General features: G+C 52.0%; 26 protein-coding genes. 11 read left to right on the forward strand and 15 right to left on the reverse strand.

Going from position 1 to position 43,136, the window contains the following annotated elements; translation table 11 throughout:
* Positions 1-418 precede the first annotated feature (418 nt).
* From CX664_RS17950 to CX664_RS27550, 8 genes are all read right to left on the reverse strand, one after another.
* Positions 419-2,035 (reverse strand): RING finger domain-containing protein, encoded by a 1,617-nt coding sequence (locus CX664_RS17950; RefSeq protein WP_101748056.1) that lies wholly within the window; start codon positions 2,033-2,035, stop codon positions 419-421.
* Positions 2,036-2,301: 266 nt separating this feature from the next.
* Positions 2,302-4,224: an RING finger domain-containing protein gene (locus CX664_RS17955; protein WP_101748057.1), complete on the reverse strand. Its 1,923-nt coding sequence runs from the start codon at positions 4,222-4,224 to the stop codon at positions 2,302-2,304.
* A 203-nt stretch (positions 4,225-4,427) separates the two neighbouring features.
* The gene (locus CX664_RS17960; protein WP_101748058.1) at positions 4,428-6,068 is read right to left on the reverse strand and encodes an RING finger domain-containing protein; all 1,641 of its coding nucleotides are present in this window, start codon (positions 6,066-6,068) and stop codon (positions 4,428-4,430) included.
* A gap of 410 nt (positions 6,069-6,478) precedes the next feature.
* The gene (locus tag CX664_RS17965) at positions 6,479-8,344 is read right to left on the reverse strand and encodes an RING finger domain-containing protein (protein ID WP_101748059.1); all 1,866 of its coding nucleotides are present in this window, start codon (positions 8,342-8,344) and stop codon (positions 6,479-6,481) included.
* A gap of 525 nt (positions 8,345-8,869) precedes the next feature.
* On the reverse strand, positions 8,870-10,324 hold the full coding sequence (locus CX664_RS17975; RefSeq protein WP_101748061.1) for an RING finger domain-containing protein: 1,455 nt from the start codon (positions 10,322-10,324) through the stop codon (positions 8,870-8,872).
* A gap of 202 nt (positions 10,325-10,526) precedes the next feature.
* Complete coding sequence (locus CX664_RS17980) at positions 10,527-11,726, reverse strand: RING finger domain-containing protein (RefSeq protein WP_101748062.1); 1,200 nt, start codon at positions 11,724-11,726, stop codon at positions 10,527-10,529.
* 169 nt (positions 11,727-11,895) lie between these two features.
* Positions 11,896-13,467, reverse strand: a complete 1,572-nt coding sequence (locus CX664_RS17985; protein WP_101748063.1) for an SEL1-like repeat protein — start codon at positions 13,465-13,467, stop codon at positions 11,896-11,898.
* Positions 13,468-13,666: 199 nt separating this feature from the next.
* Positions 13,667-14,203: an efflux RND transporter periplasmic adaptor subunit gene (locus tag CX664_RS27550; protein ID WP_241693511.1), complete on the reverse strand. Its 537-nt coding sequence runs from the start codon at positions 14,201-14,203 to the stop codon at positions 13,667-13,669.
* A 186-nt stretch (positions 14,204-14,389) separates the two neighbouring features.
* Here CX664_RS27550 and CX664_RS17995 point away from each other — a divergent pair, with 186 nt between their 5' ends.
* Complete coding sequence (locus CX664_RS17995; RefSeq protein ID WP_101748064.1) at positions 14,390-15,325, forward strand: hypothetical protein; 936 nt, start codon at positions 14,390-14,392, stop codon at positions 15,323-15,325.
* 323 nt (positions 15,326-15,648) lie between these two features.
* Here the strand turns inward: CX664_RS17995 and CX664_RS18000 are convergent, their stop codons facing one another.
* Positions 15,649-16,110: an efflux RND transporter periplasmic adaptor subunit gene (locus tag CX664_RS18000; protein ID WP_219622228.1), complete on the reverse strand. Its 462-nt coding sequence runs from the start codon at positions 16,108-16,110 to the stop codon at positions 15,649-15,651.
* Between the two features lie 220 nt (positions 16,111-16,330).
* Here CX664_RS18000 and CX664_RS18005 point away from each other — a divergent pair, with 220 nt between their 5' ends.
* From CX664_RS18005 to tldD, 3 genes are all read left to right on the forward strand, one after another.
* The gene (locus CX664_RS18005) at positions 16,331-17,650 is read left to right on the forward strand and encodes a hypothetical protein (protein WP_101748065.1); all 1,320 of its coding nucleotides are present in this window, start codon (positions 16,331-16,333) and stop codon (positions 17,648-17,650) included.
* Positions 17,651-17,775: 125 nt separating this feature from the next.
* Positions 17,776-21,201 carry a M26 family metallopeptidase gene (locus CX664_RS18010; protein WP_146000123.1) on the forward strand — a complete coding sequence of 1,142 codons (3,426 nt, stop codon included), beginning with the start codon at positions 17,776-17,778 and terminating at the stop codon, positions 21,199-21,201.
* 143 nt (positions 21,202-21,344) lie between these two features.
* Positions 21,345-22,784, forward strand: coding sequence for a metalloprotease TldD (gene tldD / locus CX664_RS18015; protein WP_101748067.1), 1,440 nt, complete (start codon positions 21,345-21,347; stop codon positions 22,782-22,784).
* Positions 22,785-22,811: 27 nt separating this feature from the next.
* Here tldD and CX664_RS18020 read toward each other — a convergent pair whose 3' ends face one another.
* From CX664_RS18020 to CX664_RS18030, 3 genes are all read right to left on the reverse strand, one after another.
* A complete protein-coding gene (locus CX664_RS18020) occupies positions 22,812-23,474 on the reverse strand; it encodes an NUDIX hydrolase (RefSeq protein WP_101748068.1) in 663 nt (220 codons plus the stop codon).
* Positions 23,475-23,498: 24 nt separating this feature from the next.
* A complete protein-coding gene (locus CX664_RS18025) occupies positions 23,499-24,554 on the reverse strand; it encodes an AI-2E family transporter (RefSeq protein ID WP_101748069.1) in 1,056 nt (351 codons plus the stop codon).
* Positions 24,555-24,651: 97 nt separating this feature from the next.
* Positions 24,652-26,145 (reverse strand): carboxypeptidase M32, encoded by a 1,494-nt coding sequence (locus CX664_RS18030; RefSeq protein WP_101748070.1) that lies wholly within the window; start codon positions 26,143-26,145, stop codon positions 24,652-24,654.
* 436 nt (positions 26,146-26,581) lie between these two features.
* On the opposite strand from CX664_RS18030, the gene CX664_RS18035 reads away from it, so the two are divergent.
* Both CX664_RS18035 and CX664_RS18040 read left to right on the forward strand, forming a co-directional pair.
* A complete protein-coding gene (locus tag CX664_RS18035; protein ID WP_101748071.1) occupies positions 26,582-29,290 on the forward strand; it encodes a hypothetical protein in 2,709 nt (902 codons plus the stop codon).
* Between the two features lie 195 nt (positions 29,291-29,485).
* A complete protein-coding gene (locus CX664_RS18040; RefSeq protein WP_101748072.1) occupies positions 29,486-32,167 on the forward strand; it encodes a hypothetical protein in 2,682 nt (893 codons plus the stop codon).
* Between the two features lie 269 nt (positions 32,168-32,436).
* On the opposite strand, the gene CX664_RS18045 is transcribed toward CX664_RS18040, so the two are convergent.
* Together CX664_RS18045 and CX664_RS18050 are read right to left on the reverse strand one after the other, a co-directional pair.
* On the reverse strand, positions 32,437-35,565 hold the full coding sequence (locus CX664_RS18045; RefSeq protein ID WP_101748073.1) for an efflux RND transporter permease subunit: 3,129 nt from the start codon (positions 35,563-35,565) through the stop codon (positions 32,437-32,439).
* 1 nt (position 35,566) lies between these two features.
* The gene (locus CX664_RS18050) at positions 35,567-36,793 is read right to left on the reverse strand and encodes an efflux RND transporter periplasmic adaptor subunit (protein WP_101748079.1); all 1,227 of its coding nucleotides are present in this window, start codon (positions 36,791-36,793) and stop codon (positions 35,567-35,569) included.
* A gap of 580 nt (positions 36,794-37,373) precedes the next feature.
* On the opposite strand from CX664_RS18050, the gene CX664_RS18055 reads away from it, so the two are divergent.
* From CX664_RS18055 to CX664_RS18075, 5 genes are all read left to right on the forward strand, one after another.
* On the forward strand, positions 37,374-38,096 hold the full coding sequence (locus CX664_RS18055) for a response regulator (RefSeq protein ID WP_101748074.1): 723 nt from the start codon (positions 37,374-37,376) through the stop codon (positions 38,094-38,096).
* 11 nt (positions 38,097-38,107) lie between these two features.
* Positions 38,108-39,499, forward strand: coding sequence for an ATP-binding protein (locus CX664_RS18060; RefSeq protein WP_163373049.1), 1,392 nt, complete (start codon positions 38,108-38,110; stop codon positions 39,497-39,499).
* Positions 39,492-40,193 carry a deoxyribonuclease V gene (nfi, locus tag CX664_RS18065; RefSeq protein WP_241693491.1) on the forward strand — a complete coding sequence of 234 codons (702 nt, stop codon included), beginning with the start codon at positions 39,492-39,494 and terminating at the stop codon, positions 40,191-40,193. The genes CX664_RS18060 and nfi overlap by 8 nt, the downstream gene beginning before the upstream one ends.
* Complete coding sequence (locus CX664_RS18070; RefSeq protein ID WP_101748076.1) at positions 40,162-40,785, forward strand: hypothetical protein; 624 nt, start codon at positions 40,162-40,164, stop codon at positions 40,783-40,785. Before nfi ends, CX664_RS18070 begins: the two co-directional genes overlap by 32 nt.
* Positions 40,786-41,092: 307 nt before the next feature.
* On the forward strand, positions 41,093-42,139 hold the full coding sequence (locus CX664_RS18075; RefSeq protein WP_101748077.1) for an ankyrin repeat domain-containing protein: 1,047 nt from the start codon (positions 41,093-41,095) through the stop codon (positions 42,137-42,139).
* A 39-nt stretch (positions 42,140-42,178) separates the two neighbouring features.
* On the opposite strand, the gene CX664_RS18080 is transcribed toward CX664_RS18075, so the two are convergent.
* The gene (locus tag CX664_RS18080) at positions 42,179-42,883 is read right to left on the reverse strand and encodes a hypothetical protein (protein WP_146000124.1); all 705 of its coding nucleotides are present in this window, start codon (positions 42,881-42,883) and stop codon (positions 42,179-42,181) included.
* Between the last annotated feature and the right edge of the window lie 253 nt (positions 42,884-43,136).

Below are 43,136 nucleotides of genomic sequence, written 5' to 3' on the forward strand. Positions count from 1 at the left end.
CTATCGCCACCCATCGTTCTGGGATATCGTCGCCAACTGCCTGGGCATCTTTATGTACTGGCTATTCATTCCTGCGTTTAAAAGAACGCCTGTTTTAAGGATTCGATGGGCATTCATGGCTCCTTTGCTGACCCTAAAATGACCCTGGACAGGCTGTTCTCCAATAAGCCGAAAAAATAACCCGGCCGATAAGTAGTTAACCAAATGAAATCGTATTTTCTGACTAAGTGGACAGTCACTCTGCGGCGTTACAACTACGGTCACATAGCTACGGCTATGCTCCCTACGTTGTGCCTTGCATAGTAACTGCCCACTTAGCCAGAAAATACTATTCCATTTGGCCAACTACTTATAATCTTCCTGATTCATCCTCTGCCTGAATGTACTCTGAACTTTTACCCAAAGGCTTTTAGCGGATCTATCGGGAAGCTACCTCCACACTGCTTTTGAGGTTCCTCAGATTTTTTATAGCCTTGGCATGCCCCAGCCTGGCTGCCTTACGGTACCAGCGCTCCGCTTCATCCAGATTTACCCCAAAGCCCATGCCACCAAGCTCAAACAGGATGCCCAGTTTATTCATGGCTGAAGCATTACCCCGCTCAGCCGCTCTGATCAACCAGGGGGCCGCCTCTTGCGGATCTATCGGAAAGCCCTCGTCACCAAATAGATAAAGGCCACCCAGCTTGTTCATGGCGGAATCATTGTCCAGCATGGCCGCCTTCAGGTACCACCGCTCCGCTTCACGCAAATCTACCCCAAAGTCCTCGTCAGCATAGTGATGAAGGTAGCCCAGATGGTACATGGCTGAAGCTATAATGACTGGATCTTTCCCCAGCTCAACCACTTTGAGTAACAAGGTTTTCGCCTGGTGCAGATCTGCCGGAAAGCTCTTGCCACCATACAGATACAGGTAACCCAGGTGATGCATGGCTGTAGCATGTCCCAGCTCAACCGCCTTGAGCCACCAGGATTTTGCCTGGTGCAGATCTTTCTCAAAGCCATTGTCACCCTGGTAATACTGCCAGCCCAGGTTGGTCATGGCTCCAACATCCCCCAGCCCAGCCGCCTTGAGCAACAGGAACTTTCCCTGATCCTGATGATCTGCCGGTAAGCCCTCGCCGCCATCCAGATACAGTAGGGCCAGGTTATTCATGGCGCAGGCATCCCCCAATCCAGCCGCCCGCAGGTACCAGTGCTCCGCTTTGCGCAGATCCACCGCGAAGTCCTTGCCACCATGCTGATACCGGTAGGCCAGGTTATTCATGGCTATAGTATCCCCTAGCTCAGCCGCCTTAAGGTACCAGCTTTCGGCTTTGTTCAGATCGACTGGAAAGCCCTCGCCACCCTTTGCGTAGACGATGCCCAGGCTGCACATGGCTGCAATATCCCCCAGCTCAGCCGCCTTTAGGTACCAGCTCTCGGCTTTGTGCAGATCTATCTCAAAGCCCTCGCCACCAAACTGATACAGGTAGCCCAGATGCCACATGGCGTCAATATCCCCCAACTCAGCCGCCTTGAGATACCAATGCTCCGCTTTGTGCAGATCTACCGGAATGCCCTCACCACCATCTTTGAAAAGCCCCCCCAGGTTTCTCAGACCGATCGGGTCAGATCCGCCCCTTCTGGCCAGCAGCAGGGCCGCATCGAGATGCTTATTGGCAACGGCCAGGGCCAGGGGAGTGTTACCCGCAGTCCGGCCCGCATCCACCTTCGCCCCCCGTTGCAGCAGGGCCTGGATGATCTTGATATCACCCTCCTGTGCCGCGTTGACCATCTGACGCCGCCAGCCCCGGGGCAGGGGCAGTTTTTTCACCACCATATTGTTAATGACTTCCCGTCCGTAAGGGCAGGTCAGATGGTCTTTTGTCCAGCGGGAAAGGCACTTAAAGTGAAACTTATGCCCGCAGGGCCTGGCAATAGCGACGCGCCTGCCCACAAACTTCCGATTTGTGGATGAGTAGAGGCCATCATGGCAGATCGGGCAGATTGGGGGCTCGGTGGGTACAACTGCTGCCCTGGAGGGAACGCTCTTCATGCCAGGTAACACCCTTACGTTTTCAGGATTGCTACTCTGACTGTGTTGATCTCAAAAATATCCCGTACCAGGATCTAAAAATATCAAAAAACAGCTTTGTGGATTTCCTGAATTCCAGAACAAATCAAAATATCGGAAAAGAAGGCGGTTATACGGTTATATCGCACACAATTTTATCGATGCAGGAAGTAGAAACATATTTTGCTGAACCTTTTTTCACTCCCGGGGGGGCAAAATATTGTCACGTGCCATGGGCATTTGGTTAACTACTTACAGTCTGCTGCCTTGGATTCGTCCTCTGGGTGGGCGCGGCCGGGTTCATCAGGAAAGGCTTCATCAAACCCGCGTTTTTTAGCGGGTTGTGGTTCAGAGAGTTTTTCCAGTTTTTCCAGTTTTTTCATGGCCCGGGCATTCCCCAGCCCGGCCGCCTTGAGCAGCCAGGCCCTCGCTTGCTCCAGATCTACCGGAAAATCCGTTCCACCACGCTCATACAGCTCGCTCAGGTTGTACATGGCAGCAGCGTTACCCAGATCAGCCGCCTTGAGCAACCAACACTTCGCCTTTTGCAGATCTGCCGGAAAGTGCTTGTGACCATACAGATATAAGTGGCCCAGGTTGTTCATCGCTGTAGCATCTCCGAGTTCAGCGGATTTGCTGTACAAAAGTTCCGTTTTGTGTGGATCTACCTTAAAGCCCTCGCCACCATGCAGATAACGGCCAGCGAGGATGTTCATGGATGACGAATTCCCCAGCCCGGCCGCCTTGAGCAACAGTTGTTTTCCCCGGCACGGATCTGTCTTAAAGCTCCTGCCACCGCGCAGATACAGGTCACCCAGGTTATTCATGGCGGGAGGATACTCCAGGTGAACCGCCTTCAGGTACCAACGCTCCGCTTCACGCAGATCTACCTCGAAGCCCACGCCACCATGCTGATACAGGTGGCCCAGGGCGTACATGGCGGAAGCATCCCCAAGCCCGGCACCCTTAAGATACCAGTGCTCCGCTGCACGCAGATCTACCTCAAAGCCCTCGCCACCATAGTGATGAAGGTAACCCAGCTGGTGCATGGCTGAAGCTAACATGGCTGGATCTTCCCCCAGCTCAACCGCCTTGAGCCACCAGGATTTCGCCTGGTGCAGATCTTTCTCAAAGCCATTGTTACCGCCGGCATACTGCCAGCCCAGATTGGTCATGGCTTCAGTATCCCCCAGCCCAGCCGCCTTGAACAACAGGGACTTTCCCTGAGCCAGATCTGCCGATAAGCCCTCGCCGCCATCCAGATACAGTAGGGCCAGGTTATTCATGGCGCAGACATCCCCCAATCCAACCGCCTTCAGGTACCAGTGCTCCGCTTTGCGCAGATCTGCCGCGAAGTCCTTGCCACCATCATGATACAGGTAGGCCAGGTTATTCATGGCTGTAATATCCCCCAGCTCAGCCGCCTTAAGGTACCAGCTCTCGGCTTTGTGCAGATCGGCTGCAAAGCCCTCGCCACCATCTGCATAGACGATGCCCAGGCTGCACATGGCTTTCATATCCCCCAGCTCAGCCGCCTTGAGGTACCAGCTCTCGGCTTTGTGCAGATCTATCGAAAAGCCCTCGCCACCAAACTGATACAGGAAGCCCAGATGCCACATGGCGGCAATATCCCCCAACTCAGCCGCCTTGAGATACCAGTGCTCCGCTTTGTGCAGATCTACCGCAATGCCCTCATCACCATGCTTGAAAAGAATCCCCAGATTTCTCAGACTGATCGGGTCGGATCCGCCCCTGCTGGCCAGCAGCAGGGCCGCATCGAGGTGCTTATTGGCAACGGCCAGGGCCAGGGGAGTGTTACCCGCAGTCTGGCCCGCATCCACCTTCGCCCCCCGTTGTAGCAGGGCCTGGATGATCTTGATATCACCCTCCTCTGCCGCGTTGATCATCTGGTTCTTCCAGCCCCGGGGCAGAGGCAGGTTTTTCACCACCATATTTTTAATGACTTCCCGCCCGTAAGGGCAGGTCAGATGGTCTTTTGTCCAGTGGGAAAGGCACTTAAAGTGAAACTTATGCCCGCAGGGCCTGGCAATAGCGACGCGCCTGCCCACAAACTTCCGATTTTTGGGTGAGTAGAGGCCATCATGGCAGATCGGGCAGATTGGGGGCTCGGTGGGTACAACTGCTGCTGCGCTGGAGGGAACGCTGTTCATGCCAGGTAACTCCCTACGTTTTTGGGATTGCTACTCTGACTGTGTTGATCTCAAAAATATCCCGTACCAGGATCTAAAAATATCAAAAAACAGCTTTGTGGATTTCCTGAATTCCAGAACAGGTCAAAATATCCGGAAAGAAGGCGGTTATACGGTTATAACGTACACAATTTTATGGATGCAGGAGGTATATAGATACAGATTCATTCAGGAAAGGCTTCATCAAACCCGCGTTTTTTAGCTGGTTGCGGTTTAGAGGCTTTTTCCAGTTTTTTGATGGCCAGGTCTCTCTTCAACTCAGCCGCCTTGAGCAACAGGCGTTTTCCCTTGTTCCTATGTTCCGGAAAGTTCTCGCCACCACGCAGATACAGGTGACCCAGGCTACTCATGGCCAGAGGCGATCCCAGCTCAATGGCTTTCAGGTACCAGCGCTCCGCTTCAGGCAGATCTATCTCAAAGCCCACGCCACCATACTGATATAGACGACCCATGTTGTACATGGCTAAAACATCCCCCAGCCCGGCCGCCTTCAGGTACCATCGCTCTGCTTCATGCAGATCTACCTCAAAGCCCGCGCCACCAAAATGATTTAGGCGACCCAGCATGTACATGGCTGAAGCTATAATGGCTGGATCTTTCCCCAGCTCAACCACCTTAAGGAACCAGATTTTCGCCTGGTGCAGATCTGCCGGAAAGCCCACATCACCATGCAGATAAAGGTAACTCAGCTGTTTCATGGCTTCAGCACACCCCAGCCCAGCCGCCTTGAGCCACCAGGATTTCGCCTGGTGCAGATCTTTCTCAAAGCCATTGTCACCGTCGGCATACAGACAGCCCAGATTGGACATGGCTACAGCATCCCCCAGCCCAGCCACCTTGAACAACAGGGACTTTCCCTGATCCTGATCTGCCGGTAAGCCCTCGCCGCCCTCCAGATACAGTAGGGCCAGGTTACTCATGGAGCAGATATTCCCCAATCCAACCGCCTTCAGGTACCAGTGCTCCGCTTTGCGCAGATCTACCGCGAAGTCCCTGCCTCCATGATGATACAGGTAGGCCAGGTTATTCATGGCTGTAGTATCCCCCAGCTCAGCCGCCTTTAGGTACCAGCTCTCGGCTTTGTGTGGATCTGCTGGAAAGCCCTCGCCACCATGTGCATACACGATGCCCAGGCTGCGCATGGCTTCAATATCCCCCAGCTCAGCAGCCTTAAGGTACCAGCTCTCGGCCTTGTGCAGATCTATCGAAAAGCCCTCGCCACCAAACTGATACAGGTAACCCAGATGCCACATGGCTTCAATATCCCCCAACTCAGCCGCCTTGAGATACCAATGCTCCGCCTTGTGCAGATCTACCGGAATGCCCTCACCACCATCATGGAACAGCCTTCCCAGGTTGCTCAGACCGATCGGGTCGGATCCTCCCCTTCCGGCCAGCAGCAGGGCTGCATCGAGGTGCTTATTGGCAACGGCCAGGGCCAGGGGAGTTTTACCCGCAGTTCGGCCCGCATCCACCTTCGCCCCACGTTGCAGCAGGGCCTGGATGATCTTGATATCACCCTCCTCTGCCGCGTTGATCATCTGGTTCTTCCAGCCCCGGGGCAGGGGCAGGTTTTTCACCACCATATTGTTAATGACTTCTTGCCCGTGAGGGCAGGTCAGATGGTCTTTTGTCCAGCGGGAAAGGCACTTAAAGTGAAACTTATGCCCGCAGGGTCTGGCAATAGCGACGCGCCTGCCCACAAACTTCCGATTTTTGGGTGAGTAGAGGCCATCATGGCAGATCGGGCAGATTGGGGGCTCGGTGGGTACAACAACTGCTGCACTGGAGGGCACGCTGTTCACGCCAGGTAACTCCCTTACGTTTTTGGGATTGTTACTCTGACTGTGTTGATCTCAAAAATATCCCGTACCAGGATCTAAAAATATCAAAAAACAGCTTTGTGGATTTCCTGAATTCCAGAACAGGTCAAAATATCCGAAAAGAAGGCGGTTATACGGCAATGGCACTGACTTAAGCGTGAAAGCCTTGCCATCGTTAGTTAAAAGACTTTCACCACAAAGGCACAGAGACACAAAGGAAGAAAATAGAAATCTTTTCTTTGTGTCTCTGTGCCTTTGTGGTTCAAATTCAAATCTATCAACCTATATCAATACCCCTATTTACGGGGCTTTTAAGCTTAAGTCAGTGCCATTGGGTTATACGGTTATAACGTACACAATTTTATGGATGCAGGAGGTATAGAGATACAGATTCATTCAGGAAAGGCTTGATCAAACCCGCGTTTTTTAGCGGGTTGTGGTTTAGAGACTTTTTCCAGTTTTTTGATGGCCAGGTCATTCCCTAACTCAGCCGCCTTGAGCAACCAGGCCTTCGCCTGGTCCAGATCTACCGGGAAGTCCGCCCCACCATGCTCATACAGATGACTCAGGTGGAACATGGCCCAGGCGTTACCCAGGTCAGCCGCCTTGAGCAACCAGAACTTCGCCTGCTGCAGATCCACCTGAAAGTGTTTGCGACCATACAGATATAACCAGCCCAGGTTGCTCATGGCTGAAACATATCCGAGCTCAGCGGCCTTGAGGAAAAAATGTTTTGCTTTGTGCGGATCTGCCTCAAAGCCCACGTCACCAAGCAAATAACGGTTGCCGAGGGTGTTCATGGCTGGCGCATTTCCTAGCTCAGCCGCCTTGAGCAACAGGCGTTTTCCCTTGTGCCGGTCTGCCGGAAAGTTCTTGCCACCACCCAGATACAGGTTACCCAGTTTACTCATGGCCAGAGGAGACCCCAGCTCAATGGCTTTCAGGTACAAGCGCTCCGCTTCACGCAGATCTAACCGAAAGTCCTGGTCAGCATAGTTATGAAGGTAGCCCAGATGGTTCATGGCTGAAGCTATAATGTCTGGATCTTCCCCCAGCTCAACCACCTTGAGCAACCAGATTTTCGCCTGGTGCAGATCTGCCGGAAAGCTCTCGCCACCATGCAGATACAGGTAACCCAGGTTATACATGGCGTGAGCATCTCCCAGCTCAACCATCTTGAGCCACCAGGATTTCGCCTGGTGCAGATCTTTCTCAAAGCCATTGTTACCCTTGAAATACTGCCAGCCCAGACAGGTCATGGCTCCAACATCCCCCATTCCAGCCGCCTTGAACAACAGGAACTTTCCCTGATCCTGATCTGCCGGTAAGCCCTCGCCGCCATCCAGATACAGTATGGCCAGGTTAGTCATGGCGCAGGCATCCCCCAATCCAGCCGCCTCACGGTACCAGTGCTCCGCTTTGCGCAGATCTACCGCGAAGTCCTTGCCACCATCATGATACAGGCAGCCCAGGTTGTTCATGGCTATAATATCCCCCAGCTCAGCCGCCTTAAGGTACCAGCTCTCGGCTTTGTGCAGATCGGCTGGAAAGCCCTCGCCACCATTTGCAAAGACGATGCCCAGTCTGCACATGGCTGCAATATCCCCCAGCTCAGCCGCCTTAAGGTACCAGCTCTCGGCTTGGTGCAGATCTACCGGAAAGCCCTTGCCACCATGCTGATACAGGTGGCCCAGCTGCCACATGGCGGCAATATCCCCCAACTCAGCCGCCTTGAGGTACCAGTGCTCCGCTTTGTGCAGATCTACCGGAATGCCCTCACCACCATCCTGGAAAAGACACCCCAGGTTGCTCAGACCGATCGGGTCGGATCCACCCCTTCTGGCCAGCAGCAGGGCGGCATCGAGGTGCTTATTGGCAGCGGCCCAGGCCAGGGGGGTTTTTCCTGAAGTCCGGCCCGCATCGACTTTTGCTCCCCGTTGCAGCAGGGTCTGGATGATCTTGAGATCACCCTCCTTTGCCGCGTTGACCATTTGACGCCGCCAGCCACGGGGCAGGGGCAGGTTTTTCACCACCATATTGTTAATGACTTCCCGCCCGTAAGGGCAGGTCAGATGGTCTTTGGTCCAGCGGGAAAGGCACTTAAAGTGAAACTTATGCCCGCAGGGCCTGGCAATAGCGACGTGCCTGCCCACAAACTTCCGATTTTTGGATGAGTAGAGGCTATCATGGCAGATCGGGCAGATTGGGGGCTCGGTGGGTACAACAACTGCAGCTGCACTGGAGGGAACGCTGTTCATGCCAGGTAACTCCCTTACGTTTTGGGATTGTTACTCTGACTGTGTTGATCTCAAAAATATCCCGTACCAGGTTCTGAAAATATCAAAAAACAGCTTTGTGGATTTCCTGAATTCCAGAACAGGTCAAAATATCCGAAAAGAAGGCGGTTATACGGTTATAACGTACACAATTTTATGGATGCAGGAAGTATAGAGATACAAATTTATTGTCGTTTAAATCGACGTGAACTTTAACAGGCCAGCACTGGTTAGGAGCTGTCCTGAAATAACTCTGGACAGCCTCCCGGGGGACGCAAAATATTGTCACGTACCATGGGCATTTGGTGGATCTATCGGGTAGCCTTCTCTACCATCGTTTTATACCCGTTAAGTAGTTGGCCAAATGGAATCGTATATTTCTGGCTAAGTGGGCAGTTACTATGCAAGGCGCAACGTAGGGAGCATAGCCGTAGCTATGTGACCGGAGTTGCAACGCCGCAGAGTGACTGCCCACTTAGTCAGAAATATATGATTTCATTTGGTTAACTACTTACTGTCTGATGCCGTGGATTCGCCCTTTGGGTGGGCGCGGCCGGGTTCATCAGGAAAGGCTTCATCAAACCCGCGTTTTTTAGCTGGTAGCGGTTTAGAGAGTTTTTCCAGTTTTTTCATGGCCAGGTCATTCCCCAACTCAGCAGCCTTGAGCAACCAGGCCTTCGCCTGGTCCAGATCTACCGGGAAGTCCGCCCCACCATGCTCATACAGATGACTCAGGTGGAACATGGCCGCAGCGTTACCCAGATCAGCCGCCTTGAGCAACCAACACTTCGCCCGTTGCAGATCCACTGGAAAGCGTTTGCGACCATACAGATATAAGCAGCCCAGGTTGCTCATGGCTGAAACATGTCCCAGCTCAGCGGCCTTGAGGTACAAATTTTCCGCTTTGTGTGGGTCTGCCTCAAAGCCTTCGCCACCATTCGCATAACGGTTGCCGAGGATGTTCATGGATTGCGTAATCCCCAGCCCAGAGGCCCTGAGCAACAGGCGCTTTCCCAGATATGGATTTGCCTCAAAGCCCCTGTCACCGCGCAGATACAGTTCACCCAGGTTATTCATGGCCCGGGGATACCCCAGTCCAATCGCCTTCAGGTACCATCGCTCGGCTTCACGCAAATCTACCTCAAAACCCACGCCACCATGCTGATAGAGGCACCCCAGGTTGTACATGGCGGTGGCACAGCCCTGCCCGGCCGCCTTGAACAACAGGAACTTTCCCTGGTCCGGATCTGCCTTAAAGCCCTCGCGACCATGCTGATAAAGGTGACCCAGGTTGTTCATGGCAAAAGTATGCCCCAGTTCAGCCGCCTTAAGGTACCAACGCTCCGCTTTACGCAGATCTACCGCAATGCCCTCGCCACCATTCTGATACAGGCAGCCCAGGCTGTACATGGCGGAAGCGTCCCCCAGCTCAGCCGCCTTAAGGTACCATTGCTCCGCTTTGCACAGATCTAACGGAATGCCCTCGCCGCCAAGCCGGTACAGATACCCCAGCTTTCTCAGGCCGATTGGGTCGGACCCTCCCCGGTTGGCCAGCAGCAGGGCAACATCGAGGTGCTTATTGATAGCGGCCAGGGTTAGTGGTGTTTTGCCTGGGCTCTGGCCCGCATCCACGTCCGCACCCCGGTTCAGCAGGGCCCGGATGATCCCGATATCGCCTTTCTTTGCCGCCTTGACCATCTGCTGCTTCCAGCCCCTGGGCAAGGTCAGGTTTTCCAGCACCACACTCTCAATGGCCCCTCGCCCGCAGGGGCACTTCAGATGAGCTTCTGTCCAGCGGGTAAGGCAGTTAAGGTGGAATTTATGCCCGCAGGGCCTGGCTATGGCGACGTGCCTGCCCGCAAACTCTGGCTTTTCAGGTCGGTAGAGGTCATCGTGGCAGATCGGGCAGTCAGAGGGGGCGGTGGGTATGGCTACAGTCGCACTGGATGGAACGCTGTTCATGTAAGGGGCTTCGTTACATTGCTAAGTCCGTTACTCAGACCGGGTAGCCCCCAAAAATATCCGTTACCAGGCTCTGAAAATCTTAACGATCATCAACGGGTCACATCTCTGCCGGGAATCATTGAAGCTTTGTGATTAACGCTCATAGCTGATCTGGAAGACCTCGCTATCATCCTTTTATGCCTTCAGCCCCGGATTCGCCTTACGGGCAGGCGTGGCCGGGTTCATCAGGAAAGGGTTCATCAAGCCCGCGTTTTTTAGCGGGTTGCGGTTTAGAGAGTTCTTCCAGTTTTTTCATGGCCCGGGCATTCCTCAATTCAGCCGCCTTCTGGTACCAGCTCTGCGCTTTGCCGGGATCTGCCGGAAAGTCCACTCTACCATACTCATACAGCTGGCCCAGGTGGTACATGGCGACAGCATCACCCAGCCCGGCCGCCTTGAGCAACAGGCGTTTTCCCTCGTACGGATTTGCCGGAAAGTCTTTGCCACCGCGCAGATACAGGACACCCAAATTGTTCATGGCCGCAGAACGCCCCCGCCTGATCGCCTGCAGATACCAGTGCTCCGCTTTGCGCAGATCTATCTTAAAGCCCACGCCACCATGGTGATACAGGTTGCCAAGGTTGTACATGGCTGAAACACTCCCCAGCCCGGCTGCCTTGAACAACAGGAACGTTCCCCGGTCCGGATCTGCCTCAAAGCCCTCGCCACCATACTGATACAGGTAACCCAGATTGCTCATGCCCGTGACATTGCCCAGCCCAACCAGCTTCAGGTACCAGTGCTCCGCTTTACGCAGATCTACCTTAAAACCCTCGCCACCAAGATGATACAGGTGAGCCAGGTTACACATGGCAAAAGCATCCCCCAGCTCGGCCGCCTTAAGGAACCAGCGCTCAGCTTCGTGCAGATCGACCGGAACACCCTCGCAACCCAACCGGTACAGAAACCCCAGTTGTCTCAGACCGATCAGGTCGGACCCACCCAGGTCGGCCAGTAGCAGGGCAACATCGAGGTGCTTATTGGTAGCGGCCAGGGCCAGTGGTGTTTTACCCGGGCTCTGGCCCGCATCCACGTCCGCACCCAGGTTCAGCAGAACCCGGATGATCCCGATATCGCCTTGTTTTGCCGCATTGGTCATCTGCTGCTGCCAGTCCCTGGGCAAGGTCCGGTTTTCCAACACCATATCCTCAATGGCCCTTCGCCCGTAAGGGCACTCAAGATGATCCTTTCTCCAGCGATCAAGGCAGTTAAAGTGGAATTTATGCCCGCAGGGCCTGGCTGTGGCGACGTACCTGCCCGCAAACTCGGGATTTTCAGGTCGGTAGAGATCATCGTGGCAGATCGGGCAGTTTGGGGGGGCAGTGGGTATGACTGCTGCAATGGACGAAACACGGTTCATCTAAGGTACCCCTTGCGTGTTTGGGTTGATTACTCAGACCGGGTAGCCCCCAAAAATATCCATTACCAGGCTCTGAAAATCTCAATGATCATCAACGGGGCACATCTCTGCCGGGAATAATTGCAGCTTTGTGATTAACGCTTGTAGCTGATCTGTCGGGAAGCCCTCGTTAACACCGTTTTGTGCCTCCAGCCCCGGATTCGCCTTCCGGCCAGGCGTGGCCGGGTTCATCAGGAAAGGCTTCATCAAACCCGCGTTTTTTAGCGGGTTGCGGTTCAGGGAGTTTTTTCAGGTTTCTCATGGCCGAGGCATCTCCCAGCCCAGCCGCCTTGCGAAACAAGGCTCTTGCCTGGGGCAGATCTACCTCAAAGCCCTCGCCACCATCCCTGTAAAGGCAGCCCAGGTTGTTCATGGCTGAAGCGTTCCCCAGCGCGACCGCCTTGAGCAACAAGCGTTTCCCTTGCTCCGGATTCGCTGGCAAGCCCTCGCCACCGTACAAATACAGGAGGCCCAGGTTGTTCATGGCCACAGAATACTCCAGCCGAACCGCTTCCAGGTACCAGTGCTCCGCTTTGCCCAGATCTACCGCAAAGTCCTTGCTGCCATGCTCATACAGGTAGCCCAGGTTGTTCATAGCCATAACATCCCCCAGCTCAGCGGCATTTAGGTACCAACGTTCAGCTTCATGCAGATCTACCTCAAAGCCCACGCCACCATGCTGATACAGTAAGCCCAGGTTATACATGGCTGACTCATCATCCAGCCCGGCCGCCTTGAACAACAGGAACTTCCCTTGCTCCGGATTTGCTGGCAAGCCCTTGCCACCTTCCAAATACAGGAACCCCAGGTTGTTCATGGCACCAGTATGCCCATGCTCAATCGCCTTTAAGTACCAGAGCTCAGCTTCGTGTAGATTGACCGGAAAGTCCTTGCCACCATGCTCATTCAGGTAGCCCAGGTTGTACATGGATATGGCATCATCCAGTCTGGCCGCTTTAATGTACCATCGTTCTGCCTCACGGAGATCTACCGGAAAGTCCGCTCCACCTTGCTCATAGAGTTCGCCCAGGTTGTACATGGCAACAGTGTTATCCAGATCAGCCGCCTTTTGCAGCCAGTATTTTGCCTTGTGCAGATCTGCCGGAAAGCCCTCGCCACCATTGTTATACAGGAGGCCCAGGTTGTTCATGGCTAAGTCATTCCCCAGCATGGCCGCCTTCATATACCAGCGCTCCGTTTCATGCAGATCTACCTCAATGCCCTCGCCACCATCCTGGAACAGATCCCCCAGCTTGCACAGACCGATCGGGTCGGGGCCTCCCCTGCTGGCCAGCAGCAGGGCAACCTCAAGATGCTTGTTGGTAGCGGCCCAGATCAGGGGGGTAGGCTCACCTGGCTGGCCTGCACCCACGTCCGCCCCCCGGTTCAGCAGGGCGCGGATGGTCCTGATATCGCCCTCCTGTGCTGCCGTGATCATCTGTTGCCGCCAGTCCGGGGGCAGGGTGAGGATTTCCACCTCTACATTCTCAATGACTCTGCGCCCCACGGGGCACGTCAGGTGATCATCGGTCCAGGGGGTAAGGCAGTTAAGGTGGAATTTATGCCCGCAAGGCCTGGCTATGGTGACTTGCCTGCCCGCAAATTCCGGGTCTTCAGGTCGGTAGAGATCATCGTGGCATATCGGGCAGATTGCATTCTCAGCGGGTATGGCTTCTGCCGGACTGGAGGGAACGCTGTCCATGTAAGAGGCTTTTTCACTTACGTTTTCTGGGTTGGTTACTCAGACCGGGTAAACGCCAAAAAGATCCAATAACCAAGCGCTAAAAATTCAAAAAAAAGATCTACAGTATACAATATCTGTCGTGTTTCCAGCGACGGTGATGAGCATGAAGATTTGTACCTTGAGAAAAGACGACGATCACCAACTAAAGCGCCAATCCTCAGCGCAATAGGGCGTCAGAAACACAGGAGGCCGAATACTCTTCAGATCTGAGGCTGTTCAGGCGAGGCAGGATATGATGGTCAAAAACACAGTGGCCGCCGCCTTCTCCCTGGTTCTTAAGGAGCTGTCCTGAAATAATTTCGACATTTTGAACTCGATCTCCGTTCATCCTGAGCTTGTCGAAGGATGACTGGCACAATACATGAGGCCGGAGTTCGGCGGACTCAAGGGTTGTCCTGGCATCCCGGGCATCCAGTCTGGCCAGCAGGTCCCCCTGTTTGACGTGATCACCTTCTTTTACGCGGATCTCTGTCAGCAACCCTCCCACACGAAAGGCAAGATTGGCTCGTTCAGCGGAACGGACCACACCATTAAAGCTGAGTTCATCACTGACACTGCTGCTTACTATTTCAGTCAGGGCAGGTTGGATAACGACAGGTTTGGTTTGAGTAACGTCTTCTTTACCACACCCTCCAGGCAGGAGTGATGCCAGGGCAATACCAGCGGCCAGTCTGGTGACTTTTATTGATGCCAACCGAATAAAGCAGAATATTTTTCACGGCAAAAGAAATTGCTTATGGCCTTATGTAGTCCAAAGCAATCTTACCAAAACTGAAATAACGACAAAAAGCCATCTAGGCTCCCAGTGTATGCCTTTGTTTTTTACTCATACGACAATGGCACTCAATGTATAACCGAGACAACATCTATGGAGTAAATTGTGCAGCCATTTTCTTCAACTCATGCACCACTGATCGATGTAACCAGTAATCCCTACCGTGACGAACCAGCAAAAAGCAACCCCACCGGTACATTAGGAAAGTTTGCCGTTGCCGTCCAGTCAGGAGTTACCTCCTTCTTCAGATCTCTCTCTCCAAATTATGTTCCTGAACATCAACGACACATCAGCCAGCCAACGGCCCCGGTTGCCAGCACTGTGCCTGCTGACCATAAAAACGACAAAACAAGCCTGGCGGATAATGTCGTCCAGGGGGTTGGGCTGGCCAGCAAGGCACTTTCCTGCTGGGTACCCAATGCCAGTGCAGTGGGCGATGCGATAGGAACCATCTGTTCTTCCATTTTCCTGGCAAATAGACTGGATGATATGGCTGTTTCGGGAAAGTCGGGAAAGCCGGGTAAAGAGCCAACCATCGGTTCAGAAAATGTGTCAAAAGACCCTTCGCAAAAGGTCACTGATAAAAAACAGGAAGATGAAAAGCCGGGCAAGTCGGTAACCGCTTCGGGCACAACAAACCGTGTATCAGGTCCGGCCATGGCAACCGTCACCCTGATGGCGATGGATCGGCTGGCGGGGGCTGCGGCCCAGGAGTCTTCACCAAGAAGTTCGATCAGTTCGACAAGCTCGACAGGGGAAAGTCAAATAAAAGAGAACAGTTCATCTATCCCCACAACGCCGTTACCGTCCATCAATGCCACGAACACTACCACAACACCATCGGCTGGAACCTTCTGTCACTGGGACAGTCCCTGGTCTGTCCTGGGTTTCAGCCTGAGTACCGCTGTCATGATTGTCACGATCGCTGGAGGCGTTGGTCTATACGCTCTCAGTCAATACTATCATCGTCGGGACGAGGCACAGCAACAAGCGGACCCTGAAATACCGTTGGAACCCTTAAATCAGCAGGCCAATAACTGATCGAGCCCATTTATGCAGGTTATGCTGCCCGCATGGTGTGAAATAATCTTTGTAGCGAATCTGTACGACTATTCAGTTTGTACTCACGTCATTGGGCAGCCTCCCGGAAAAGGCTGATGGTATGCGGTGTAGAAAGGGAGAGTAATCCGTGGTTCAGGGAGGCCATGGAAACCGGTAAACTGAACAAAATGCATTATGAGAAATTGTAAACTTCCCTTGATCCAGGTCACTCGGGTCATGCAGTACCAGCACTGGCGCATTGGCCTGGATCTGGATATGGTTGTCCACCAGTTTACGACCGATGATGCCGTTAAAAGGTGCTCTCAGCTCGGTGTACTCATACTGTCGTTTTGCTTCATCGACACGGTTCCGGGCCAGATTGAATCGGGTGGTGATGGCGTCCAGATCACTTTTGGAAATCGCCCGGCTTTTAACAAAAAAATCGCTTTGGCGCGATTATAGTCATCCTCTGCACTTTGCAGCTCAAGCTCCGCCGACGCAAGTGCTGTTTTGGCATCCCGGGTATCCAGTTTGGCCAGCAGGTCCCCCTGTTTGATGTAATCACCTTCTTTTACCCGGATGTCGGTGATCAGCCCGCCTATACGAAAGGCGAGGTTGGCTCGTTCAGCAGCACGGACTACGCCATTAAAACTGAGTTCATCATTGATACTGCTGCTGACCACTTCTGTCAGGGCAGGTTGAATAACGGCAGTTTTGGTTTGAGCAACGTCTTCTTGACCGCACCCTCCAAGACTCGTGCAGGGTTTGGAAATAGTCGAGCTCAACGTTGCACAAGCCGACACAAAAAGTGAGAGCAATCGAATAAAGCAAAATATTTTTCACGGAAAAGAAATTGCTTATGGCCTTATATAGTCCAAAGCAATCTTACCAAAACTGAAACAACGACAAAAAGCCATCTAGCCTCCCAGTGTATGCCTTTGTTTTTTACTCATACGACAATGGCTCTCTCAATGTATAACCGAGACAACATCTATGGAGTAAATTGTGCAACCATTTTCTTCAACTCATGTACCACTGTCAGAAGTAACCAGCAATCTCTACCCTGACGAACCAGCAAAAACCAATCCCACTGGTACATTAGGAAAGTTTGCAGTTGCTGTCCAGTCAGGTATTACTTCCTTCTTCAGCTCTCTCTCTCCCAATTATATTCCTGAGCATGAACGACAAACCAACCAGCCAACTGCCCCGGTTACCAATACGCTGCCTGCTGACAATAAAAACGACAAAACAAGCCTGGCGGATAATGTCGTCCAGGGGGTTGGGCTGGCCAGCAAGGCACTTTCCTGCTGGGTACCCAATGTGAGTGCAGTGAGCGATGCGATAGGAACAATCTGTTCTTACGTTTCTCTGGCGAATAGCCTGGATAATATGGCTATTTTGGGAAAGTCGGGAAAGTCGGGAAAGTCGGGAAAGTCGGGTAAAGAGCCAACCAGCGGTTCAGAAAATGTGTCAAAACATCATTTGCAAAAGGTCACTGATAAAAAACAGGAAGATGAAAAGCCGGGCAAGCCGGTAACCGCTTCGGGCACAACAAACCGTGTATCAGGTCCGGCCATGGCAACCGTCACCCTGATGGCGATGGATCGGCTGGCGGGGGCTGCGGCCCAGGAGTCTTCATCAAGACCCAGCTTAACATCATCTTTGGACTTCAGTACGAAGTCCCTCCAAAGTAACACAGCCTCGGTACCCGACAATAAAAGTAAAGAAATGAGCGGTCCAACTCTTTCTGTGTCTTCCAGTACAACGCAATCACCCACGGGCTCTCCCAAAGGATCATCGAGTACGTCGTCAATGAAAACCGGGACCACGAGCAGTCAAACATCACTTTCGTCAATGGCCAGCACAACCAGTTTGATCAGTTCGACGCCCGCCCAAAGTTCGATAAGCTCGGCAGGGGAAAATCAAATAAAAGATAACAGTTCATCTAACCCGACAACGCCATTACAGTCCAGCAATTCCACGATCGCTAGCGACGCATCAATGACCAACGCAACTACTGTGTTGTCTGGTACAACCATTACAGGAAGCACCACCTCAACGCCGTTACCGTCCATCAATGCCACGATCACTACCACAACACCATTGCCAACGGCGGCAACGGCACTGCCCATCACGCCTGCACCATTGGCTGGAACCATCAGTCCCTGGGTTGTCCTGGGTGTCAGCCTGGGTACCGCTGTCACGATCGTTGCGGGCATTGGTCTATGCGCTCTCTACCAACACTATCATCGTCGGGACGAAGCACAGCAGCCAGCGGAACCTGAAATACCGTTGGAACACTTAAACCAGCAGGCCAATAACTGATTGTACCCATTTATGAATGTTCTGCTGCCTGCATGGCTGGCTTGCAGGCAGCGGATTCCTCCTGGCAGCAGTGCTGGCTTTCTGCCTGTTTGAAACTGTGTTGACAACATTATGGAGAACAATACATGCAATCACATTTGCCATTGAACGCTACTCTGACCGCCCCTGCAGAAAACCCGGGAATTGCCTCGACAACCCAGTCTGAACCTGTGGGTAAATCCGGGAGGTTTGCCGTTACCATTCGATCAGGCATCACCTCTTTCTTCGCTTCGCTGTCGCCGGCTTATGTCCCCGAAAACCTGCTGCAACCCACCCTGATAAGCCAGCCCGTAACAGTGGATGTAATGAACCCGGCCGATTCCGATAATAACAGCGGCAGGACAGGCTTGATGACCGATATCGTCCGGAAAGTTGGACTGGCCAGTAAGGTAGCCTCCTGTTGGATACCTTCCGTTAAGGTTGTCAGCGATGCAGTCAGCACCCTCTGCTCATCTGTTGCCCTGACTCAGGATTTGTACAGCATGATGGCCACAGAAGCACCAGGACGAAAACAGAACAGGCCGGTCAACCGTTGCGGAGGCAGCATGTCCGGCCCCGCTGCTGCGACCCTGGCAATGGTTGCCCTGGACAGGCTTTCCGGTGCGGCGGCTGCCCCCTCTGCTGGAACACCGGGCTCACCGGACAACCCGATACTGGTGGGTGATAGCGAAACCCTGGGCAAAATTGGTAAGGAGTTCCCCCCTGACGCTTACTACCGCCAGACAAAAACCTTCAGCCATAACAGCAGCGTGTCAGTGGGGGATGATGATCATCCGTTCACCGGCCACTATAACGGTGACTGTCATACCATCAGACATCCCCGTCGCTGCGTATTTGACAAGCTCGGGCATCGTTCCGAGGTCCGCGACCTGCGCGTGGACAAGGCAGATATCAATAATGCGGATAAGTTCTCAGCGGCATTGGCCTGTAAAATGGAGGGAAAATCAACGATCCGCGATGTCCGGATCGACGATAGCCGCATCATCAATAGCAGAAAATCTGAACGGTTTGACCCAGCGTGCACCGGTGTTATTACCGGGCTCCAGCAAAAAGGCGGCCTGATTGAGAGGGCCGAGGTAAAAAACAGTTCGGTCTCAACCTCAGGAAACTACTCCCCGACCGGGATCGGCGCTGGTATAACACAGGGTAAGATGAACCTCCTGAAGGTGGAGGGGGCTCGGGTCACAACATCAGGTTTAAACTCAGATGCCGGTATCGGCGCTGGCGAAATGGAAGGACAGATTGAGCTGCTGACGGTTTCGGACAGCCAGGTAGAAACCTGGGGCAAACATGCGCATGCGGGGATTGGCGGGGGGGAGGTCGATGGTGATATACAACATCTGACGGTGTCGGGGACTAATGTCACCACCGACCAATATGGTGCAGATGCCGGCATTGGCGGAGGAATGGTCACCGGGAAAATTAATGACATGACGGTGGTGAAGAGTCGGGTCACTACCAATGGCACTAAGGCTTATGCCGGTATTGGTGGTGGGCAGGTTGGCGACGACCGGTTTTTGGTAGGCAAGGTTAAGGGTTCCATCAATGACCTGGTTGCCCTGGACAGCCACGTGAGAACCGAAGGGAATGCCGCCTCTGCCGGCATTGGCGGCGGGTATGTGCATGACCGGGTCAACGGAACCACCGCAGTTAACTGCACGGTCTCAGCCGGTGGCAGGGGCGCAAATGATGGTGCTGCCATTGGTGCAGGCTTCAACACCGGCAAGGTGATCAATACCCGTGCAGTGGACTGCACAGTCACCACGGATACTGGCAATAATGCTGGTATCGCTGCCGGTGTGAATAGGAGGGGGAGGGAGGGCGTGATCGGGGAAGTCTCACGCAACAGCCGGGTTAACAGTAAAGAGGAGAATTATGGGAATCTGACGATGCCGGGTTTATGCCGTACTGCCGACCCACTTTTAGTCACCAGTGACTGTCAGGTGCAGCCGGATCCTGTTATGGATAACCCCTGGAATTGCTCAACAACGCCATTAATTGCGGAACGTGGGTCTGTCTGGAACCCCATTCCGATAAACGACAGCAAAACGTTCAATAAAATTGGCCTGGATGATGAGTATCCAGCCGATGTCCACTACATCCAGACCGGTGATCTGGAGGGTTCTGAGCTGGATTATGATAAAACTGTCGTTTTTTCCGGCCATTATGATGGACAGAAGCGTATCATTGATAAGCAAACAATGTGTTTATTCCCGGACCTTCGGGGCAGCGTTAACAATCTGCAAGTGGTTAATGCCCGGGTATCGGCAGAAAACGAAGCCGCAGCGGTGGTCGCCTGCACCATGGACGGCACCAGCCGGATCGGGAATATCAAGGTTGCCAACGCCAGCGTAACCATTCACGGTGATTTCCCGGCAGAGGGGGGTATTATTACGGCAAAACAACTCAGCAAGGAAAGCCGCATTGAAAATATTGAAGTACACAACTGCACCGTTGAAACAAGGGGGGGAGACCAGCTTGCCGGTATGGTCGCGGGTGAGATCCGGGGGCAGGTTGATAACGTTACGGTACAAAATAGCCGGGTAAGTACCCAAGGTGACGAAGCCCATGGGGGGATCGGAGGTGGGCTTATTAAGGGCAAACTCAGCCATCTCACGTCGGTATGTAACAACGTGGAAGTCTCTGGCTCTGACGCTTTCGCCGGCATTGGCGGTGGCCAGATTGATCCTCGGGGTGAAGTCCGTGACCTGACGGCGATTAACAGTACCGTAAGAACCATTAGCGATGGTGCCAATGCCGGAGTTGGTGCCGGATTTATAAGCCTTGCCGGGGAAGCAAACAATATCACTGCACTGAACTGCCGGGTATTCACCATGGGCAACGGTGCTAATGCCGGAGTCGGTGCCGGTAAAATTGAGCGCTATGGTAAACTCAATGCCATAACCGCCGTAAACAGCGAGGTGATTGCGGTTGGTAAAAATAGCAGTGCCGATGTCGCTGCCGGCTATGCTGCCAGCGGGTTTTCAGATATATCCGATGCGAGGTTGACTGATATCCGCACCGTAAACACCCGGGTTAATTTTCAGACCTACAGTGATACCAATATCAGCGCCGATACACTCTGTGCCTCAGCTGACCAGCGTTTTGTCAGCTCCGATTGCCAGCTGAGTTCATCATTACCCGATGGCACATGCCCAACAACAACACCGATGACATCATTTACGGGCATGCCTTTAACCCTGCCCACGTCATCAACAATGGCTGCGGCTACACCTGCCATTGCAACAGGCCAGAGCACAGGCGCAATTGCCGATACAACACCGATGACATCATTTACGGGCATGCCTTTAACCCTGCCCACGTCATCAACAATGGCTGCGGCTGCACCTGCCATTGCAACAGGCCTGAGCACAGGCGCAATTGCCGGTATTGTCGTCGGCGTTACTGCCGTGGTTGCCGTGGCCGGTCTTGGTGGTGTGTGTCTCTATCGCTACTACCATCGGGGAAAAGAGTCTGAACCACAGCAACTGCTGCAATTGGATGATATATAGTTTCTCAAAAGGCTATTTTCGGATTTCAGGCTGCTTTAGAAATTTAAAACTTCCCTTGAGTTATCCCGTTCTCAGGGAGTACGCTTGCAATAAAAATAAACCAGTGTGAAGCCACGCTGCTGACAAAAGTGGTGACAAAATCTATGACCGATATTATTACAACAGCCCGCGACCAACTGCTGACTCCAGCCAATATCGGCGACAGTGAACTCAGCAGGATTCTGGATAACATTCTGGGGCACAATGTGGATGCCGCTGACCTCTATTTTCAATCCATGCGCCATGAGTCCTGGGTGCTGGAAGATGGCATCGTTAAGGAAGGCAGTTTCAATGTCGACAGCGGGGTCGGTGTTCGCGCCATGAGTGGCGAGAAGACCGGTTTTGCCTACTCCAATGAAATTATTCTCCCGGCACTGGAACAGGCTGCCGGTGCCGCCCGAAGTATTGCCCGGGTCGGCCAGCAGCAGCAGGTTCAGGCATGGCAGCGCAGCCAGCCACTGTCGCTCTACGGAACCGCCAATCCTCTGGATTCTTTAACCAGTGAAGATAAAGTTGATCTGCTGAAAAAGCTCGACCAGGAAGCCCGCAAGGCCGACCCCAGTGTCAAGCAGGTGACAGTGAGTCTGGCCGGTGTCCATGAGGTGGTGCTGGTAGCCGCCTCCGATGGCACGCTGGCCGCGGATATTCGCCCGCTGGTTCGTTTGAATGTCAGTGTTATTGCTGAAAAAGAGGGGCGTATTGAGCGCGGGTCTGCCGGAGGCGGCGGCCGGGGTGACTACCTTCAGTTCCTGCTCAACGACACCGGCCTTGAGTATGCCCGCAAAGCCGTGCGTCAGGCGATGACCAATCTTGAAGCAGTGGCCGCTCCGGCAGGCACCATGCCGGTGGTATTAAGCGCTGGCTGGTCCGGGGTGCTGCTGCACGAAGCGGTAGGTCATGGACTGGAAGGTGACTTTAACCGTAAAGGGTCGTCTGCCTATGCTGGCCGGATTGGTGAACGGGTGGCTTCTCCACTCTGTACCATTGTTGATGACGGTACGCTGGGCGGTCGTCGTGGTTCCATGAATATGGACGATGAGGGCGTACCCACAGAAAGCACCGTCCTGATTGAAAATGGTATTCTCAAAGGCTATATGCAGGATAAGCTGAACGCTCGTTTAATGGGCGTTACACCGACCGGTAATGGACGACGTGAGTCGTATTCCTGTCTGCCCATGCCAAGGATGACCAATACCTATATGCTGGCTGGCAAGCATGACCCTGAGGAGATTATCAGTACCGTTAAAAAAGGCATCTATGTGGAGAACATGGGCGGTGGTCAGGTGGATATTACCTCCGGTAAGTTTGTGTTCTCCACCAGTGAGGCCTGGTTGATCGAAAATGGCAAAAAGACCGTGCCAGTCAAGGGCGCAACCCTGATCGGTAACGGCCCTGATGTGATGAACAAGGTGTCCATGGTCGGCAATGACCTGGAACTGGACCCGGGTGTCGGGGTCTGTGGTAAGGATGGTCAGTCTGTTCCGGTGGGTGTTGGTCAGCCGACGTTGAAGATTGATGAAATTACCGTGGGTGGTACGGCTTAATATTCTCTGCCGGTTTTGCCCATCGTTTCAGTCAAAAACGGTGGGCAGTTCCCGTTTATTTTTGTGTTCCAGTAATAATTGGATATCTTCCGGCAAGGTTCTTCCCCCGGAAAGCTCTGGCAGATCGTCAATATCAAAAAAGCCGATATCGGAAATTTCAATATTCTCTTTTGGGGCTCCACCGGTCAATTCGCAGAGAAAAATCAATTTGTAGATATGATAGGGGCTTCGTGGGCGGTAGGGGTGTTGCTGGGTATCCCGAACAGCGACCAGCTTTAATGCCCTGGCGGTATAGCCAGACTCTTCCACAATTTCCCGCTCGACCCCATAAGCGGGAGGTTCACACACATCGCCCCAGCCTCCGGGCAGAGCCCAGCGCCCATCAGACCGCTCTTTGACCAGCAGTATTTTATTATCGAGGAATACGCCACCACGGAGGTCAATCTTCGGGGTGGCATAACCATGATCTGGCAGAAAGTAGTCGTTCACTTTTGCTGTGGGGGCTCCGGTGAGCAGTGCGGTCATATCATGGGCAATAGCCTGTAATTGCTGGTATCGCTCAAGGTCAAATTCACCTCTGGAGAAGTTGAGCCCGTTCTGGGCAATGGCCCGGATCTTTTCTGCCCAGTCGATCCATGGATTGTTATCCGGGTCATTCTTTTTCAGATCAACGTCAGGTTTATCAACCATCACCGGCTCCCTTTTACGTATTAATCAGCTGTTCTTCTGTTGGTGTTGCTCTGCACTGTCGTCAGGTCCTAACAGAATAGCCATGTTCCGCCACTGTCTGGAAGATTCCATCATGATTTTAATGAACATGGTCAGTGGAACGGAGAGAATCATCCCTACAGGCCCTAACAGCCAGCCCCAGAAGATCAACGACAGAAAGACGACCAGGGGCGACAATCCCAGCCCTTGTCCCATAACGTTAGGCTCAATGATATTACCGATAAACACGTTTATTGCCAGGTAGCCCGCCAGAACCAGCATGGCATCGCCATAGCCAAACTGCAGCAGTGTCAGCAGAATGCCGGGAATAGCCGCCACGATGGAGCCGACATTAGGGATAAAGTTAAACAGAAAAGCGACCAGCCCCCAGAGCACATAAAAGTTCACCCCTTTCGCCCAGAGCATGGTGCCAACCAGCAGGCCAGTGATCATACTGATCAGCGTTTTCAGGGCCACATAACGGTTAAATGAGTGGAGGAAACGACGCATGCTCTGTAATTCATGGTCCGGGGATGACAGTGCTATGCGCAGCTTACCCGGCAGCAGCGGGGCTTCCAGCAGCATGAAGATAGCGGCGATTAAAATCAGCAGGGCAAAACTCATGGTACTGCCGAGTTTGCCAATCATATTGGTCAGCAGACTGACAAGTGCCGATGGGTCAAAGGAGTCCATAAAGGTTTTCAGGTCAACACGGATATTTTTCTGTGCCAGGAAGGCCTGAGTCCTGTTAAACGACTCAGTCAGCTGATCACGATACCCGGGCAGTGCGGCGGTAAACTCCTGAACCGTGCTGGCAACATTACCCAGGAATAACAGGGCGAAGATGACAAAGGCCGTTAAGGTAAACAGGATTCCAACGATTCGGGGGACCCTGAACCGCGCCAGCAAGTCAACCACCGGATTGGCCAGCAAGGCAAGCAGGGCAGAAAGCAGCAGGGGAATAACCAGTGTGCTGCCCAGCTTGATCCCCGTTATGATGATAATCAGTGCTGCCAGCCCCTGAAATATATGGCGGACATGTGTCGTTTTGATGCCCCGCATCAGGTTAACCTCGATGATAATAATGGAGAGATGCAGTCGATTTCATCATAGTTAACCCGGGCGTACTATTGATGAAAATGCTATTTATCAGGGCCTGTCAGCCAAGATACCTTTCTTTCAGGTGTTGTTGGAAATAACTGGCCGTTAATGGCTCGCCGGTCGCCCTGGTCAGCAGTTCTGCCGTGGAATACTTTCGTCCCTGTGACCAGATGTTGTTTTTCAGCCAGTCAAAAATGGCTGAAAGGTTGCCCTGTTGAATCAGCTCTGCAATATCCGGCATGGTTTTTTTCCGGGCGGCAAACAGCTGGGCTGCGACCATGGCTCCGAGGGTGTAGCTAGGGAAGTAGCCGAACGACCCCATGGGCCAGTGAATATCCTGCATACAGCCATTTTTGTGATCACCGGCTACATCCAGACCCAGGTAATCCTGCATTTTCTGCTGCCAGAGTTCGGGGATATCATCCACTTCGATGTTCCCCTCAATCAGGTCTCGCTCGATTTCATAGCGCAAAATAATATGAGCCGGGTAGGTGATCTCATCCGCATCAACCCGGATAAAGCCCGGACGAACCCGTTTGTAGATTTTTTCCAGATTATCCAGTGCCATGGCGGGCTGTGACGTGCCAGCGCAGAGGTATTTGACGATCAACGGCTGGATCAGCGACAGGAATTCGCTGCTGCGGCCCAGCTGCATTTCAAAGAACAGGCTCTGTCCTTCATGGATGCCCATGGAGCGGGGGAGGGCAATGGGGAGTTCACGGTTCTGTTCCGGCAGATTTTGCTGGTAGCGGGCATGGCCGGTTTCATGGATGATGCCCATCAATGCTTCTACAAAATTATCTTCTTTATAGCGGGTAGTCATCCGGACATCTTCGCTGACACCACCACAAAATGGATGAGTACTGACGTCCAGTCGGCCATGGTCAAAATCAAAGCCGAGCAGTTGCATCACCTCCAGTCCCAGCGCCTTTTGCCTGTCGATTGGGAAGGGGCCTTCAGGCTGAATGATGCTCACCGAAGACTGGCGATCCAGGGCATCCTGAATATAGCCAGGCAGCCAGGTTTTCAGGTCACCAAACAGCTGGTCAAGCTCCCGGGTATTGACGCCGGGTTCATAAAGCTCCAATAGGGCGTTGTAAGGGGAAACATGGCTTTTTTCTGCCCGAACAGCAGCTTCCTGGCGGGAGAGGTTAACCACCTCTTGCAGATTCCTGGCAAAACCCGGCCAGTCATTTGCAGGCCGCTGGCTGCGCCAGGCATGTTCACAGTTTGTGGATGCAATGGTTTTGGCTTTCACCAGATCATCAGGAATGGCACTGGCCTGTTGCCATTCAACCGCCATCTCTCTAATGGAGCGGATGGTGTCTGGATCGGTTTCCTGAGCCTGTGCTTCTTGCAGCCAGGCAGCCACTTCAGGTGCCGTCAGCAGCTTATGCAGAAGGGTGTTCAATTCCGCCAGCGCTGCACCACGGGCCTGATTGCCGCCGACAGGCATCATGGCGGCCTGGTCCCAGCCAGCGATAGCTCCCAGATGGGAAAGGTGATACATCTGCTGGAATCGGCTCACCAGATTCTCATAAGCAGTGGTCATCGTTGAACTCCATAAACGTTATTATGAGGTCCATTGTATGACGTGATAGTTCACAGGGACAGGCTGCTTTTCTCAATTGATAAAAAAGCCGATAAAAAAAGCCGGTAACAAAGGCCGCCACCGGGAGGTTAAGGAATAGTCCTTGAATAATTTACACATTTCGGAGCCTCCGAACTCCGTTCGTCCTGAGCCTGTCGAAGGGCGTTAACTCCGAGGCATGATAGATTGTGCCAGGCACCCTTCGACTCCGCTCAGGATGAACGGAGAGTGAGTTCTAAATGTCGGAATTATTTAAGGACTTTTTTCTCAGTGATTTGAGGCGTTTATAACTGCTCATTGTTGATCTGACCCGGGTCAGGTTGCACAGATATGGAACAAAAAAGGCTTTACGTTGTCCGTATTGAGAGATATCCGCGATTCTAAAGGGGTATTGGTTATGGACAATGTACAGCCTTCTGTTGTCAGTGTACCTGGCGTGGTAAGTGGTAAAAATCAATTACCGGCAGCAGCCATAGCCAATAATGCCAGCAAGACCATTGACTCCGGCGGTTCTTTGGCCGGGATATCCTGCAGTTCGAATACTGTCAAAAGCAGAAAAAATGCTCCGGTGGAATACTCTGCTAAAAAAATACCTGAGAAAAGCTTGACTGAAAGAAAGGTTAACCGCCATGAAGAACCATCCAGAGTAATAAAAAGTTATTCGGAATTAATGTCTTTTTACTGTGAGAATCTCAAACATAAGGAGTTTTCCTACGATCTTGCAGGCTTTACACCAAAGTCAACGGAAGATCTCAAGATGATGGAGTCTTTTCGAGAGGATGTTGCTTGTTTTGACAAGATGGTGAGTGATGAAAGACAGAAGCTGCGTAAAATGGGAGGTGACCGAACAAGCGCAAGACAAAGCTATGAATGCCTCAGAGAGCAGCTGTTTAATTTGAAACATAAGTACTTTATTTTGTGCTACCAACGCTACAAGCCTGTATCCGGGATGGTGTTAGTGTTACAGATGGTATCGTCATCGCGTCTTGGTGATGAGCCAGACATGCACCAACTAATCAAACGTCTCACCAGTAAGTATTGCCAATGCGTCGGTGATCTTGGCATGGAGTTATACTGGCACGCTGTCTGTAGTGATCGTCTGGCACAGCACTGGCAGGTCTTTATGTCACAATCCATGGAATTTCTGAATGTCTGTGCTGATCTGATCAGTTTGCATCAACAACTCTCGAAACATCATCAGGAAACATTTAAAGGGTTTCTCGACTCAGCATCCGGTCTCTGTAACACAGTCAGTTTGTCTCTGATCATAATCCTGGACGATGCTGTTAATCACTATGCACAGCTAGAGGACAAAGATGACCTGAATCGTGGGTTAGGTTCTGATGTTACAGGATTGAGCAAATGGTTAAATTCAGCATCAAACAATTCAGACCTGTTCAAGTGTTATGAAATTCCCCAAGTGATACAAATGATCAGTGCTTCACTGTGTATTGGCGAATTTGTCACAGCGCGCAAGTTGTTAAGCGCGTTCATCAAACTGATTGATGGCAAAATTGATGGCATACATGCTGACCTGGACGATACCGAATGGTTGTTTTATCTCGCCTCGAAGGCGGTATCGTGCCTGGTTTGCCTCAAATTGCCAGACATCGGCAATGATGAACTTAAAAATATCGAAACAATCAAAAAGTTGTTAAAAGAGGTAATGCAAAAGGCTGAGCAGATGTTTTCCCTGTCTGCAGCTGAGTGCTCAGAACTCGATGAGTGTTTTCAAAGATTCGTAGAAGGACCTTGCAGAGACGTTTTATTGATGCATGCCCTGAGGGGACAAGAATCTGCCAGGCAAATAAACTGTCTGATCAGTGGAGAAGAATCTGGGAAAACCAGGGAAAAACGGGAGATCAGGGGGAAGCTGAAACGAAAAATGGCCAGGGGCTATGGTTACCGGAAACCGGTGGAGCCAAAAGCACCTGTACCCGCTGCCCAGTCGACAGCCCGGCAAGATTCACCAACCCCACAACGGGAAACCTCTTTGCCCCAGGGGGTGCAGGATGCGGTAAAAGCGTTTATTGCTGATCGACCAATGGCAGAGGTCACGGCAATGATTCAATCAGTGGTTGATGATCCCGATAGTACGCCTGTGGTTAAGGCTGAGTCTTATTTCGCTCTTGCTGATATGCTTGACAGAAAAATGAATAGAGAATTCAACCGGATTATCTCTCAAACGTCCTTCATTTATTCCTATGGGCAGTTAATAAGAGCAGGTGTGATGCCCTCGTCCGCTTTGGGTGTGGCGTTCAAAAAGGCCATTCAGGACGCTACTGATATAACGAAGATTTGTGGTTGGCTTAATAGTGTCAATGATGCGCTGAGCACCTTGTCGGGATTAATTCTTCGTACTGATGGGCTGGACAGGGAATTTCTGGATGAGCTGGCATCTTTGCATGAGCGTCTCAGGGCAGAGGTAGGGCTGGTTAGTGAGATTGAAGCCACTTTTGATGAGATAAAAAGCATCTGGAGTGACCGGTTCCAGTTTTTGAAAAGAAACAACAAGCTGCCAAAAGGTCGAAGAAGGCCCGTACAAGATCGGCAAGATCAATCGCAAATGGCCACCTTCGATCTGCCAAAATTGCTAGAGGTCTGGGGTAAACTGACAAGGCAGGTAAACCCGTTGAAAATGACACTGGAAAAAACCGGGGAGGATTTAGTCAGGCATCGTATTTCCAGACTGGCAGACTGTGAGCAATGGGAGGCTGGCGGTGATGATGATTCTTCACTTGTTGCCAGTGATGATTTCTCACTTGCTGCCAATGATGATTCCTCACACGCTGCCAATGATGACCCAGAGGTGCCTGCTGCGCTTGTCAGGCAGCAGGTTCAACGGGCGCAATTAGCAGGCAGTTGCTACGGGCCTGAATACTGGTCAAACTTTACCCTGGAGGACTGGTTGCCAAGTAGTGCACTGCCCGACAGGCATCCACTGACACTGATCGCCGAGGCATTGCACAGACCTCTTTCGGTCAGGGCTGGCGGGCAGCAATGGTTAATTGGCGAAGATGGCACAGCGACCATCAAGCCTGGAGCCATTCCAAAAAATTCGCTGAACCTGACGGTTGATGAGCTGGCCGATCAACTGACGCCATAACAGTCGCTTGCTAAACACCGTTATGAATAACCGCTCCTGTAAATGTCGGCGACAGGCACCATTAAATCCTTATTTTTTCTCAGTGATAACTGCTCGTTTTTGATCTGGCCCGGGTCAGGTTGCATAAATAGGGAACAAAAAAGGCTTTACGTTGTCAATATTAAGAAATATTCGCGATTATAAAAGGTAATGGTTATGGAAAATATACAGCCTTCTGCTGTCAGTGCACCTGGCGTGGTAACTGGTGTAAATCAATTACCGGCAGCAGCCATAGCCAATAATGCCAGCAAGACCACTGAATCCGTCGGTTCGAATGTTATTAAAAGCAGCAAAAAAACACCGATGGAATACCCTGCTGGAACAATGCCTGACAAAAGACTGGCTAAGAGAAAGGTTGTCCGTCGTGAAGAATTATCCAAAGTAAAAAGTTGTGCAGAATTACTTTCTTTTTGTGGCAAGACTTTCCAAAATATGACGTTTTCCTATGACTTTGCTGGCTTTACACATAAGTCAATGAAAGATCTCGAGATTATGGAGCGTTTTCGAGAGGATGTTGCTCTTTTTGAGAAAATGCTGGCTAATGAAAGAGATAAGGTTGGTAGCAAATCGGGTTACCTAAGAACAATTGCAAGACAAAAATATGAATTGCATAGAGATCAGTTGTTTCTTTTGAAGCAAGAATACTTCGCTCTGTGCCACAAACGCTTCAGACCTGTATCTCTAATGGTGTTAGATTTACATTTTGTGTCGTCATGGCGTTATGGTGATGAGCCAGACGCAAACCAAATCTTACGTCTCGCAAAGAAGTATGGACAAACCGACGATTGGGACCAGAAGTTACGGTCGAATGCTCTCAATGGTGATCGCTTGTCACAGCACTGGCAGGTCTTCATGTCACAATCCATGGAGTTTCTGAATGTCTGTGACAGTCTGGCCACTTTGAATAGCCAGATCCCGATCAAGCCTGATGGTCTGCTTGGCAAGAATGTGGATAAGCATAATCAGTATATTGACCTGATCTCCCGAGTCAGTGACACTGTCGGTTTGTCTCTGATAAAAACCCTGGATGATGCTGTCAATCACTATCCACATTTGAAAGAAAAAGCAGACCTGAATCGAGGATCAGGTTCTGATGTTAAAGGTTTCAGCAATTGGTTAAATTCAGCGTCGAAGAAATCAGAGCGGTCCGAGTGCTATGAAATTATTCAGGTGATACAAATGATCAGTGCTTCTCTGTGTATTGGTGAATTTGATACAGCACACAGGCTGTTAACCGAGTTTGTCAAACGGGTTGCTGGCAAAAAAGCTGACCAGGGCGATATCGAATGGTTGTTTTATCTTGTGTCGAAGGCATTAGCGTGCCTGGTTTGCATCAACTTGTCAGACATTGACACTAAAAATCTTAACCGTATCGAAACACTCAAAAAGTCGTTTAAAGACGTGATGGAAAAGGTTAAGCAGACGTTTTCCCTGTCTCAAGCTGAGTGCGCAAATCTTGATGACTGTTTTCAACGATTCATAGAAGGGCCCTGCAGAGATATTTTACTGATGCATGCCCTGAAAGCAGAAGAATCCGCCATGCAAATAAACCGTCTGATCAGTGAAGAAGAATCTGAGAAAACCAGGAAAAAAACGGAGATCAGGGGGAAGCTTAAACGAAAAATGACCAGGGGCTATGGTTACCGGAAGCCGGTGCAGCCAAAAGCACAGGTACCCGCTGTTCAGTCGACAGCCCGGCAAGATTCACCAACCCCACCACGGGAAACACCTTTGCCACAGGGGGTGCAGGATGCGGTAAAGGCATTTATTGCTGATCGACCAATGGCTGAGGTCAAGGCAATGATTCAATCAGTGGTTGATGATCCCGAGAGTACGCCTGTGGTTAAGGCTGAGTCTTATTTCGCTCTTGCTGATATGCTTGACAGAAAAATGAATAAAGAATTTGACCGGATTATCTCTCATACGTCCTTTATTTGTTCCTATGGGCAGTTAATACGAGCAGGTGTGATGCCGTCGTTCGCTTTGGGTGTGGAATTCAAAAAGGCCATTCAGAACGTTACTGATATAACGAAGATTTGTGGTTGGCTTGATAGTGTCAATGATGCGCTGAGCACCTTGTCGGGATTAATTCTTCGTACTGATGGGCTGGACAGGGAATTTCTGGATGAGCTGGCATCTTTGCATGAACGTGTCAGGACAGAGGTAGGGCTGGTTAGTGAGATTGAAGCCGCTTTTGATGAGATTAAAACCATCTGGAGTGAACGGTTCCAGTTTTTGAAAAGAAACAACAAGTTGCCAAAAGGTCGAAAAAAACCTGTACAAGATCGGCAAGATCAATCACAAATGGACACCTTCAATCTGTCACAATTGCAAGAGGCCTGGGGTGAACTGAAAAGCCAGGTAAACCCGTTGAGAATGACACTGGAAAAAACCGGGAAGGATATAGACAGACATCGTATTTCCAGACTGGCAGACTGTGAGCAATGGGAGGCTGGCGGTGATGATGATTCCTCTCGTGCTGCCGATGATGATTCCTCACGCGCTGCCAATGATGATCCAGAGGTGGCACCTGCGCTTGTCCAGGAGGAGGTTCAACGGGCGCAATTAACAGGCAGTTGCTACGGGCCTGAATACTGGTCAAACTTTACTCTGGAGGACTGGTTGCCAGGCAGTGCACTGCCCGACAGACATCCACTGACAGTGATGGCCGAGGCATTGCACAGACCTCTGTCGGTCAGGGCTGGTGGGCAGCAATGGCTAATTAGAGAGGATGGCACAGCAACCATCAAGCCCGGAGCCATTCCGAAAAACTCATTGAACCTGACGGTTGATGAGTTGGCCGATCCACTGATGCCTCATAACAGTAGTGCTTTATAAATACCGTTATGAATAACCAGCCAGCGATCTGGTACCTGGTTTTAATGTAATTGATGGGCTCCTAGTACATGGTTTCAATGAGTTTGACGTGTACGATCTCCGTTCACCCTGAGCGGAGTCGAAGGGTGCTTGGCACGATCTATCAGAGTCCGGAGTTTCCGGCCTTCGACAGGCTCAGGACGAACGGTATGGGTAACCGCTGAACACTGTGCCAATCACCCTTCGATTCCCGGTGAACGGAGATTGTACACAGCATCCTCCTGGTTCAATTAACTATTTGCCTTGTCAGGATCAAAATGCTCACGCACCCTTTGCAACAGTAAATAAAACACTGGAATCAGCAGAGTGCCAAAGATAGTGGCCGCCAACATACCGGAGCTCACCGTGATACCGATGATCTGTCGGCTGGCGGCACCAGCGCCAGTGGCAAGCACCAGCGGCATTACCCCGAGAATAAAAGACAGTGCCGTCATCAGTACAGCACGGAAACGCAGGCCAGCGGCATTAATGGCTGAGTCAAAAATACTGTTGCCTTCCCGACGTTGAACCATGGCAAATTCCACGATCAGAATCGCCGTTTTTGCCGCGATACCAATTAACAGCACCATCCCGATCTGGGCATAGATGTCATTGGCCAGCACCGGATTCCACTGTCGCATGATATTGATCCCCACAAAGGCACCAAAGGTAGCAATAGGCACGGCACTGATGATGGCCAGTGGCATGGTCCAGCTTTCGTACTGGGCGACCAGGAACAGGTAGGCAAACAGGAAGCACAGCGCAAACAGGATGGGTGCCAGGTTTCCTGCTTCGATTTCCTGTAAAGACTGACCTGACCAGGAATAGGTATAGCCCTGGGGAAGGTTCTCAGCCAGACGGGCCATTGCTGCGATGGCGTCACCGGAGCTGTAACCCGGAGCAGCCTGACCACTGATGCTGGCGGATTGATACAGGTTGTAATGACCGATGCTGCTGGGACCCAGCACGGGTTTCAGGGAAGCAACCGTGGTCAATGGCACCATTTGTCCCTGACTGTTACGGACATAGAACTTGCTGAGGTCAGCCGGTCCGGTCCGGTCAGCACTTTCAGCCTGCAGGTTGACCTGATAGTTCTGGCCAAACAGGGTGAAGTTATTCACGTACAGTGAGCCCAGCTGGGTTTGCAGCGTCATGAAAATCTCGGATAACGATACATCCTGGGCCTTGGCTTTCTGACGATCCACTTCCAGCAGGTATTGCGGCACATTGGCCTGCCAGGTTGAGAACACCCGGGCGAGTTCCGGCTGCTGGTTGGCTTGGTAAATCAGGCCATTCATGACCTGGCTGAGCTCTTGGGGTGAGCGTCCCATGGTGTCTTGCAGTCGAAAGTCAAAGCCACCGGATGACCCAAGACCCGGAATGGGTGGGAAGGCAAAAGCCATGACCTGTGCTTCTTGCAGCGACCACAATTTAGCCTGGGTTCTTTGCAAAATGGCATCCTGATGCAGCTCAGGGCTCTGTCTCTCTGACCAGTCATCCAGTACGACAATGGCCATGGCCGCGTTACTGCTGGAACCGCTGAAGATACTAAAGCCGGAAATGGTGATAACGCTATCCACCCCTTTTTCAGAGCGAATCTGGTCGGTGATGTCCCCCATCAATTCCTGGGTGCGATTCAGTGAAGCCGCATCCGGTAGCTGAATGTTGACCGCAAAGAAGCCCTGGTCTTCACCAGGGACGAAGCCGCCGGGTGTGGTAGTAAACATAAAGCCGGTACTGCCCAGCATCACCGCCAGAAGACCAACGCCCAGAATGGAGCGGCGCAGTAAAAGTTTTACCCAGCCCTGGTAACCCCCGGTCAATTTGTGAATCAGGGTGTCTACCGGCTTCAGCCAGACAATCTGGTCAAGACTGCCTTTTTTCAGTAACACCGAGCACAGTGCGGGGCTTAAGGTAAGCGCGTTGACCGAGGAGATCAGTACCGCAACAGAAATGGTCACGGCAAACTGGGTATAGAGGCCTCCGGTAATGCCCGGCATAAATGCCACGGGCACAAAAACCGCCAGCAGTACCATGGTGGTGGCAACAATGGGGCCGGATACCTCTTTCATCGCCTGACGGGTGGCCTCTTTTGGTGCCATGCCTTCTTTGGTGATCAGTCGTTCAACGTTTTCAATCACGACAATGGCATCGTCCACCACCACACCGATGGCCAACACCAGGCCAAACAGGCTGATGGTATTGATGGAGAACCCCAGTACCTGCATGACCGCAAAGGTACCAATCAACGACACCGGGATAGCGATGGCGGGAATTAGCGTTGCGCGCCAGTTCTGAAGGAACAGGAAGACCACCAGGATAACCAGAAGTACCGCTTCAAACAGTGTTTTGACCACCTCATTGATGGACTCGGAGATAAACTCTGTGGTGTCAAACTTGATGGTATAGTCCATGCCTGCGGGGAAGTTCTTCTTCAGCTCTTCCATCTGGGCTTTTACGCCTTTGGCCACGTCCATGGCATTGGCATCCGGTTGCTGGTAAACAACCAGGAATGCCGTGGGTTGTTTGTTCAGCCGTGCATCACCCTCATAGTTCTGGGAACCAAGTTCCACTTTGGCAATATCTTTAATGCGGACAAAAGAGCCATCCGGGTTTGCCCGGATAATGATATTGCCAAAAGCGTCAGGGGATTCCAGCTGTTCCCGGGTACGAATCGTATAGGTAAATTGTTGATCCGGCTGATTGGGGGATTGTCCCAGTTGTCCGGCGGGAACAATGGCATTCTGCTCATTAATGGCATGACTGACGTCGGAAGTGGTGACACCCAGTGCCGCCATCCGGCTGGGGTTCAGCCAGACGCGCATGCTGTAGGTCATGGCACCCATCACCTGGGCCTGCGCTACGCCATTGATACGGGTCATTGGGTCTATCAGATAGTTACTGGCGTAGTTGCTCAGGTAGACCTGATCAAACTTGCCGGATTCCGACACCAGGTTAACCCCGAGCAGCATATTGGACGACTGTTTTCGTACATTGATGCCGAGTCGGCGCACCTGTTCAGGCAAACCCGGTTCGGCAGCGGCGACCCGGTTCTGCACGTTGACCATGGCGATGTCCTGGTCGGTGCCGGAATCAAAGGTGACGGTGATGGACACACTGCCATTATTGTAGGCTTTGGAGTCCATATAAATCATCCCTTCAACCCCGTTAACCTGCTCTTCAATGGGGCGCATAACCGCAGACTCCAGGGTTTCTGCATCGGCACCCGGGTAGGTGGCGTTGATGGTTACCTGGGGCGGCGTGATTTCCGGGAACATACTCACTGGCAGCGTTGACAGCGAGATCAGACCAACCATGGTGATCACAATCGAGATAACGAATGCGAACTTGGGCCGGTTAATAAAAAACTGGCTGATCATCTCAGATATCCTGCTCCTGTGGCTTGGCGGAAGCGGGTGATGAAAGCGTACCGGTGGTTGGGTCTACATTAACCAGGGTTGGCGATACTGTGCCGCCCGGGCGCACTTTCTGGAGTCCCTGAACGATAATCTGTTCACCTTGCTTAAGGCCGGAGGTTACTACCCACATGGCATTAATACGACGACCGACTTCCACCTGTCGGGTTTCAACGACATTTTCCGGCGTGACAACCAGGACAAAATAGCCGGACTGATCCTGCTGAACTGCGGCCTGGGGAATCAGGGGCATGGGCGTTTTCTGATGGCTTTCTGCCTGCAGCGTGACGTAAAGGCCCGGCAGAATAATACCCTGAGGGTTCGGGAAGGTGGCTCGCAGGGTCAGGGTGCCCATGGTTTCATCGATCTGGGTATCGGCAAAACTGAAGGTGCCTGGCTGGTCGTATTCAGTGCCATTGGGCAGTCTGAGAGAGAGTTTGAACCTGCCTTTTTCTTCGACCTCAACGCTGGTATCCTGCGCCGTTCTGGTTCCGGGGTGTTCGGCCAGATGGCTGATCAGCTGTCGTTCATCCACCTGAAAGGTAACATAGATTGGATCCATGCTGGTCAGGGTAGCCAGAGGCTGGCTGGTGGGACCCACCAGATTGCCAACACTGTAGGTTGATTTGCCAATTTCCCCCGTGAAGGGCGCGGAAATTTGCGTGTAGCCAAGATTCAGCCGGGCTGTTTCCAGACTGGCTTCTGCTGCTTCCACCGCGGCGACCGCCTGGGCTTCCGAGCTGGTTTTATTATCGTAGTCAGCCTGACTGATCGCTCCCCGTTTTACCAGATCCCGGCTACGCTCAAGGTTTTTCCGGGCGTTAATAAGGGAAGCTTTGCTGCTTGCCAGCTGGGCCTCGGCACCTTTGAGGGCGGCTGCAAATGGTGCCCGGTCAATTTCGTAAAGCAGCTGGCCCTGTTCAACCATACCGCCTTCCGTAAAGTTTCTTTTGACCAGAAAGCCTTCTACACGAGCACGGATGTCTACCTCATTGATCGCTTCTGAACGGCCAATGTATTCATAATAGTCGCCTACTTCCTGATCGATTACACTGAAAACCGATACACCGGGTGGCGGCATTTGATGTTGCGGCTGCTCCTCCGAGCAACCGGCCAGAAGGAAAATAGAGGTGGCTAAAGCGCCTATCGGAAGCCATTTTCCGAGTTTACGATCAGTGAAGTTAGCGATCATTGATAGCTCCGTACTGTTTGCATTCAGCAAAATACCTGCCACTTATTTGTCTTTGCAAACGTCATAACCTGTCAGGGGAAGAAGGTATTGGCGGTCTTAAGTATTACCCTGTATGACTTCAGGGGAAGGGCGTATGCCTTTGGCTTTATATAGGGAAATGCCAGAGTAAAGCGCCGAACAGTATACAGGGTTATGTACTGTGACGGATAGTATGAGGTTCATCCATCTATAGCCATGTGGAAAACCACTGTTGGCAAACTCTTTACTGTTTAAAATGGAATAAGTCAGGGCTTTACACTGCTTTTACCGGATCTATTGACCCGATTGAGATGCAAGTCAATACACTGAATCCAAGCCTGTCCGGGGCTGATGTGTTGTCTTGCCGCTGTTTAACTAAGCATTCCTGTTTGATGAATGATATGATGTCCCGCGCTTTGGGCAAGCCTCTTTATTAAATCAATGAGCAGAGGCAGCCAGAAAACCCGGGCGGGGGGCAGACTGGCTATACCATCAGTTACGAGCTGTACCTTTAACCCCGCTTTCCCCCAAGGCGGGGTATTTTTTTTATGGAGCACATGCTATGAGTCACTCTATAAGTACAGGCAAAAGCAGTGCCAGGCTGTTGCTGATTGATGATGATATCGAGCTCTGTGAATTGCTGGTGGAATATCTGGCCACAGAAGGGTTTACGGTCTCTGCGGTTCATGATGGTGAAGCCGGGGTTGATGCCGCTCTGTCCGGGATGCATGACCTGGTGCTGCTGGATGTAACCTTACCTAAGCTGAACGGGTTTGATGCCCTGAAGCAGATACGCCAGCAGTCGGACATCCCGGTTCTGATGCTGACTGCCCGTGGCGATGATGTGGATCGGATTATCGGTCTGGAAATTGGTGCGGATGATTATTTGCCCAAGCCTTACAACCACCGTGAGCTGGTGGCCAGAATCAAGGCCATTCTGCGTCGTGGGCGCACACCATTGATTCCGGAAGGGACCAGCCGAACCCTGCAGATTGATGATATTGCCCTGAATCTGGCCAACCGTGAGGCCGCCATTGCCGGTGAACCACTGGAGTTGACGGCCACTGAATTTCTGGTGCTGAAATCGCTGATTGAAAAAGCCGGTGAACTGATTTCCCGGGATGACCTGACCCAGATCGCCCTTAACCGTAAGTTGACACTTTATGATCGGGCCATTGATATGCATGTGAGTAATGTGCGCAAAAAGATTGGTACCCGGCCTGACGGCAATCCAAGGATCAAAACCGTGCGTGGGTCTGGTTACTTTTATATTCTTCCGGGCTGATGGGGTTGCCAGTGCGAGTTAAAATTCCCGGGCTGGTGGTCTGGCCATGGCACAGTGTCTTCTGGAAGATTTTTCTGTGGTTCTGGCTGACCATGATTGCCATGCTGGTGACGCTGTTTCTGGCCTTTGCCATCACCGTCGACCCTTCGGACTTTCTGTCCGAGCGGCGGGCGCTGTTTCGTGAGCTGGAAATAGCGGCCCGTAAAATGGAGCTGCTCTCCCGTACTTCCGTGCATTTACCCATTCCCCGGTTCCCCGGCAGTGGTTACTACCTGTTCGATACCGAGGGGAATATTCTGGGCAGTGCGTCGATCTCTGAAGAGTTGATTTCTGCCTACAATAAAACCCGGAATCTCAGCGATCCGACCATTACCTTTCGCAGAGGGGTGGTGGTGGTCGGCCCACAGCGAATTACCCTGAATGATGCCCCCTACGAACTGTACCTCACCAAGGAGATGCCAATGCTGGTGCACTGGCGGGTGCAGCAGGTTATTGCACGTCAGTGGCATCTTATTATTCTGGCGCTGGGTGTCAGCTTCTTTCTCTGTGTGGTTCTGGCCCGCTACCTGGTGGGGCCGATTCGGAACTTGCAGCGGGCCTCCAGAAAGCTGGCCCGTGGCGACCTGAGTGCCCGGGTAGGCGGCAAGGTTGCCAGACGCCGGGATGAACTGGGTGAGTTGGCCAGGGATTTTGACCATATGGCGGAGCAGGTAGGGTCTCTGGTGTTCAGTAAAGAACGGTTGCTGCGGGATGTCTCCCATGAGTTAAGGTCGCCGTTAACCCGGTTGCAGATCTCTCTGGCGCTGGCCAGACGAAAAACACCGGATGCCGAGGCAGAGCATGCGCGCATCGAGCGGGAGATAGAACGCCTGGATCAGTTGATCGGGCAGATCATCCACTTTTCCCGTATTCAGCATAATATGGCCAACATGGCCTGCGAGAACATGGCTCTTGAAGGTATGCTGAAAAAACTGGTGGACGATGGCAACTTTGAAGCCCAGGCCCGTGACAAGGCCGTGGTATTGAAAGAGAGCGCTAAAATTGAGCTGGTGGCTGTGCGGGAGTTTCTTTCCAGTGCGGTGGAAAACATCATCAGGAATGCGATCCGTTTCACTCCGGAAGCTTCGGAAGTTGAGGTACGGCTGTTTCGTGAGAACGATGTGGCGCTGATTCGTATTCGTGATTATGGGCCGGGGGTGCCTGAAGAGACCCTTGACGATCTGTTTGAACCCTTCTTCCGGGTAGATGAAACCCGGGGTAAGGAAAATGATGGAACGGGTCTTGGCATGGCGATTGCGAGTACTGCAGTATCGCAACATAACGGCTCCATTGCTGCCCGCAATGCCCACCCGGGTCTTGAAGTGACTCTTCGCCTTCCGTTAAGGAATGGATTGAGTGTCTGAGTTTGCTGACCTTCGCTGGGACCTGTCCTATGCCGAAGCCATATCCATGCAAACGACACTGGCCAGTCAGGTGATCCAACAGGATGACCTGACTGAAATCACCCGTGTTGCCGGTGTTGATGTGGGCTTTGAGGATAACGGGCGGGTAACCCGTGCCGCCGTGGCGGTTCTGACTTTTCCCGCCCTGGAGCTGCTGGATTACACCATTGCCAAAGTACCGACCCGGATGCCCTATATACCCGGGTTGCTGTCGTTCAGGGAATGCCCGGCGATTCTGGCAGCACTTGGCCAGTTGCGGATAACGCCTGATCTGTTGCTGTGTGACGGTCAGGGAATGGCCCACCCACGGCGCTTTGGCGTTGCCTGTCATGTTGGTGTGCTCACCGGGCTGCCCGCCATTGGGGTTGCCAAGAGCCGACTTTGTGGCAACAGTGATACCCTGCCAGAGCAGAAAGGGGCCAGGGTTGAACTGCGGGATAACAATGAAGTGATTGGCAGTGTGCTGCGCTCCCGAAGCGCAACCCGCCCACTGTACATCAGTATTGGCCATAGAATATCGTTGAACACGGCGGTGCATTATGTTGAATCATGTCTTACTCGCTTCCGGTTGCCGGAAACCACCCGTTGGGCAGATGCACTGGCTTCCAACCGGGGGCAGGCTGTTGCCAGGGCCAACCAGATTCTGGCTCGCTAACGTTTTCTGCGCTCTGGCAGTTATTCTCCTGGGGGGCTGTGCAGGAAATGACCGGGAGGTCTACAGCCAGCAGCAGTTTCAGCAGCTGGTGGATAAAGGTTTTCTGTCACCGCAGATTCGCAATCTGGATATGCTGCCGATGATGACGGTGCAGCTCTATCTGGACACTCCGCAGATTTTTTTTCAGGGGGATGGCAAGCCCCTGATGTTTCATATCAATGGCAAGGTGGATGCGGATATCTTTGGGGGGATGGTCACGGAAAAACTGCCGGTGCAAATTACCGGCTTCACCCAGCTGAGATATTCCAGGGAAGATGAGGCCATTTATTTTACTGAGATAGCGTTTATGGAAGCCCGGATTGACCTGGAAGTGGCGTTGTTCAAAACCATGATCGTGGACAGCTTTCAGAAGACATTGCTCAAAGAGCTGGCCGGGATGCCATTGATCTCGTTGGTCAAAACACCGGAACTGGCGGCCATCATCGAATCACTTGCCAGACATAATGCTGATGGGCAGATTCAATTTGATATCCACGAAGGCAGCCTGGTGATTGAACCGGTTCCGGGCCAAAGTGATCGTTCTTCTGGCTAAAGTTTGTTCTGGCAGTCATCACTTTTCCTGGGAGCCTCCTAGCCCGGATATTTCATAAACTGCCCCGAATCTCGCGTAGGACTTTGTCGCTCTAAGGGATTTTGTGAGGGAGCGCCGTACCGGGGAGTACGGTCGACTGAACAAAACTCCCTTAGAGCGGCAAAGGACAAGCGAGAGCGGGAGCACGTTTATGAAATATCCGGGCTAGACGTCAACAGGTCCTATATACAGTTTTCATGCAAATGGTGTATCAGATCACTGCGTAAGCCCTATATTTTAATGATGTCCCTGATGAAGAGCAGACATCATGAACAGTATCAGCAATACGCCAGCACTCAGGATTGAAACACCGGCAAGCCAATCCCCCCTCTCCGACACTGTTGACCAGGCCAGCGGAAAACAAGATACCAGTCCCCGTTACCAGACACCGACCGCACATGGGAAACGTAAAATTACGGTTCAGGACAAGCTGGACCTGGTCATGGCTGTCAGATCCGGACGCCGCAATGAAGTTGAACGACTACTGCATAAAGGCGTGAACATTCGCAAACAATACTATTTGAAATATCAGGATTCCCCGTTGAAAACGGCTGTGAACCATCGTCGTATCAAGATTCTGGAATTGCTGCTGGAGCATGGGGCAAACCCTGACGATCATACCGTTGGTGCCAAAACGCCGTTGAACTCTATCCTTAAAGAAAAGCCTATCAGTATTAAGGTCATGAAGGTATTGCTAAAACACGGTGCGAATCCTGACGCCAAGACCAAGGGGCGCTACACCCCGTTGTTTTGGGCTGTCTACCATAGGCATATCAATGCCGTAAAGCTACTTCTGCAACATGGGGCAGACACTAATAGCAGAAGCTCCGGCTTTGAAACGCCACTATACAAAGCGGTGAGATTGGGGGATATCAAGATCGCGAAGCTGTTGCTGGAATCCGGTGCGGACGTTAATGGCAAGTCAACCGGCTTGACCACCCCTCTGTTTATTGCGGTGCACTCCGGGGGGTTAAGGAGGGTTAACTTGCTGTTGGATTATCATGCGGATGTTAATAGCGTCGATGCCGACAGGACAACCCCTCTTGAGTTAGCTGCCTGGAAAAAGCGGGTTGATATTGCCTTTGAACTGCTCAGGTGTGGCGCTCGTGCGGATAACGATCTGACCAGAAAGTTGGTCAGGAAGGTTATCCGTACATATAAGATAAACCCGAAAACTACACCGCTGTCGCTTAAAGGTGCCAGCTTGCGGACCATTGGGAAACATCTCGGGGGACGTGATCCGAGAGTTTTGCCTTTGCCCGAGGCCGCACGGAAGGAATTGCGATTACAGAGACGAGGAACAATATTTCCGTGAATCGCCATTAGCCATTCTTGCACTGAATCTCGTCCCGGGTTAACTCGAAGGCTTGAAGGAACCCATCATAATATTGAAAGTGTCCATTACCGGATAGAGCGGGTAGAACGCACGTGGGCTGGCAAAGTTTCGGGTCAGGTCATATTTAAAGTCGCTGAGAATAAAGTCCGGAACCTCCGGAACCCATTGGTTCCCCACCTTCCTGAAGGTGAACACTTCGCTTCTGGTCTGATAGCCGGAGTATGACTCCGGGAAGATAGTTAATACGGTTACAATCTCTCCGTCATCATCTGCCCGCATACGAAACCTGGGGGGCACATGAATTTCGTAGGCCCGGGAAATACCCACATTAAATTTTGATTTGGAAATAATTCGCACATAAAAATCCTGTGGACTCAGTTCATTGGCTTTTGCCCGTCCTTCAGGAAAAATAATTTGAAACAAATGACTTGAGTGATAGCGTTGCACCTGATGCTTTAACAGTTTTAATGCGTCTTCAGCAAAGAAGCGGGCGAACTCGTCAAAGTCAAACGTGTTCAGGTTTCGAACCATCTCAAGGACGGTAGATTTCAGCGCTTCTTTATCTGCTTCAGATAGTGACGAATCCCGGTGGGGCATCGGTGATGTTATTTCTGCCAGGAGCGGTTTGTTTTTGTCGTTGGTTTCTGCCCCACCAAGGCACGACTGGACAGTAACGAAGACGGCAATCATGCCAATAAGACATAATTGAATGACTCTGGACACTTGAACCTCCTGACAAACCAGTAAGTAGCTAGCCATATGAAATCATATATTTCTGACTCCTTGTTCAGGCACTCCCGGCAACTGCTCCTGCGTTGCTCTAGCTCCTGCATCCATGCAGTCGTGCTTCGTTACAACTCCGGTCACATAGCTACGGCTATGCTCCCTCCGTTGTGCCTCGCATAGCACCTGCCCAAGTAGCCAGAAATATATGATTCCATATGGCCAGCTACTTATGGACATAAGATAGCCAGTA

Source organism: Endozoicomonas acroporae, assembly GCF_002864045.1.
GTDB classification, from domain to species: domain Bacteria; phylum Pseudomonadota; class Gammaproteobacteria; order Pseudomonadales; family Endozoicomonadaceae; genus Endozoicomonas; species Endozoicomonas acroporae.

Coding starts and splice junctions, on each gene's coding strand:
- CX664_RS17950 (WP_101748056.1), bottom strand. CDS start 2,035: ATGAAGAGCGTTCCCTCCAGGGCAGCAGTTGTACCCACCGAGCCCCCA.
- CX664_RS17955 (WP_101748057.1), bottom strand. CDS start 4,224: ATGAACAGCGTTCCCTCCAGCGCAGCAGCAGTTGTACCCACCGAGCCC.
- CX664_RS17965 (WP_101748059.1), bottom strand. CDS start 8,344: ATGAACAGCGTTCCCTCCAGTGCAGCTGCAGTTGTTGTACCCACCGAG.
- CX664_RS17975 (WP_101748061.1), bottom strand. CDS start 10,324: ATGAACAGCGTTCCATCCAGTGCGACTGTAGCCATACCCACCGCCCCC.
- CX664_RS17980 (WP_101748062.1), bottom strand. CDS start 11,726: ATGAACCGTGTTTCGTCCATTGCAGCAGTCATACCCACTGCCCCCCCA.
- CX664_RS17985 (WP_101748063.1), bottom strand. CDS start 13,467: ATGGACAGCGTTCCCTCCAGTCCGGCAGAAGCCATACCCGCTGAGAAT.
- CX664_RS18010 (WP_146000123.1), top strand. CDS start 17,776: ATGCAATCACATTTGCCATTGAACGCTACTCTGACCGCCCCTGCAGAA.
- tldD (WP_101748067.1), top strand. CDS start 21,345: ATGACCGATATTATTACAACAGCCCGCGACCAACTGCTGACTCCAGCC.
- CX664_RS18020 (WP_101748068.1), bottom strand. CDS start 23,474: ATGGTTGATAAACCTGACGTTGATCTGAAAAAGAATGACCCGGATAAC.
- CX664_RS18025 (WP_101748069.1), bottom strand. CDS start 24,554: ATGCGGGGCATCAAAACGACACATGTCCGCCATATATTTCAGGGGCTG.
- CX664_RS18030 (WP_101748070.1), bottom strand. CDS start 26,145: ATGACCACTGCTTATGAGAATCTGGTGAGCCGATTCCAGCAGATGTAT.
- CX664_RS18035 (WP_101748071.1), top strand. CDS start 26,582: ATGGACAATGTACAGCCTTCTGTTGTCAGTGTACCTGGCGTGGTAAGT.
- CX664_RS18040 (WP_101748072.1), top strand. CDS start 29,486: ATGGAAAATATACAGCCTTCTGCTGTCAGTGCACCTGGCGTGGTAACT.
- CX664_RS18045 (WP_101748073.1), bottom strand. CDS start 35,565: ATGATCAGCCAGTTTTTTATTAACCGGCCCAAGTTCGCATTCGTTATC.
- CX664_RS18050 (WP_101748079.1), bottom strand. CDS start 36,793: ATGATCGCTAACTTCACTGATCGTAAACTCGGAAAATGGCTTCCGATA.
- CX664_RS18055 (WP_101748074.1), top strand. CDS start 37,374: ATGAGTCACTCTATAAGTACAGGCAAAAGCAGTGCCAGGCTGTTGCTG.
- CX664_RS18075 (WP_101748077.1), top strand. CDS start 41,093: ATGAACAGTATCAGCAATACGCCAGCACTCAGGATTGAAACACCGGCA.